Origin of the sequence: Candidatus Methylospira mobilis (assembly GCF_009498235.1) — a bacterium.
Lineage (GTDB): Bacteria > Pseudomonadota > Gammaproteobacteria > Methylococcales > Methylococcaceae > Methylospira > Methylospira mobilis.
In genome coordinates, this window is the sequence record NZ_CP044205.1 from 461,002 (window position 1) to 518,374 (window position 57,373).

53 protein-coding genes and 1 pseudogene are annotated in these 57,373 nt (G+C 54.8%); 20 read left to right on the forward strand and 34 right to left on the reverse strand.

Annotation, left to right across the window (positions count from 1 at the left end; all coding sequences use genetic code 11):
- Positions 1-139: 139 nt before the first annotated feature.
- From F6R98_RS22595 to F6R98_RS01870, 8 genes are all read right to left on the reverse strand, one after another.
- Positions 140-2,380 (reverse strand): methyl-accepting chemotaxis protein, encoded by a 2,241-nt coding sequence (locus tag F6R98_RS22595; protein WP_194270092.1) that lies wholly within the window; start codon positions 2,378-2,380, stop codon positions 140-142.
- 262 nt (positions 2,381-2,642) lie between these two features.
- Positions 2,643-3,503: a sugar phosphate isomerase/epimerase family protein gene (locus F6R98_RS01840; protein ID WP_153247498.1), complete on the reverse strand. Its 861-nt coding sequence runs from the start codon at positions 3,501-3,503 to the stop codon at positions 2,643-2,645.
- A gap of 11 nt (positions 3,504-3,514) precedes the next feature.
- Entirely contained in the window at positions 3,515-4,021 is a 507-nt protein-coding gene (locus tag F6R98_RS01845; RefSeq protein ID WP_153247499.1) for a NifB/NifX family molybdenum-iron cluster-binding protein, read from the reverse strand.
- A 12-nt stretch (positions 4,022-4,033) separates the two neighbouring features.
- Positions 4,034-5,416, reverse strand: a complete 1,383-nt coding sequence (gene nifN, locus F6R98_RS01850) for a nitrogenase iron-molybdenum cofactor biosynthesis protein NifN (protein WP_153247500.1) — start codon at positions 5,414-5,416, stop codon at positions 4,034-4,036.
- A gap of 12 nt (positions 5,417-5,428) precedes the next feature.
- Positions 5,429-6,832 carry a nitrogenase iron-molybdenum cofactor biosynthesis protein NifE gene (nifE, locus tag F6R98_RS01855; RefSeq protein WP_153247501.1) on the reverse strand — a complete coding sequence of 468 codons (1,404 nt, stop codon included), beginning with the start codon at positions 6,830-6,832 and terminating at the stop codon, positions 5,429-5,431.
- 68 nt (positions 6,833-6,900) lie between these two features.
- On the reverse strand, positions 6,901-7,293 hold the full coding sequence (locus tag F6R98_RS01860; RefSeq protein WP_153247502.1) for a hypothetical protein: 393 nt from the start codon (positions 7,291-7,293) through the stop codon (positions 6,901-6,903).
- A 447-nt stretch (positions 7,294-7,740) separates the two neighbouring features.
- Complete coding sequence (locus F6R98_RS01865) at positions 7,741-9,384, reverse strand: sigma-54 interaction domain-containing protein (protein WP_153247503.1); 1,644 nt, start codon at positions 9,382-9,384, stop codon at positions 7,741-7,743.
- A 119-nt stretch (positions 9,385-9,503) separates the two neighbouring features.
- The gene (locus F6R98_RS01870; RefSeq protein ID WP_228125037.1) at positions 9,504-9,743 is read right to left on the reverse strand and encodes a NifU family protein; all 240 of its coding nucleotides are present in this window, start codon (positions 9,741-9,743) and stop codon (positions 9,504-9,506) included.
- Between the two features lie 524 nt (positions 9,744-10,267).
- Between F6R98_RS01870 and F6R98_RS01875 the strand changes: the two genes are divergently transcribed.
- The 8 genes from F6R98_RS01875 (at position 10,268) to F6R98_RS01910 (ending at position 17,371) form a co-directional block, all read left to right on the forward strand.
- Positions 10,268-11,098: a phosphonate ABC transporter ATP-binding protein gene (locus F6R98_RS01875; RefSeq protein ID WP_228125038.1), complete on the forward strand. Its 831-nt coding sequence runs from the start codon at positions 10,268-10,270 to the stop codon at positions 11,096-11,098.
- Between the two features lie 4 nt (positions 11,099-11,102).
- Positions 11,103-11,990: a phosphate/phosphite/phosphonate ABC transporter substrate-binding protein gene (gene phnD, locus F6R98_RS01880; protein ID WP_153247506.1), complete on the forward strand. Its 888-nt coding sequence runs from the start codon at positions 11,103-11,105 to the stop codon at positions 11,988-11,990.
- Positions 11,987-12,823, forward strand: coding sequence for a phosphonate ABC transporter, permease protein PhnE (gene phnE / locus F6R98_RS01885; RefSeq protein ID WP_194270093.1), 837 nt, complete (start codon positions 11,987-11,989; stop codon positions 12,821-12,823). The genes phnD and phnE overlap by 4 nt, the downstream gene beginning before the upstream one ends.
- Before the next feature lie 209 nt (positions 12,824-13,032).
- Entirely contained in the window at positions 13,033-14,067 is a 1,035-nt protein-coding gene (locus F6R98_RS01890) for a D-alanine--D-alanine ligase family protein (RefSeq protein WP_153247507.1), read from the forward strand.
- The gene (locus tag F6R98_RS01895; RefSeq protein ID WP_228125039.1) at positions 14,064-15,128 is read left to right on the forward strand and encodes an ABC transporter substrate-binding protein; all 1,065 of its coding nucleotides are present in this window, start codon (positions 14,064-14,066) and stop codon (positions 15,126-15,128) included. The genes F6R98_RS01890 and F6R98_RS01895 overlap by 4 nt, the downstream gene beginning before the upstream one ends.
- Entirely contained in the window at positions 15,119-15,817 is a 699-nt protein-coding gene (locus F6R98_RS01900) for a GTP-binding protein (RefSeq protein WP_153247509.1), read from the forward strand. The genes F6R98_RS01895 and F6R98_RS01900 overlap by 10 nt, the downstream gene beginning before the upstream one ends.
- Positions 15,814-16,815 carry an ATP-binding cassette domain-containing protein gene (locus F6R98_RS01905; protein WP_153247510.1) on the forward strand — a complete coding sequence of 334 codons (1,002 nt, stop codon included), beginning with the start codon at positions 15,814-15,816 and terminating at the stop codon, positions 16,813-16,815. Before F6R98_RS01900 ends, F6R98_RS01905 begins: the two co-directional genes overlap by 4 nt.
- Positions 16,816-16,819: 4 nt before the next feature.
- On the forward strand, positions 16,820-17,371 hold the full coding sequence (locus F6R98_RS01910; protein WP_153247511.1) for an NAD(P)H nitroreductase: 552 nt from the start codon (positions 16,820-16,822) through the stop codon (positions 17,369-17,371).
- A gap of 12 nt (positions 17,372-17,383) precedes the next feature.
- On the opposite strand, the gene F6R98_RS01915 is transcribed toward F6R98_RS01910, so the two are convergent.
- The 3 genes from F6R98_RS01915 to F6R98_RS21465 all read right to left on the reverse strand — a co-directional run bounded on the left by F6R98_RS01915 (position 17,384) and on the right by F6R98_RS21465 (position 19,466).
- Entirely contained in the window at positions 17,384-17,542 is a 159-nt protein-coding gene (locus F6R98_RS01915) for a hypothetical protein (RefSeq protein ID WP_153247512.1), read from the reverse strand.
- 152 nt (positions 17,543-17,694) lie between these two features.
- Entirely contained in the window at positions 17,695-19,134 is a 1,440-nt protein-coding gene (locus F6R98_RS01920; protein ID WP_153247513.1) for a TAXI family TRAP transporter solute-binding subunit, read from the reverse strand.
- A gap of 116 nt (positions 19,135-19,250) precedes the next feature.
- Positions 19,251-19,466: a hypothetical protein gene (locus F6R98_RS21465; RefSeq protein ID WP_194270094.1), complete on the reverse strand. Its 216-nt coding sequence runs from the start codon at positions 19,464-19,466 to the stop codon at positions 19,251-19,253.
- A 1,140-nt stretch (positions 19,467-20,606) separates the two neighbouring features.
- Here F6R98_RS21465 and F6R98_RS01925 point away from each other — a divergent pair.
- The gene (locus tag F6R98_RS01925) at positions 20,607-22,250 is read left to right on the forward strand and encodes a methyl-accepting chemotaxis protein (RefSeq protein WP_153247514.1); all 1,644 of its coding nucleotides are present in this window, start codon (positions 20,607-20,609) and stop codon (positions 22,248-22,250) included.
- A 34-nt stretch (positions 22,251-22,284) separates the two neighbouring features.
- Positions 22,285-22,821, forward strand: coding sequence for a chemotaxis protein CheW (locus F6R98_RS01930; protein ID WP_153247515.1), 537 nt, complete (start codon positions 22,285-22,287; stop codon positions 22,819-22,821).
- A gap of 357 nt (positions 22,822-23,178) precedes the next feature.
- On the opposite strand, the pseudogene F6R98_RS01935 reads toward F6R98_RS01930, so the two are convergent.
- From F6R98_RS01935 to F6R98_RS01950, 4 genes and pseudogenes are all read right to left on the reverse strand, one after another.
- Positions 23,179-24,261 (reverse strand): annotated as a pseudogene (locus F6R98_RS01935) (IS3 family transposase).
- Between the two features lie 78 nt (positions 24,262-24,339).
- Positions 24,340-25,098, reverse strand: coding sequence for an ABC transporter ATP-binding protein (locus F6R98_RS01940; protein ID WP_153247516.1), 759 nt, complete (start codon positions 25,096-25,098; stop codon positions 24,340-24,342).
- On the reverse strand, positions 25,095-26,102 hold the full coding sequence (locus tag F6R98_RS01945; protein WP_153247517.1) for a FecCD family ABC transporter permease: 1,008 nt from the start codon (positions 26,100-26,102) through the stop codon (positions 25,095-25,097). Before F6R98_RS01945 ends, F6R98_RS01940 begins: the two co-directional genes overlap by 4 nt.
- Positions 26,099-27,142 carry an ABC transporter substrate-binding protein gene (locus F6R98_RS01950; protein WP_153247518.1) on the reverse strand — a complete coding sequence of 348 codons (1,044 nt, stop codon included), beginning with the start codon at positions 27,140-27,142 and terminating at the stop codon, positions 26,099-26,101. Before F6R98_RS01950 ends, F6R98_RS01945 begins: the two co-directional genes overlap by 4 nt.
- A gap of 234 nt (positions 27,143-27,376) precedes the next feature.
- Between F6R98_RS01950 and F6R98_RS01955 the strand changes: the two genes are divergently transcribed.
- Complete coding sequence (locus tag F6R98_RS01955; RefSeq protein WP_153247519.1) at positions 27,377-27,874, forward strand: hypothetical protein; 498 nt, start codon at positions 27,377-27,379, stop codon at positions 27,872-27,874.
- A 44-nt stretch (positions 27,875-27,918) separates the two neighbouring features.
- Here the strand turns inward: F6R98_RS01955 and lpdA are convergent, their stop codons facing one another.
- The 14 genes from lpdA to F6R98_RS02020 form a co-directional block, all read right to left on the reverse strand.
- Positions 27,919-29,334 (reverse strand): dihydrolipoyl dehydrogenase, encoded by a 1,416-nt coding sequence (lpdA, locus tag F6R98_RS01960; protein ID WP_153247520.1) that lies wholly within the window; start codon positions 29,332-29,334, stop codon positions 27,919-27,921.
- A 70-nt stretch (positions 29,335-29,404) separates the two neighbouring features.
- Positions 29,405-30,718 (reverse strand): dihydrolipoyllysine-residue acetyltransferase, encoded by a 1,314-nt coding sequence (locus F6R98_RS01965; RefSeq protein ID WP_153247521.1) that lies wholly within the window; start codon positions 30,716-30,718, stop codon positions 29,405-29,407.
- A 14-nt stretch (positions 30,719-30,732) separates the two neighbouring features.
- Positions 30,733-33,420 (reverse strand): pyruvate dehydrogenase (acetyl-transferring), homodimeric type, encoded by a 2,688-nt coding sequence (gene aceE / locus F6R98_RS01970; RefSeq protein WP_153247522.1) that lies wholly within the window; start codon positions 33,418-33,420, stop codon positions 30,733-30,735.
- Positions 33,421-33,513: 93 nt separating this feature from the next.
- Positions 33,514-34,143, reverse strand: a complete 630-nt coding sequence (gene thiE / locus F6R98_RS01975) for a thiamine phosphate synthase (RefSeq protein ID WP_228125040.1) — start codon at positions 34,141-34,143, stop codon at positions 33,514-33,516.
- 10 nt (positions 34,144-34,153) lie between these two features.
- The gene (locus F6R98_RS01980; RefSeq protein WP_153247524.1) at positions 34,154-34,582 is read right to left on the reverse strand and encodes a DUF6691 family protein; all 429 of its coding nucleotides are present in this window, start codon (positions 34,580-34,582) and stop codon (positions 34,154-34,156) included.
- Positions 34,583-34,611: 29 nt separating this feature from the next.
- Entirely contained in the window at positions 34,612-35,031 is a 420-nt protein-coding gene (locus F6R98_RS01985; RefSeq protein WP_194270095.1) for a YeeE/YedE family protein, read from the reverse strand.
- A 106-nt stretch (positions 35,032-35,137) separates the two neighbouring features.
- Entirely contained in the window at positions 35,138-36,019 is an 882-nt protein-coding gene (locus F6R98_RS01990) for a hypothetical protein (RefSeq protein WP_153247525.1), read from the reverse strand.
- Positions 36,020-36,751: an AAA family ATPase gene (locus F6R98_RS21800; protein WP_228125041.1), complete on the reverse strand. Its 732-nt coding sequence runs from the start codon at positions 36,749-36,751 to the stop codon at positions 36,020-36,022. It lies immediately after the preceding gene.
- A 108-nt stretch (positions 36,752-36,859) separates the two neighbouring features.
- Positions 36,860-37,219 (reverse strand): sbcc family protein, encoded by a 360-nt coding sequence (locus F6R98_RS21805; RefSeq protein WP_228125042.1) that lies wholly within the window; start codon positions 37,217-37,219, stop codon positions 36,860-36,862.
- A 24-nt stretch (positions 37,220-37,243) separates the two neighbouring features.
- Positions 37,244-38,755 carry an FtsK/SpoIIIE domain-containing protein gene (locus tag F6R98_RS02000; protein ID WP_153247526.1) on the reverse strand — a complete coding sequence of 504 codons (1,512 nt, stop codon included), beginning with the start codon at positions 38,753-38,755 and terminating at the stop codon, positions 37,244-37,246.
- Between the two features lie 180 nt (positions 38,756-38,935).
- Entirely contained in the window at positions 38,936-39,979 is a 1,044-nt protein-coding gene (locus F6R98_RS02005) for an IS30 family transposase (RefSeq protein ID WP_153247527.1), read from the reverse strand.
- Positions 39,963-41,339, reverse strand: a complete 1,377-nt coding sequence (locus tag F6R98_RS02010) for a hypothetical protein (RefSeq protein ID WP_153247528.1) — start codon at positions 41,337-41,339, stop codon at positions 39,963-39,965. Before F6R98_RS02010 ends, F6R98_RS02005 begins: the two co-directional genes overlap by 17 nt.
- A gap of 9 nt (positions 41,340-41,348) precedes the next feature.
- On the reverse strand, positions 41,349-41,726 hold the full coding sequence (locus F6R98_RS02015; RefSeq protein WP_153247529.1) for an ATP-binding protein: 378 nt from the start codon (positions 41,724-41,726) through the stop codon (positions 41,349-41,351).
- Positions 41,723-41,920, reverse strand: a complete 198-nt coding sequence (locus tag F6R98_RS02020) for a DNA modification system-associated small protein (protein ID WP_153247530.1) — start codon at positions 41,918-41,920, stop codon at positions 41,723-41,725. Before F6R98_RS02020 ends, F6R98_RS02015 begins: the two co-directional genes overlap by 4 nt.
- Positions 41,921-42,490: 570 nt before the next feature.
- Here F6R98_RS02020 and F6R98_RS02025 point away from each other — a divergent pair.
- Positions 42,491-45,538 carry a DUF748 domain-containing protein gene (locus F6R98_RS02025; protein WP_153247531.1) on the forward strand — a complete coding sequence of 1,016 codons (3,048 nt, stop codon included), beginning with the start codon at positions 42,491-42,493 and terminating at the stop codon, positions 45,536-45,538.
- 7 nt (positions 45,539-45,545) lie between these two features.
- On the opposite strand, the gene F6R98_RS02030 is transcribed toward F6R98_RS02025, so the two are convergent.
- The 4 genes from F6R98_RS02030 to F6R98_RS02045 all read right to left on the reverse strand — a co-directional run bounded on the left by F6R98_RS02030 (position 45,546) and on the right by F6R98_RS02045 (position 48,136).
- Positions 45,546-45,812 (reverse strand): RNA recognition motif domain-containing protein, encoded by a 267-nt coding sequence (locus F6R98_RS02030; protein ID WP_153247532.1) that lies wholly within the window; start codon positions 45,810-45,812, stop codon positions 45,546-45,548.
- A 523-nt stretch (positions 45,813-46,335) separates the two neighbouring features.
- Positions 46,336-46,971, reverse strand: coding sequence for a DUF1294 domain-containing protein (locus tag F6R98_RS02035; protein ID WP_153247533.1), 636 nt, complete (start codon positions 46,969-46,971; stop codon positions 46,336-46,338).
- A gap of 39 nt (positions 46,972-47,010) precedes the next feature.
- Positions 47,011-47,913 carry a (2E,6E)-farnesyl diphosphate synthase gene (ispA, locus tag F6R98_RS02040; protein ID WP_153250868.1) on the reverse strand — a complete coding sequence of 301 codons (903 nt, stop codon included), beginning with the start codon at positions 47,911-47,913 and terminating at the stop codon, positions 47,011-47,013.
- Entirely contained in the window at positions 47,903-48,136 is a 234-nt protein-coding gene (locus F6R98_RS02045) for an exodeoxyribonuclease VII small subunit (RefSeq protein ID WP_153247534.1), read from the reverse strand. Before F6R98_RS02045 ends, ispA begins: the two co-directional genes overlap by 11 nt.
- A 265-nt stretch (positions 48,137-48,401) precedes the next feature.
- Between F6R98_RS02045 and F6R98_RS02050 the strand changes: the two genes are divergently transcribed.
- From F6R98_RS02050 to F6R98_RS02060, 3 genes are all read left to right on the forward strand, one after another.
- Positions 48,402-51,044 (forward strand): chemotaxis protein CheW, encoded by a 2,643-nt coding sequence (locus F6R98_RS02050; RefSeq protein WP_153247535.1) that lies wholly within the window; start codon positions 48,402-48,404, stop codon positions 51,042-51,044.
- A gap of 88 nt (positions 51,045-51,132) precedes the next feature.
- A complete protein-coding gene (locus F6R98_RS02055) occupies positions 51,133-51,345 on the forward strand; it encodes a type II toxin-antitoxin system ParD family antitoxin (protein WP_228125043.1) in 213 nt (70 codons plus the stop codon).
- Between the two features lie 870 nt (positions 51,346-52,215).
- A complete protein-coding gene (locus tag F6R98_RS02060; RefSeq protein ID WP_153247537.1) occupies positions 52,216-52,683 on the forward strand; it encodes a hypothetical protein in 468 nt (155 codons plus the stop codon).
- A 53-nt stretch (positions 52,684-52,736) separates the two neighbouring features.
- Here F6R98_RS02060 and F6R98_RS02065 read toward each other — a convergent pair whose 3' ends face one another.
- A complete protein-coding gene (locus tag F6R98_RS02065) occupies positions 52,737-53,402 on the reverse strand; it encodes a class I SAM-dependent methyltransferase (protein WP_194270096.1) in 666 nt (221 codons plus the stop codon).
- A gap of 608 nt (positions 53,403-54,010) precedes the next feature.
- Here F6R98_RS02065 and F6R98_RS02070 point away from each other — a divergent pair.
- From F6R98_RS02070 to F6R98_RS02090, 5 genes are all read left to right on the forward strand, one after another.
- Positions 54,011-54,232 carry a hypothetical protein gene (locus F6R98_RS02070; protein ID WP_153247539.1) on the forward strand — a complete coding sequence of 74 codons (222 nt, stop codon included), beginning with the start codon at positions 54,011-54,013 and terminating at the stop codon, positions 54,230-54,232.
- A gap of 100 nt (positions 54,233-54,332) precedes the next feature.
- Positions 54,333-54,605, forward strand: coding sequence for a hypothetical protein (locus F6R98_RS02075; RefSeq protein WP_153247540.1), 273 nt, complete (start codon positions 54,333-54,335; stop codon positions 54,603-54,605).
- Between the two features lie 220 nt (positions 54,606-54,825).
- Positions 54,826-55,275 carry a putative hemolysin gene (locus F6R98_RS02080; protein WP_228125044.1) on the forward strand — a complete coding sequence of 150 codons (450 nt, stop codon included), beginning with the start codon at positions 54,826-54,828 and terminating at the stop codon, positions 55,273-55,275.
- A 110-nt stretch (positions 55,276-55,385) separates the two neighbouring features.
- Positions 55,386-55,592 carry a YjfB family protein gene (locus F6R98_RS02085; RefSeq protein ID WP_153247541.1) on the forward strand — a complete coding sequence of 69 codons (207 nt, stop codon included), beginning with the start codon at positions 55,386-55,388 and terminating at the stop codon, positions 55,590-55,592.
- 71 nt (positions 55,593-55,663) lie between these two features.
- Complete coding sequence (locus tag F6R98_RS02090; protein ID WP_153247542.1) at positions 55,664-57,337, forward strand: thaumatin family protein; 1,674 nt, start codon at positions 55,664-55,666, stop codon at positions 57,335-57,337.
- The last annotated feature ends 36 nt before the right edge of the window (positions 57,338-57,373 follow it).

Consider the following 57,373-nt stretch of genomic DNA (forward strand, 5'->3'; position numbering starts at 1 on the left):
TGCGCATGTTAATAATTTTGCCGGAGGTCCATAATCGTTTCATAACCCGTCGCAGCTGACAGCCATCGCATCAGTTTAACAGTTTTATAAACGATTGAAATGAGCCGCCATACCGGCATGAGGGCTTATGGCGAGGCTTTCAACTCGCCGTTCTGAATGTTCTGACCAAGCCGGACAATTCGCGGGTTTGCATCTCCATTGATTCCGCAGCCGCTGCGGCCTGCTCAACCAGCGCAACATTTTGTTGCGTCATATAATCCATCGTATTGATGGCCTGATTAATTTGCTCTATATCCAGCCGTTGCTCCGCCGATGCGGCGCTGATTTCGGACATGATGTCGGTAACGCGCTGCACCGAACGCACCACATCGCTGATGGTTTGTCCGGCCTGATTCACCTGGCCGGCTCCGGTATTGATTTGCTCGACCGATGCGATGATCAGGGTTTTGATCTCCTTGGCCGCCTCCGCGCTACGCTGCGCCAGATTGCGGACCTCGCCGGCGACCACGGCGAAGCCGCGACCCTGTTCTCCGGCGCGCGCCGCTTCGACCGCCGCATTCAGCGCGAGAATATTGGTCTGAAACGCAATGCCTTCGATCACCCCGATAATATCGGCGATCTTTTTCGAGCTTTCGCTGATCGACGACATGGTGCTGACTACCCGGCCCATGACATCGCCGCCCTGTAGCGCGATAGTCGATGCTCCTGCCGCCAACTGGTTGGCTTGACGGGCGTTTTCGGCATTACGCTGCACCGTCAAAGTCATCTGCGCCATGCTGGCGGTGGTTTGCTCCAGACTGGAAGCCTGAGCGCGCGTGCGTCCGGATAAGTCGTTATTACCCCGGGAGATTTCCAGTGCGGCATCATTGATGGCCGCGGTCGCCTCCTTGATGCGCACGGTGACGCCGGTAAGCTGCGCGACGGTAGCGTTGAAGTCGTCCTTGAGCTGCCCGAACGTCCCCTGGTATTCGTTATGGATGGTTCCGGTCAAGTCCCCTAGCGCCAAGGCTTCGAGCGCATGCACTATCTCGTTGAGGCTGTTCGCGCTGGTTTCGATCAGCCGGTTCATGCCTTCGCCCAATTGCCTGAAAAACCCGGTTTTCCCGGTCAACGCCATGCGCCGGCTGAAATCGCCTCTTGCCGCCGCTTCGACTATCGCGCCGATTTCCTGTTCGGTGGCGATTTCCTGGGTGCGATCTCTCCATTCGACTACGGCTCCGAGGCGTTCCTCTCGCGCATTGATAACCGGACTGGCGCAAAGCGCGAAGGTACGCCCGCCTATCGTCATTTCCGCGCGATGCGGGGCTGTGAATGTTTTAAGTAACTCGATCTGTTGTCCGGGGTGACGGTGAAAGTTGTTTATGCTTGCACCGATCAGCCGGGTTCGGTCGAAATGCGGCAGGTCTTTACGAATATCGCTTTCGGCGACCGCGAACATATTTTCGATGGCGCGATTCAGGTAGATGATGCCGCCTTTGTTGTCCGCAATCATGACGCAGGTTCCGACGGTGTCCAAAGCCGTTACCACGCGCGTCGCTTCTGTAGCGATACGGCGCGCGTCGGCGACTTCGAAGCCAAGACGGATCTGCGTGGATTTCACGGCATACAACAGCCGGCCGATTTCGTTGTAACCATCGACTTCTATCGTGCTCCAATAATGCCCCTGAGCCATCTCGCCCAGTATCCTGCTGGCGAAGGAAATATTATTGGCCGTGTCGAGGATCAATGAACGTCCGACGGCGACCAGCAATCCGATGCAAATCGAAAGCGTTGCAACGATAAGTTCCGGGCGGAAGTTTGCCGGATAGACATTGTAGAATCCGATCGCCCCGATCATAGCCGGTAATGCCGCGCCGATCGCCACAAGTAAAACAACGCGTGCCTTTATGGATATTCGTTTAATCCAGCGGAAATTTTCGAGCAGGCGAGGCTTGACCGCCTTGCCTTCATGAATGCGTAAATGACCCTGCCGTCCCTCTTTGAACGCCCGATACACGGCTGTATGAGTATCGATTTGTTCCTGCGAGGGTTTATGCCGCACCGATAAATACCCCACGGCCACCCCGTCATCGATAATCGGCGTGACATGGGTAAGCACCCAATAAAAATCGCCGTTCTTGCAACGGTTTTTGACGACGCCGGACCACGGTTTGCCGGATTGCAAGGTAGCCCACATGTCGGCAAACGCTTCTTCCGGCATATCCGGGTGGCGTACCAGATTGTGCGGCTGTCCGATCAGCTCCTGTTCGGTAAAGCCGCTGGTTTCGATAAATTCGGCATTAACATAAATAATTATGCCTTTCAGGTCCGTTTTGGAAACGATAAACGACGTTTCTTTCAACGGGTATTCCACATTTGTTACCGGGAGGTTGGTTCTCATTATTCCTGACCGAACGCGATGTAACGCGCTAAAACGATTGGTTACTTCATATAGAGCGCTAAGCCAGGAAAACAACGTCATTCCGGCAGAGCCTGCCACGGACTTGATTCGGGGATTGCCGGAATCCGGTGACAAGAACCTTACCTCTATGATGTAGCTAACACGCTCGGTACTCTATATCGGTAAACGATCGGAAGGGGGACGATAAGATATGCCGCAGACTTGCGGGGCTAACTCCCTTTCGTCATGTAAAACTGCTGACTTACCCCGTGGCTCGAACCGGTATTAACCGCTGACGACCCTGGTTACCCTCGCGTAGATAGCATTGCTTCAGGTGGCGGATGCCGGAAAGCAAACCTTGTAATGGATTGGCGGATACCTTTTGGGCAAGGCACACCCATTCGCGATAGGTGATCGCGCTCAAATGACGGCGGAAGTCGGCATGATCCACCCGGCCAGACGAGCCCAGCGCTGCAAATCCCGGCTCATTGGCGTGAAAGTGCTCCAGGCGTCCGCGCGCAGCGGAAAAAGGCGCATGTCCGGCGTCATTGTTTTCTACCTGGGCCTTGGCGTTCAACTGCAAGCCGAGCGCAGGGTGATCGATATAGCCGGTCAGCATGCGGCATTCCGCCGCCGTGCTGCAAAAATCGGCGTCGCCGGGTCCCAACGGTTCGATGCACAATACCGTGCCGTGATCTTCGATACGCGGCAGCAAGCGTTCGAAAAAAGCAAGGTAATCGTTCCAGGCCTGCTTTATGGAAAGATCGCCGCGCCACCGACTGCCGCCGATGACCAGCGTTCGTCCGCCCAGGTCTCTGCAAACCGATGACAGACCGGTCAGATATTCCACTGTCCGCTGCAAGGCTTCGGGGCCGGCGAACACGCCGAGTCCGGGCCGATCGGACAACAGCCCGTGCAATCCTATAATCGTCAGTCCTGCGGTTTCCACTTCGCGGCGGTAAGATGTCACCTCGTTCGCAGCCGGCTTGCGCTCATTGCCGCGCCACACCTGTTCCGGTGACACTTCCAGACCGCGCACGCCCATTTCTCCCACCTGCGGCAGCAGACGCAAGGTATCGTGAACCGGTAGGGCGAGGCTCGAAACGGCTAGTTTATAGCTCATATTTCTATCCTTTATGCCTGGCGCGCCATCGCTTCGAAACGGTCGCCGGCCCTGGCCTTCGCCAGCGCGCGATCGATCCAGGCCGTTCCGCCCTTGCCCAGCGCCAGACTGATATCGTTCAGCAAGTCTTCGATCGCGCGGCCGTTTTCTACAATGATCGGCTGAATGCCGGCGTTCATCAGGCGGCGGATGGACGATGAGCCGATTGATGCGGCATAGACTCCCGCGCAGCCGGCGAGGAACTCCAGTTTGACCGCCACTTTATCTTCTTTAGGCTTAACCAGCTCCTCTCCATGAGCGGCTATCCAGTTGTCTTGAGGCGGCTCTTGGGATGCTTCGGGCTCTTCCTCCAAGCCCATGTTTTTGAGGTCGCCTTTCATTTCAACGGGAATGAACTCCCCAACGGCGACCAGTTCCGCGCGTCCGGGAGCAACTTCGTAAATGATGAAGCTCTCGGCGGCTCCGAAGTGCAGATTGACATGGGCCTGATCTTTCGATGCAAAAGCGATTTTGATCATATTTTCCTCCGGTTAGTGGGTTCTGTTATCCGCCGCCGTTTGCCGGTTCGCGTTGTTTTCCTGCCGGTACATGGACCGATAGGGCGCGATTTCCTGGCGGTTCGACAGCAGGTTGGCAATATCGAACAGGATCTGGCGGGTTCCGCGATAACCGATCCAGGTGCGCGTGTAGCCACCGATGCAGTCGTATTGCGGAAAACCCGCGCGCATTAACGGCACGCCCAGTCTGGCGGCGGTTTCCGCGCCGTGAGAGTTGGCTATGACAAGATCGGTCCGGCCATTCCTGGCTGCATTTTCCAAATCCTCCAGATCGCCGACGATCACGCTTTCCAGCGGCAGTGCTGCCAGAGAATCGGCTCTGGCCGAAGCCACCGCGGCGACCACCTCCGCACCTTCGCCAACCAGGAAGCGGGTCAGCATGCCGAGTAAATCCGCATCCGCCGCCACGGCTATGCGCGCGGTACTGAACTGAAAATGGCAATCGATCATTGCATCCAGCAGCTGGGCGCGCTTGCGCTCGATGCGCCGCGGCACCGCGCGGCACGAAATATTGCTCAGTGCCTGAGTGAAGGCATCGCATTCATCCAGCCCCATCAGTCCGGCGAAGCGGTAGTCGGCAATGCCGGTGCGGGCCTTCAACAGATCGGCGGCGCGCCGGAGCGATGGGCCGATGACCAGGGTGGCTACCGATTCGCCCATGTGGGCGATTTCCGATCGTGGCGTACCGCCATAAGTCAGCGTGGAAAACCCGGCAGCGCTCAGGCCGTTATCCATGGAATCTCCTATATCCGGCAGTATCACCGGATGTAGCCCGAAAGCCTCGATCCATTCACTGACTGCTTCGATGTCGCCCGAAGTCAGCATTGACGATACCAGTACGTTAACCTGCTCGACGCGGCGGCGGCGCGCCGGAACGGCGGGAACCAGCTCGTTGATGATGGCTTCCACCGCCGACGCGAAACCGGTTTCCAGGCTGCCCAGCGTATCGGGCGTACTCACAGGCACCACATTCATGCCGTCATATTCCGGGTGCCGGCTACGAAACAGTTTGACGGTTCTCGCGATATCCGCGCCCTGAGTTTCGGCCAGACCCGTGGTCAAGAGTCCGATGATGTCCGGACGGTGCTTTTCCGCTACCGTGCGCAGTGCTTCGACGACGTTGTCGTCGGCGCCCATGACGGTTACCATCGGGTCCATCGCTGTGGTCTGCAACGGAATCGGCTCGCGGAAGTGACGGGAAAAAAAAACCTTGCTGAACGCGGTGCAGCCCAGCGCTCCATGCTCCAGAGGCATCGCCCGCGCCAGCCCGAGAAAAGCCAGGGAAGCGCCCATGGGTTGGCTGACCTTGAGCGGATTCACCGCCAGGGGTTTATTCGGAAGAATAATTTTTGCCATTGCGCGCTCCCGTTATGCGGCTATGCTTGCAGCAATGTGCTGCCGCGACCACGATGGCGTTTTGCGCACTTGCGGCCAGACCGGACTGTCGATGGATGCCGCCAGTTGCCTGGCCAGCTCCTGCATACCCGCATAACCGGCGTAGCCGAAATCGCGTTCGTGATTGATGTCCAGGAATGGAATGCAGGTTTTCAGGGCCGGATAAAGATAGCGTCCGCCGGCAATCAATATGTCCGCTTCGTATTCCTTGCAGGTCGCCATCAGCGTGGCTTGATCGTTGTCGTCGATCATGCGCGCATCCGTGCCCATCAGTTCGCGGATGCGCGCACGGTCTTCCTCGGTCGATTTCTCGGTGCCGGTGGCAACCACCGTCATGCCCAGATCCTGCAGCGCCGAAACCACCGACCAGGACTTGACGCCGCCGGAAAAGATCAATGCCCGCTTGCCGCGCAGGCGTGCGCGCCAGGGCTTCAGCGCCGCGTCGGCTTTGGCCTCCTCGCGCGAGATCAGGCGTTCGGTGCGCTCGCTCAAGCCGGGGTCGTTCAGCCGTCCGGCGAAATCGCGCAAAGCCCTGGATGTGTCGGCGATACCGTAAAAACTGCCTTCGAAGAACGGCGTGCCGAAATCGTCCTGCAGCTTCCTGGCGACATTGAGCATTGCCTTCGAGCACACCACCATGTTGACTTCGGCGCGGTGCATGGTCTGCACATCCTGAAAGCGCGAGTCTCCGGACAGCGTGCACAGGATGCGCAGTCCCAGTTCGTCGAACAGCGGCGCGACGTGCCAGAATTCTCCGGCGATGTTGTATTCGCCGATCAGGTTCACGTCGTGAGTTTCAATGCCGGGACGCCGCGCGGAGACAGGCACCGGGTCGGGTTCCCGCGTCCCGATCACATGCTTGTACAGGGTTTCGCCGGCTATGCGGTTGCCGAGGCTTTTGCTGCCGTAAAATCCGGCGCAATCGACCGGCACCACCGGCACTCCCCAGCGCTGGGCGGCGGCTTTTCCCAGTGCTGCGATGTCGTCGCCCTGCAGTGCGGTAACGCAGGTGTTATAGATGAACACCGCTGCGGGCCGGTAGGTTTCGATCGCCTGTTTGACCGCATGAAACAAGCGCTTCTCGCCGCCGCCCATGATGACGTCGACATCGGAGAGGTCGGTGGTCATGCCGATGCGGTACAGCGCCGGGCCGGAAGAGCGAGTGCCCCTGGCGTCCCAGGAGCTGCCGGCGCAGCCGATCGGGCCGTGCACGATATGCACGGCGTCCGCTATCGGCAGCAGCGCGATTTGCGCGCCGTCAAAGGCGCAGCCGCCTTGCGCAGCCCCCGGCCTGGCCTTTGCGCAACCGGTTTTGGCTCCCTTGTTGTGACTGCACGCCGGTTCGTCGAGCAGCGCCTGGATTTCGTTCTGATTCATACGGAATCTCCTGCTTGTTCCGTCGCCAAACTCCGGCGCGGAACGGTGGTTGTTTATTAGGTTATAGCTTATTCGTCGAAATCAGGCGAAGCCGCGCGCAAGGCAAACGACCTGGCCTGTTCCAACTCCTCTGGTGTAAGAAGCGAGTCACGCACGCGGTTGAAAAAAGGATTTAAATAACTGTCGAGCGTGCGGAATAACGGCGAATGGCATTGCAATGCGTTTTTACGGAAACGCAGGCAACGGAAGCATTGATGCGAACGCGGCCGCAGGCTTTCCCAGTACACGCGGTAAGCCAGCGCGAACAGACGGATTCCGCCGGCCAGCGCTTCCCTGAATGCGCAGAACCACCAGGCGCGCCGGTAGCACAGCCGTTCGAGGCGGATCGTGCAGATTTTGCACTCGGTTTGACCGCTTGCCGTAGCGGAGCGAACGGAGGTAGATGTATGAGACGGCTGCATGGTATTTGCGGCTTGCTATACGAGTTATGGAACATTATTCCGACACCGACTAATCCGGTGCGTCTTACCGTTCTCTAATACAAATTGCGGGCCAGATGTGCGTAGCGGGATGAATTTGCTGATGGGTTTTGATAAAGCGGGCTTTCGGAGCTGCAGATATGCGTTCACGATTGAAGGATTGCGTAAAACAGCGTGCTTTGGCGTACTATTTCCATGCGTTCGTACATTGATGTGCAATATGACTTATAAAATATATAGCAAGCTGGCGTTGCCCCCGGCAGCTACGCGCTCGACACGGGAACAGGCGCACATGGCGTGTTGTGGGGCAAGCCAGTCGAGGCACGCGGAAGCGTGTCGGTAATATTATCCACGCTGCAAGTCCATCCGTGGGCGCAGAAGGTCTCGCCTGGACCACCTAACTTCCTCTTCAGCAGCCATACTGAGTAGTTACCGGTATTCCTTGTAATTAAGCTGGTATTTGTTCATGCGCAGTCCAAGAATACGCCGAGTCAATCCCAGGTGCGCAGCCGCTTCGGTGGTGTTGCCGTGATGCAGTTTCAGCGCTTCGACGATCATTTCGTATTCGACCGTATTCAGTTTGGCGTCCAAGCCGCCTTCGCAGGAAACTTCCGATATCACCGGCGTCTGCAGGGAGGGCGGCAAGTGATAACCATGGATTACTCCGTCCTCGGCGAGGATGACCGCCCTTTCGATGACGTGTTCGAGCTCCCGCACGTTGCCGGGCCAGTGGTAACACAGCAGCATGTTCAAGGCCGGCGTCGATATCCTTTTAATTTCAATGTCCATTTCCTTCGAGTAATATTCTACGAAATGATCCGCAAGGACTACGATGTCGTTGCCTCTGTCCCGTAGCGGTGGAATGGTGATCGGGAACACGTTCAGCCGGTAGTAAAGGTCTTCGCGGAAGCTCCCGTTTGCAACCATGCCGGCCAGATCCTTGTTGGTTGCCGCAAGGATGCGTATGTCGACCTTGCGGGGTGTATTACTGCCCACGCGTTCGAAGGTTTTTTCCTGCAGGACGCGCAACAGTTTTGCCTGCATGGGCAGAGAGAGCTCACCTGCTTCGTCCAGGAAAATGGTTCCGCCGTCGGCTTCTTCGAAGCGTCCCTTGCGCAGGCCCGCCGCTCCGGTGAACGAGCCTTTTTCGTGTCCGAACAACTCGCTTTCGATCACGCTTTCCGGGAGAGCGGCGCAATTGAATTTTACGAACGGCCCTGAAGCGCTGGGACTGTTGTAGTGAATTGCGCTGGCGACCACCTCTTTGCCGACCCCGCTTTCCCCGAGTATCAATACGGTTGCTTTCGACTTGCTTATTTTCTCGATCAGGTTGTAGACCTCCTGCATCGGTTTCGAGTTGCCGATGATGTTGGATGGCTTGAATTTCTCCTTGAGGGCGTTGCGCAGTCGCAGATTTTCGTTTTCCAGAGCAACCTGATGAACGTTTTCCAGCAGATAAAGCTCGACCGCCTGCGCCGTTGTGGACGCGAGTATCGACAATACCTCCACGTCGAGCCGCAGCAGCCGGGCGTTGTCGTATATGCGTTCCGCGCTGATGGTTCCGAGCACTCTCCCTCCGCGCAGGATCGGGACGCACAGGAACGACAGTTTGCGGTCGATGTCGGCGTTGCGGCTGCCGGTGCGATTCAGAAAGTCCGGTTCGTCGCTGATGCGCGGAACAATGATCGGTTTGCCGGTTTCAACGACTTTGCCGGTAATGCCTTCTCCGAGGAAATAGATGCCTCTCGCTTCCTCTTCGTCGGTCAATCCGAAGCTTTTATGTATGAAGATTTTTCCGTAGTCGTGTTGATGCAAAGTCACCATTCCGCGTATGACTTTCATGTGCCGTTTCATCACCTGCAGCAGGATGGCCAGTGTGCCGGCAAGATCTTCGCTTTCGGTGACGATACGGCTCATTTCGTACATAAGCGGCAACACATTGGTCCGGCACTCGCCAAGATCGCATTCGCACAGATGCGGAATCCCTGATACCGGGACTTGCTGGGGTTTAATTTTCAGTTGCAGCGGATCGTCGGAATTTATTTTCGCTACGACGTTTGTTTCGAGAACCATTTTCGCTACCTCGTTAAATAAGCGCGATATTTATAATGATATAACGATGGCGGTGATTACTCAAAAAAATGGCTCATATGGCAAGTCTGAGTAGTACGGAACGCTGCCTGCCTGGCCGATTAGTCTATAGGCGCCGGTACGACGCGCACCGGTTCGCGCAATGCCGCCATCAGTTTTCTTCGTACACCGCCCAGGGTCTGGCCGGCCAGCGTGCAGGTGGTGCAGGCGCCGCTTAGCCTGACCTTGACGATATCGCCGACGACGTCCACCAGTTCGATGTCGCCGCCGTCACGCTGCAAGCCGGGACGAAGTTCTTGGAGAGTGGAGTTAATAAGCGCGATTTTTTGCGGTGCGTTCATTGGCGATAGCTTCCTGATGAATGAATTCGAATGGGGCCGGATATTGTGGCGACAAGAATTGGACATCGCTCACGGGGAATATATAAAAATCAAGCAAACCCCATACCATGGATGAGATGCAGTTTTCCGCCTGCGGCAACGCGGTCGCCATCCGCTTCCGGCGCCTTCGCTGCTCGTTCCGGATCGTAATAACAAATGGAGAAGCGTACCTAACAGTACGAAAGGAATGGATATGCATGAGCTTCTGTCGAGAAAGTACGGATTGAACTTTAACTGCAGTGCTGACTGACCGCGTGTGGGTACAGCCGGTGCATCGCAGAGTTTTCATGTCCGAACGAGGCTTTTTAGTTAATGGCACGTAACCTGCTTTTGCATTAATGTAGCCATTCAGTAGCGGAATAAAGCCCACTCCTAACGGGGGTCGACAAAGCCAGCCGAATAGCGGGCATCAATCATGCCTCCGGCAGCTCGACAAACAAGTAAAAAATCTGTGGATTTCGGCAATTATTGGAAGGGGAGGGCTCATGACGTTTCTTTTTTCCGGCCCTGAGCCGAAAATCGGCCTTCGCTTCTCAGGTGCGGAAATGATTCGGTTCAAAGGCGTGACATTGAATCGCGGCGATAGCGAAGTGCTGCGCGACATCACCCTCAGCATTCCCTCAGGATCGGTAACCGCCATTGTAGGACGGTCCGGCGCCGGAAAGACCACGCTGCTCGGCGCAATTAACGGGTTGATTCCGCTGTCGTCCGGCGCGCTTGCGGTGACCGGCATCGGACCTCTCGATCATGGCGGAGCCTGGCGCGAACATCGCCGCCGCATAGCCACCGTATTTCAGGATCATGCGCTGATAGACCGGCTGTCGGCCATGGACAACGTGCTGCTGGGGCTTGCGGATGCACGCCATCCGCTCTCTCCGTTGCCATGGCCGTTACCCATGCGGCGGCGTGCGGCCGAGGCGTTGATCGAGGTGGGACTGCTGCATCACGCCGCGACCAGAACTTCATATCTCAGCGGCGGCGAGCGTCAGCGCGTCGGGATTGCGCGCGCTCTGGTGCGTCAGCCGCGGCTGCTGCTCGGCGACGAGCCCTTTTCCTCCCTGGACCCCGCACTCGTCCATCATCTGGGGGTGAGCTTGCGCCATGCTGCGGTCCACTACGGCGTTACCGTCGTTCTGGTGCTTCACCAGATTGAGACCGCGCTGGCGCTGGCGGATAGGGTCATCGGTTTGGCTGCGGGGCATGTGGTTTTCGACGGTCCTGCGGCGAAATTCGATTCGTCCGCGCGCTCCCTCGTTTTTGAAGTTCCTGCCCGGCAGGAAACATCCTGTTCTTCCAACTTTTGTACCCGATGGTGAAACCATGTATACAACCGTTAATCGTATCTTTCCGTGCTTGGTCTTGCTGCTAGGCGTTTTGTTGGCGTCATTTTCCGCTATCGGAGCCCAGGAGCATCCCGAACGTTTGAAGATCGGGCTGCTGCCGGGCGAATCGGCGCCCACGGTGATGCGCTTGAACGAGCCTCTCAGGGCGTATCTGGAAAAACGGCTCGGCATTCCGGTTGAATTGATGGTTGGTGCCAACTACGCGGCCACCGGCGAGGCATTGCGCTTCGGCCGTATCGATATCGCTTACCTCGGGCCGGTGACCTATATCCTGCAAAGCCGCCGCGCCCGGCTCGAGCCTTTCGCCCGTCCGACCCATGCAGATGTCGGCCCGACCTTTCAGGCGGTCATCATCGTACCCAAGGACAGTCCGGCGAAAACCCTGACCGATCTGAAAGGGAAGGAAGTGGCAATGGGCGACCCGGCCTCAACTTCCGGCACCTGGGTGCCGCGCTACCAGTTGCTCGAAGCCGGACTCGCGGCGGAACGTGACTATACGCTCCGTGTACTCGGTGCGCACGACGCTGTCGCACTGGCTGTGGCCCATCATAAGGTGGCTGCGGGCGGCCTCAGCCTGCCGATTTACCGGCGCTTGCTCAACGAAGGAAAAATAGACCCTGATGCCGTGAGGATACTTGCCGAGTCGCCGCCGATCCCGGAGTATATGTGGACTTTCCGCGCAGGACTCGATCCCGCCTTCCGCGAAGAAGTGAGAAAAGCTTTTGTCGGCGTGAACGATCCGGAAGCGCTCAAGGTGTTTCGCGCGGTAGCCTTTATTCCCGCCGTCGACTCCGATGTCGACCGGGTACGCAGCTGGATCGAGGCGATACGCAAGCAAAACCCCAACGCGGTTCCTGCGCCATGAGCGATCAAATCGTTTCGTTTCCGCATCGTTCCGGTTTGGATGCCGTTCTTGCAGCGCATGGCCGCGAGGAACTGAAACGCGGCCTGCGCTTTGTCTGCGCCATGGCCGTCTTCGTTTGCGCTTTCGGCTTCGCGGGCGTCTTCGATCCGGAACGTTACCGCGACGCGCTGGCGACTATCGTGACGCTGCTTGGAGACTCGTTGCCACCGGAATTCGCCCGCTGGAAACACTGGGGACGGCCATTGCTCGACACTCTGGCGATGAGCGTGTCCGGCACTGCGCTCGCCTGCTTCGCCGCGCTGCCGCTGGCGCTGGCGGCGGCGCGCAACACCGGACCAGCATGGCTGGGCGGAGTCGTGCGCCTGTTTCTCAATATGCTGCGCTCGGTGCCGGGAGTCATCTGGGGCGTCATGTTCGTCGCGGCAGTCGGTTTCGGTCCACTGCCCGGCGTACTTGCGCTCGCCTGTCACTCGACCGGCATGCTGGGAAAGCTTTATGCCGAAATACTGGAGCATGTCGACCCCGCGCCGGGCAATGCATTGCGCAGCCAGGGCGTATCGTGGCTGGGTATCGCACGCTTCGCCGTGCTGCCGCAAATCCTGCCGAGATTGCTGGATATAACTTTCTATCGGTGGGAGCACAATGTACGCGCAGCCACCGTACTGGGTCTTGTCGGCGCAGGCGGCATAGGCCTGGAAATCATGACGGCCTTTCACCTTTTCGAATACCGCGAAGCGCTCGCACTTATTATCGTTTTATGGGGATTGGTGACTCTCATCAACGCCGGTGGAGCGCAAATCCGCACCCGGCTTCTTGATCTCGATCACGGTTGATCCTAGTGGTCCTCGCGCCTGTACAATGTTCTGCTGTCATAACCGACTTTGTTTATTCGTATCGGGCTGTGCATCATATCCCCCATTCGCACATCCGGGGATGTCTTACAAGGGCATCCCCTGAATTTCAGCGTGAGGCTGAGTTGGCGCGGCATTTGCCGAAAATATGACGGTTTATTGCCGGTTTTCACATAGGAGCGCGTTCCGCGATGAGTTCACTACCTGTTCCCGATTTATTGCTGCGTCCGTCCGCGGCCCCCTCGACGCGCATCCTGTTCATTGCCCGCCATGCGCCGAGCGAACCGATATATGAGTGTCGGTCCTATCCCGGTGACGGGGGATATCCCGCCTATTATCACCGGGTTTGGGAAGGGCTGAACGAATTGGGATACCGCGTTGTTACCGCCAGCGATTGCCTGGCCGTCTATAAGGCGCCGGGCAATGTGGATTTGGTGTTTTCCCTGTACAACCGCATCCCCATCAATAATCCCGAAATCTTTTTGGCGTCCACCTGCGAGTTCCTGCGCATGCCGTGCGTCGGCTCCCGGCCGAATACCCGCGCGCTTGCCGAGGATAAATGGTTTTCCAAGCTGGCGGCCAGGGCCATGGGACTGCCGGTGGCCGAGGGTGCCGGCTATGATTCGGCAAGCGCATTGGCAAGCCCGGCCGCATTTGCAGGCCCTTATTTCATCAAAAACCGTTTTGGCGCCGCGTCCGAAGGAATCAGCGCCGACTCGATTCAGGATGACTGGGCTGGAGCCGCCCGCGTCGCCCATGGCCTGCTGGAACGCGGCATGTCGGTGCTGATCGAGTCCTACGCTCCCGGTATCGATATCACCGTTCCCGTCCTGGGAGGAGAGCAACCGATCATTCTGGGGGTGGTCAATCCTGGATCGAATCAGGAGGGCGGGATTATCACCGAGGATTTGAAACGCAATGACCCGATGGGTTACGAGATGTTCGACGCCGGACCCGCAGAAGCCGGCCTTCGTTCCGATGTGGCGGCGTTATGGACCATGGCAGGCCCCATGGATTATTTCCGCCTGGATTATCGCTTTGATCCGCATACAGGCCGCCGCGTCTTTCTGGAGTTCAACATTTGTTGCCATATTGGCCGTAGCGGCGCTATTTGTTTGGCTGCATCCCGGTGGGGGCTTAACCAATTGGATGTGCTTGGCCATGTGATTGAATACAGTCTTCGCCGTCAATCCACTATTCGGGAGATTTGTCGATGGGCGCCATGATCAGCAACCCCCTGGTGATGAGGGGGTTTTCCGCAGCAAATGGAGTGTTTACCGGCTGTCCGTGGGATTTGCTGGCCAATGTTCCCGTACCCTTGCGCCATCAAGTGTGCGACGGCATTGCCGGCGTGGTGGCGCAAACCGAAAGCGCGAACGGCAAGGCGTTTAAATGGCACATTCCCCTGGGGCAGGGGGGCGTTAGTCCGTTTGATAAATTACGCTTCATTCATTCCCTTGCCGACTACCCCAATATGCTGGTGTCCGCCGATCACGGCAGTGCATTCAATCGACGCTTCCAGGAGCGTTATCTGATGAAGGGGGCATTTAGCGGAGCGCAGCCTGAAGGCGCCGCCACCGTTTTTAGCGATAGCGGATTGATTGATCCTGCAGGGTGGATTGGGGTGTTTGCCGTTGCGCCGTTCGTGATGCTGATCGATCATCGGCGTTTGGGCGGATTGCCTACTCCGTGCCGCTGGGCCGACTTGATGGAGCCTGTCTATCGCAATCAGGTCGTCTTCAGCGGCTGGAAACGCGAGGGGGATAGCCGCTACTCGCAATTCAATAAATTCTTTCTGCTGGCGATGTCCAAAGAGTTCGGTTTGAATGGAATGTCCAGAATCGTGGCCAATGTGCCTTCCCTGCTTCATTCCGCTCAGATGCCGCGGCTGGCGGGTACTGCGTCCTCGCCGGGCGGGATCTATGTCCTGCCCTGGGCGCAGGCTGACATGTGTCCAAGGCGTGGACAGACCGAGGTGGTCTGGCCGGAAGAGGGAGCCTTGGCCTATCCCCTCTGGCTGACGGTCAAGTCATCGCACCGACTATCGTTGGATGTTCTGGTCAGACACTTCTACGGCGCAGAATTGGGGGGTATCCTCAATCAGAACCGTTACCCGTCGCTATGTACTGGTTTGCCGCCCAGTGTTCCCGCCGGCTCCAAACTGAACTGGCTGGGGTGGGACTTCGTACGCCACCCTGCGACAGCCAAATTGATCCAGGCTGTCAGCCGCACGTTCCTGGACGCCATGGACAAAAGACAAACTAAAGGAATGCGATTATGCGCCTGATTACCGTTGCCGGACCGCCATCGGTGGGCAAGACATCCGTGGTGGTCAAAACGGCCAGGATTTTGGCAGGCTCAGAACGCCGCGTCGGCATCGTCAAATTTGACTCATTGAATACCTCGGATGACGAGGTTTATCAGCGGGCGGGTTTGCCGGTCAAAGTGGGGCTGGCGGGCAGCGTCTGTCCCGACCATTTCTTTGTCAGCAACATCGACGACTGCGTTAGCTGGGGGCGCCGGGCAGCGCTTGATTTCTTGATCGCCGAAAGCGCCGGGTTGTGCAACCGCTGCTCACCGCATATTCAGGGTGTTCTGGCCGTTTGCGTGATCGATAATCTGTCGGGCGTTCACACGCCGCGCAAGATCGGGCCGATGCTGAAATTGGCCGACGTGGTGGTGATCACCAAGGGCGATATCGTCAGCCAGGCCGAACGCGAGGTTTTTTCTTTCAATGTCCGCCAAGCCAATCCGCGCGCCGTGATACTGTTTTTCAACGGCATCACCGGCCAGGGCGCCGCTGAATTGGGATATCACCTGGATCAAGCTCCCGTTATCCATGAGTTGGAAGGCAGCCGCCTGCGTTTTCCCATGCCTTCGGCGGTATGCCCTTATTGTATCGGCGAAACCATCATCGGACAGGATCATCAACGAGGCAATGTACGCAAGATGGCCTTGGGCGACAAACCGGCATGAGGAACCGTTTACTGTCCATGACGCTGGCGGAATTATCCGAGGGGCATCCCGGTATTGCCCAATTTATCGCATCCACCGATGCCAGGCCAAGCCGTAGACTGGATTCCTGGCTCGATAGTCTGGATGAAAACAGGCTGTCGGATCTGGGTATGGATCGGGAGCGGGTGTTGGAACACCTGGAAATTCTGGCTGCGCAGGTTCAAACCGGAGAGACGGAGCAACGGGTTCGGTCGCTGACCATCCTGGGTGGACACGACAAAAGCGGTCAGCCGGAAAATCTGAATCTAATGCTGAAGACCGGGGATGTGCTGTGCATAGTCGGCCCCACCGGGTCGGGCAAAAGCCGGCTGCTGGCCGACATAGAATGTCTGGCGCAGGGAGATACCCCATCGGGACGCCGTGTTTTGGTTAATGATGCGCCTCCTGAACCGGGCTCGCGGTTTACCTCCCATCGCAGGCTGATTGCGCAATTATCCCAGAACATGAATTTTGTCGTCGATCTATCGGTGGGCGAGTTTCTGTTCATGCACGCCGATTGCCGCAGGGTGAAAAACCCGGAAACGGTGGTGGCGGATGTCATTGCCTGCGCCAATGAATTGGCGGGAGAACGTTTCACAGCCGATGTTTCTCTGACGCAGTTAAGCGGTGGCCAGACCCGTGCGCTGATGATTGCCGATACCGCCTTGCTGTCGGCTTCTCCGGTGGTGCTGATAGACGAGATCGAGAATGCGGGCATCGACCGCAAGAAGTCTCTGGATTTGCTGATTGCCAAGGAAAAAATCGTATTGATTTCAACCCACGACCCGATTCTTGCGCTGATGGGCAGCAGGCGCATTGTCATACGCAATGGCGCCGTAGCCGACTTCATTACTACCAGCGAGGCGGAAAAAGCCAATCTGAGTATCCTTGAGCATATTGATCAAGGACTCATGGATCTACGCCATCAACTGCGTATGGGGCGCCGGATTGAAACCGCTTTGAACTGGACGTTGGAGTAACTCCGTGGATGCGATCACCTTACTGCTGGAACGTCGTTCCTGTTCGGCCTTAACCGCTCCCGCCCCTGAAGGCGAAGCTTTGGAAGCCGTACTGAAGGCCGCATTTCGGGTTCCTGACTTTCGGCAATTACGCCCCTATGAGTTTATTTTGGCTGCGGGAGACGGCCTTGACCGTTTGGGCGCACTACTGGAAGAGGCTGCCAAACAATCCGGCAAATCCACGGAAATCGTCAATCGCGCGTACCGTATGCCTCACCGCGCCCCTCTGGTCATAGTGGTGGCGGCGCGTCATCGTCCCAATGCTCTGGTTAGTCGCTTTGAGCAGCAATTGACAGCCGGGTGCGCGGTGATGTCCATGCAATTGGCGGCAGTGGCGCAAGGGTTTGGCGGCATTTGGCGCTCGGGCTGGCCAATGTTCGATCGCGGTTTACACACGGCCCTGGGACTGGAAGAAGAAGACCAGATCGTCGGTTTTCTCTATCTGGGGACGCCATTGCAACCGCCGGAAAAACCGCTCTCCATCGTCGAGAGCAAAGACTTTACCCGTTGGCTCTAAGAATACGGAGCGTTAATACAGGCGCACGGCGTTATGCGCTTCCTTGCTGCCGGGGAGCCGACCCAGCGCCACGCTTAACAGATCGGATACGATTTTATCCAAACTGATGGTGGTGCGTGTGGTGGCGCCGGAGCGCGTCAGCTTGATGTGATAGCGGATATGTGCGGCCATGGGTTCAGCTGTTACGGGTTGAGGAGTATGGATAATGTTTTATCGTGATTTTTGGTGAGCGGCTGTGTGCGGATGGGGAGCGATTTCATATGTCTAACAATACCGCACCTCCATCCATCAATTTTGAACTGCTCAATGGAATTCGGTGCTAATCAAGAGTGCTTTTTTGCCAGCCTGCTACGTACGAAGTCAACATGCATAAGCATCAATAAATAAAATTCTGATAAAGATGAGGGTGTTTGTGTTTCTAAAATATTCTGTTCAATATCGTTCAGGCATTGTTGATATTCTTCATGTGCTTCGCGGTTGTAGTTGTTTACAATTTCAATCTCAAGTAGCTTCAGTTTCTTGTAGTTTTTTCCCAGTCTGGTTCGCATCCGCTTGATCCTGTAACCAGGTAGTTTGCTGATAATCGGATAAGCAAAAGCGACGAAAGGTACTATCATGATTACCAGGCGGTCAATGAATTCAGCGATCCAGAACGACAGATAATTGTTCAAGAAAGGCAATCCTGATTTATGATAGCGTATCGACACTGGACTTTCCGGAATACTTGCATCTCTGTAAACTGGAAATTCATTTACCTTGGAGAAGTAATCGCCGCGTCCATTGATTGCTCTGACAGCTTGCAGGAACAGACGCTGGATTGCCGGATGCAGATCGGCCTCCACTACCAAGCTAGGTGTAGTCGCGAGCAGTTTGGTATCGCGCTGTGGAAAATTGCGGGACAGGTCGAAACCACCCATTGGTACTTCCAGCACACTAATGTAATTCATTTGCCGCGCATAGGCATTGGCACGCGTAAAGCTAATTAACCGCAGTGTGGGGTCATGCAGCAACGCCTGGATCAACGGTGAATCAATGCTGTTGATTACAAACATCCCATCGATGTCTCCGCGTTTGAGCGCGGCGGCGGCTTCATTTGGTGAGAGTGACAGTATATTGGATGCTGTTGGCTGATAACCGTTTAGTTCTAAAATGCGTTGCGCTTGTATGCGAGTACCGCTTCCTTCTTGCCCAATGGAAATCTTACCGCCAACTAATACGCCTATTCTCTGTTCCGCATCGGGCGTATCCGGACCCCTATAAAAAAACCATAAGGGTTCGTAATTTACACTGCCTAGCGATAGTAATCCTGCGCTTTCACTTGAGGTAGCGATACCGCTATGCATAAAGGCTGACTGCACTTTGTCATGCTTGTTTTTCAAAAATTCAAGGTTCTGCTTTCCGTCATTAGAAGCTATTAATTCAAGGGTTATGCCGTTCTTTCGAAAGAACTCCACGTATTCCTTTCCTATTGATGAAAATCCGCCGTTAGGTAGACCCGTCGCCAAGTATACATGGTTGGGTGGCGCTGGTTTTGCCAGCCAAATTACCAGGGCAATACCTGAAATCAATAACAATAGCATGGGCCATATATCACGAATTGTTTGCATCCAGGAGACAATTGCCTCTCTCACTGTTTCGTAGATCGCTATGCTGTATTCCAAAACGTATTTCGTGGTATTATTCATAATGAATCTTTTCATAAAATTTGCTGTTTCACGTATGCAGAAAGCGGTGGCTGCTTGCTGTGCAGGAGCGGGAAGCATGCCGAAACACTTGTTTTATTTACAAATGGATTTTGTATCGGCTTGTGCTATTTCTGCCGGTTGCTATAGGGCTGTCTTCGGCGATAATCCAAACAGTGACCCATCATCGTTACGCGTCAAATGGCCATTGAGCTTATCCAGCAGCATGCGCCGGTTGAGGTTCTCAACGTTGCGCATGGCTTCCAGCAATATAAGCCCCGAATAAAATCTTGCGCCATGTACCCGTTCTTGCGCAGCTTTTTGCGTTTGCGTGGCTCCAGCTTCTGTTTCTGCGCCTTAAGCTGTTCCAAGCGCTCTTCCGCCTGCCTGATCCTGTCCTCGAGAGCCGCCATCGTTTCCCTCCCCAGCTGCTGTTAAAACCCGCCTGTCATTCTGCCGCCGAGCCGCACTGCTTACAAGCCCGCACCTCTTGCGCCTACTCACCACATATAAAGCAAGGACGCACTCAGGAGTTATCCGCTATGCTGCCAACCCAGTGCGCCTGTTGCGCGGGAAACAACAAAAAGCAAAAACCATGGTCATCTACCACCTCGGCGGCAAAGCGGTCGCGCCCAATTCCGGGACGCAGCGGCCTATCGCGCCGCCGAGCGCGTTGAAGACGCTCGCAGCGAGAAATCCACGGCTACACGCGCAAGACCGAAGTGCTGTCTAAGGGTATTATCCTGCCGCGCGGCGGCCGGAAGTCTGCGCGGCCTGGGCCTCCATCAGGGTAGGGGTTGTGGTCAGATCATCGCCAACCAAGAAAACTGGGGCGGGCCTTTGGGCGAAAGCAGCGCATCTATTGGGGCGATTACCAACGGGGCGGGAGAAGGCGCGCATTGGCCCTGTACCGCTGGATAGCCGTATGAATTCCATGTTAAGTGGACGGGAGGTTTTCGAGGACTTGTGCAGCGAATCAAATCCAGCCGCAGTAAAAGCGTCAAACGGCATCGAAAATTTAATGCCGTTTGACCCTGGATGAGTCCCAATCAATGCTGATCTACCGGCCAATGGGGGGCTTGGCAGGTCTCCGCCAGACATATCTTGACTAAGGACGTCGGAAGTTATTCTCCCTTGCAAACGATATTATTTCAATCATTATTTGCTCATATCCTTGTAAGGATTTGCTTATTTTATTTAGGCAGTATCCTGATTTTTTTAGGCGGAAGTCCAATTGTTATTTTGTGTTTCTCTTATTATTATAAGAAATAGCCGAATTTCATTGGTTGGTGCAACATCCAATAAAAATATTGAAACCTTTTAAGGCGCAGTGGTTGTTTATTGTGGATGCGCGATCTTCATCGTTATTTCCGGAAAACCCGGTATGCAGGTCTTTTGTATTTAACGGTCTAGCTAGAGCATGCTCGAATAAATCAGTACCTCATTAGGTTGATTGATATTTAATTTTCTTATTAAGCTGCGCACTGTTATTTATTTTATGAGTGTATCTGTTCTGGTTTTTAGCCAGCGCTATCACACTACCCGGGGGGGATATGATGAAAAATACAAACCTGATAACAAAGTTATTGCTGTCGTTCGGAACGGTTTTACTGTTTACAGCACTGGTTTTGGGCGTAGGGTTCTATAATCTGTCGGCCATGAACAACACCACTCGCGTTATTACGCAGGAAGCTTTTCCGCAGGTGGCGGCTCTGGATATCGTTTCGATACGCACATTCGACAACGGACGACAGTTACGCAATCTGTTCCTGACCACAGATCCTGTCGGGTTTGAAAAAGCGATAAAGAAAGTGGAGGAAAATAGAGATCTTAATGCCAAGGATATGGAAAAACTGGGAAGTTTGCTGAACTCGGATGAGGCTCGCCGCCTGTTCAAGGCCGTCAGTGACCGCCGCGCTGAAATGACGCCGCTTTACGAGCGTGTTTTTTCGTCGGCGCGCGACAAGACCCAGCGCGACCGGGGTATCGAGTTTTTGTTGAAAACCTTTGCACCGGTCAATAACGCCTTCGTCGCTGCCTTGACGGAAATGAGCCAGTATGAAGCGGAGCAGATGCGCGCGTTGACGGACGGCGCAGAGCAAAATTATCTGTCGGCGCGTAACTGGATGGGTCTATTCGGCATCGTCGCATTGCTGGTCAGTATAGGGATCACATGGGTGCTGACGCGCTCTATTTTCGGTCAATTGGGCGGTGAGCCTGCACAGATGCAAGCAGCCGTCAATCAAATCGCGTCCGGTGATTTGACCGTGGCCATTCAATTGCGCGACGGCGATACCACCAGCGCCATGGCCGCGCTGAAAGGCATGATAGATAATTTAAGCGTTACGGTCACGCAAATAGGCGATGCAAGCAACTCACTGGTGCAGGCATCCGAGGAAGTCAGCGGCACCGCGCAGAGCCTGGCGCAAGGCGCGAGCGAACAGGCGGCCAGCGTCGAGCAAACCAGCAGCGCGATGGAACAAATGAGCGCATCGGTGGCGCAAAACGCCGAAAACGCCAAAGCGACCGACGGCATGGCCGCCAAGGCCGCCCAGGAGGCCGGAGAAGGCGGGGAGGCGGTCACGCTCACCGTTGCGGCGATGAAGAGCATTGCCGGCAAGATCAACATCATTGACGAGATCGCCTATCAGACCAACCTGCTGGCGCTCAATGCGGCGATAGAGGCGGCGCGAGCCGGCGAGCACGGCAAGGGCTTTGCCGTGGTGGCTTCCGAAGTGCGCAAGCTGGCGGAGCGCAGCCAGGTGGCTTCACAGGAGATAGGCGAGCTGGCTGTCAGCAGCGTGGATATGGCGGAAAAGGCCGGACATCTGCTGAATGAAATGCTGCCGAGCATTACCAAAACCTCTGATCTGGTGCAGGAAATCACTGCGGCCTCCAATGAGCAGACCGTAGGCATCGATCAAATCAACTCGGCGGTGAACCAGCTTAATCAGCTCACCCAGCACAGCGCCAGCGCTTCCGAAGAACTGGCGGCTACCGCCGAAGAAATGAGCGCGCAGGCCGAACAGCTGCAGGCGCTGATCAGTTTCTTTACCGTGAATAATGGCAATGGCGCGCCTGCAAAAAACCTTGCAAAGGGAAGTGTTACGCCCAGGATAAAAAGTAGGGCTAATAAGGTCAAGGCGCGGGTCGCCGCGCATGAGGCTATCGAAGAAGGCGAGTTTGTGCGGTTTTAGCCGCCGGCCGCTCTTTAAAGTGGAGAATGGAAATATGAACACAATCGTCAAAACCAGTGCGGATAGCACACAGGGTCGCCAGCAATACCTGACATTTACACTGAAAGGAGATGTTTTTGCCATCGGTATCCTTAACATCGAGGAAATCATCGAGTACGGACAATTAACCGAACTGCCGCGTATGCCTTTATTCATCCGCGGCGTCATCGACCTGCGCGGTGCTGCGGTGCCGGTGGTCGATCTTAATGCCTGCTTCGGTAAGGAAAAGAGCACGATAACGCGCCGCAGCTGCATCGTGATAGTCGAAGTCGCGCACGCGGATGAAACCCGTGTTGTCGGAGTGCTGGTCGATGCGGTCAGCGCGGTGCTGGATATTCCGGCTGACGAAATAGAACCCGCTCCCCGCTTTGGTTCAAGTATCAATGCCGATTACATTGCCGGTATGGCGAAGGTCGATGGCAAGTTTGTCGTTGTGTTGAACATCGGTGGGGCGGTTTTGTCTTTGGATGAAGTGGCGCAGGTGGTTACTAGGGACACAGGGGCGCCACCCTTGCTGGAAGCGGCCGCTTAAAGTTGCGGTTCTCTTTGATTCGTCCGCCGCATTGGCCGGATTTTTTCCAGTGCGGTGGGCACGCTTCTTGTGGAGTCAGTTTAAGTGGCGCGGAGGATTTGCGCCGCGCTGGGTTTTCCACAAAACAGGCGTACAAGCCTGTGGAAAACCTGTTTCCTATCCCATTAAGCCGTTCTGAGAGTTAGGGTTGTGCTAATACGCTAGATTTTGAACAGTGTGCGCGTTCCTGTTATCCTGTGAACATGGGTGAAAAGGGCGCTGCAAGCCGCGCAGCACATGGTCAAATTTTTCAAAAGAGCTCATCTTTTCCAATTTCTGTGAGCTTCCCTCGGTTTTTCGTCTACCAGGAGGTCGATATCATGCTAACAGTTTCTCCTGCTGCTGATCAATGAGCCAAGCATCCGGAAACTGGACCGGTGACCTGTAACCCAACGTAGAATGCTGGCGTTTCCGGTTGTAGAGCACTTCAATGTATTCGAATGTCATCAATGTCATCTCATCCCGTGTTTCGTAACGCAGCCCATGCACCCGTTCGTTCCTGAAGCTGTTGAACCAGCTTTCGGCCTGCGCATTGTCCCGGCAATTTCCCTTGCGACTCATCGAACATACCATGCCATTCCTTCAGCTTGCTTTGGAAGGCCTGGCTGGCGTACTGACTTCCACGATCTGCATGGTGCATCAACCCGGATGCCGGCTTCCGGCGGAACCACGCCATGGTCAGTGCATCCGTTACGATATCTGCCGTCATGCGCGGCTTCAGCGACCAGCCGACCATTTCACGGTTGAACAGGTTGAGTACGATTGCCAGATACAGCCAGCCCTCATCCGTCCATGGGTAAGTAATGTCGGATGTCCAAGCCAAGTTCGGCCCCGAAGGCGTGAAGTTCCGATTCAGTAAGTTCGCCGCACCTGGATGCGGGAAATCCACGGCCACGCAACTCTCGCACCATCCTCGGGCTGCCATAAACTCCCTTGAACTCCGCATGGATAGCCTGGATCAGCGCCTGAATCAGCGCATCGGTCAATCGCTTGCGATTCGGTTTGCCGCCATGCTTCCATGAGCGATAGCCACTCACGCCAACATCGAATACCGGCACATCGTATCCAGCCCATAATCCTTGCGTTGCGCATCAATCCAGGCGTACTTCACCGTGTTTCTCTCGCAAAGTACGCCGTCGCTTTTTTTGGAATTTCATTCTCCTGCTTCAGCCGTACGTTCTCGGCACGTAGCCTGGAGAGTTCCATCTGCTCAGTGGTAACTGCCTTGTTGATACCAGCTCCGACCAGCTTCCCGGCTTCGGCGGCCTTGACCCGGTTGCGCAGCGTCTGCTCGATCAGTCCCAGGTCCCTGGCTACCGCTCCAGCCGATTGGCCCGCCTTAACACGCTTGACCGCCAGTTCCTTGAGCTCGGTTGTGTATTCCCGTTTCGATAGCTTCATCTTCTTTCTCCAAAAGTAACGTGAATTTTACGTCACCCTTGGAAGACTATTTTCCGGGGGAAGTTCAAGCGGGTGTAGTTACCAAATCCTGTACTTCAGCAAGTGCGCCGCCTCCGGCCCGATATCGTACAAGCCGCGAATCTGTTTTTCATCGATCAAATCCCGCGGCCTGCCGTCGGCAATCAGGCATCCGTTTTTGAGCATCAGCACTCGCGTGGAAACCAGTTGAGCATGATCGGGATAATGGGTGCTGTGCAGAACGGCATAGCCTTCTTCGCTCAAAGCCTTGAGCCGCGATAGTAACAATAGCTGATTTCCGAAATCCAGGCCACTGACCGGCTCGTCCATGATCAGCGTTTTTGCGCCCTGCGCCAGCGCGCGCGCAATCAGAGCGAGTTGGCGTTCCCCTCCCGAAATTTCGTTATAAGGCCTTGCCGACAAATGCGCGATTCCCATTTTCTGCAGCGCTTGCTCCGCGTGCGCGCGATCTTCTTTCCGGTATGCGCCGAATAGCCCTAGATGAGGCAGCCGTCCCATCAGCACCACATCCGACACGCTAAACGGAAACGCCATGGCATGGTCTTGAGGAACATAGGCCAGTTTTGTCGCTACCTGGCGCGGCTTTAGTTGCGGCAAAGGTTTGCCGTCCAGCAGGACTTGTCCTGAATCGGGCTGCTTTATGCCCAGCAGAATTTTCAACAGCGTGGTTTTTCCGCTACCGTTGGGTCCGAGCAGGGATATCGTTTCACCGTTGCGGAGTTCGAGAGAAATATCCTGCAGCACCGTCCTTGATCGATAGGCGAAGCCAACATGGCGCGCTTCCAGAACGCCGTTCATACCCATCCCTTGCGTATATTGCGCAATACGAGCAGAAACACAGCGATGCCGAGCAATTCGGTGAGCACGCCGATCGGCATCTCCACCGCCAGCCAATCGCGGGCGAGGTCATCGGCAAGCAACAGAAAAATTGCGCCTATCCACGCCGAGGCGGGAAGCAGTACGCGGCAGTTCGTTCCGACGACGAGCCGTGCTATATGAGGCACGATGAGTCCGATCCAGCCGATGGAACCGGCCAGTGCGACCGTCATCGCGCCGATCAGCGTAGCCAGAATTATGGCCGCCATTCTGATTTTTTGTACCGATACTCCGAGACTTTGCGCTTCTTCGTCGCCCATGCTCATCGCATCGAGATATCTGCCCAGTGCTATCAGTCCCAGCATGGCCGCCAATAGAACCGGTGCCAGCGGCCAGACATTATCGGGGTCGGTGTTCGCCAGACTTCCCATCAGCCAGAATACGATAGCCGGCAGCTGGTTATAGGGGTCGGCTGCGTATTTCACCAGCGATAACAGCGCGGAGAACAGCGCCGTACTGATCATGCCGCCCAGCACCAGAAACAGAATTGAGCCGAAACGGTTGACGGCCGCTATCGCCAGCGCGACCAGCACCGCGGCGATTCCGCCGGCGAACGCGGAGATCTGCACCAACAGCCAGTGATCGAACAGCATCATCGCCAAAGCCGCGCCGAACGACGCGCCGGCCAGCACGCCGAGCAGACCCGGCGAAACCAGCGGATTCCGAAATACGGATTGAAATGCCGCGCCGGAAACCGAAAGGGCTGCGCCTATCATCGCCGCAGCGATAATTCTCGGCAGCCGGATATGCAACAAAATATTGTTTACGGTTTGCAAGCGCTCAATGTCTAATTGGCCTGTAAACCCGCCGCAATGGAATTGAACCAGTTGCAGTATATCGTGACAGCTTATCGGATAGCGGCCCAGGGTAAGAGAAAAAAGGACCGTCGCGCACAGCAGTATCGGTAAAGCGGTTTGCAATATCATTTGTGTGCGGGCGGCATGACCTGTTTCAACATGTTTTCATCCAGCTCCACCCGCAGGAACAGGCGGTAAAATTCGCGGATTGCGGCGGGAAGGTCGAGCGGATAGCGTTCAGGGTATAGCAGGTTCGCCAGCCATTGCGCGCCCAATGCGCGCATGAAAGACGGCGGTCTGTCTATCCAATTGAACGGGCGGCGCGGAATCATAATAACTCTACCTTGTTGAACGGCCGCGAGCGCTTTCCAGTTCGGCTCGCCGTATACGCGCTCAAAGAACACCGGTTCCTGTACCAGCAGCACATCGGGCGCCCATGCGATTACCTGCTCCAGGCTGACTTGCTCCATGCCGAAATGACTCTGCGGCCGACAATGGTAAACATTGCGGCCGACCGCGAGTTCCAGGGCTTCGACGTGAAACGATTCATCGCATTCGGTATTCAATCCGGCGGCTCCTTCCGCGTAGTAAATAGACACCCGTTGCGGTGCAGGTAGTTGTTCGCGCAATTGTTTCAGGCTGTCCAGGGCTTTTTCTATATAACGCGCCAGCGTTTCGGCGCGTTCGCGGCGATTCAGCGCATTGCCCAGAAAACGCAGCGCAGCCGGATATTCATCAAGGCGATTCAGCCGTATCGTCGCCGTCGCGATGCCGGCCAAGGCCAGTTTTTTCTTTTGATGGCTCATATCGAGCATGCCGTCGTCCCACAATATCGCGAGCTGAGGCGCCAGCTTGAATATCTCTTCCAGATTAGGCGTTTGGCCATGTCCCACCCAGCCGCCAAGTACCGGAAGATTACGGGCAACCGGTAAGATAAACGCCTCGTCCCCTTGCGTATAGGGAAGGTTGACGCCGATCAGCAGAGAAGGATCGATGGCGTAAATCAATGCGGTCACCGGTGGAGAGGTTCCCCAGACGCGTTCTATTTTTTCAGGAATTTTTACAGCGCTTCCTGATGAGTCGGTCAGTTCACGGGCCTGCGACGGGGCGCATTGAAAAGTAGCGAGCAGGCATATGCAAAAAAAAAGGAATTTTATATTGTTGAACATGGCAGATTACTTCCACACGAAAAACAAAGGGATAAAAGATGACTGGACTGCATGTAATTTATTATGCGAAATATCACGATTGATATTACGCTATCGCGAATAACGCCGCAATTATAAAAAAACAATAAAATACATACAGTTTGCCTGTTCGTAAGGTATACTCACGCGCGGATACGCGTTTATCCTAATTCAACGAATATCTGCGTCCAGCAGAAAGACTATCTGGAGATTACCGTGGTTAAGAACGCTTGCAAACGTCTGATTGACACTGTGTTCGATCTATTGCGAACCAATATCGCGCGACTGAACGAAAAAATTTCGCCTGTCGCTTCCAAAACCAGGGGACGGGTGCAGGAATCGTGGGCGGAGGCCGAAACCATTGCGCAGGGACTCAAGGTCAGCGCGGAACAACAGGTTGCCGATGCTTATGATAAGGCCGTACATCTGACCGACAGCGTCAGTCAGCAGGCGGCGGAAATTCTGGAAGAATCAAAGGAAAAGCTGGAGGAAGCCGTTGAGGAAATCAAGCAATCCTCCGAACAGATCGTGGCTGAAGTCAAGACGCGAACCTCCAAGGTTTCCCCGGCCAAAAAACCTGTAGCCGCCAAGGCGGCGGCGAGTTCGGCAAGCAATGTATCGGCAACGAAAACCGCCAAAGCACCCGCGGAAACAATTACCACTACGGCAAAACCCAGGAAAACTGCGGCGCGCAAGAAGCCCAAAGCGGAATAAACATCAACGCAGGCTACCCAGCCCCAACCAGCGGGGCTGGGCAATTATTCCTTTCTGCCGACATAAAGATCGGTGATTGATCCGTCTATCATTTCCGCAGCAAATGCGAATGTTTCGGAGAGCGTGGGATGAGGATGAACCGTCAGCGCGATATCCTCGGCATCCGCTCCCATTTCGAGAGCCAGCACCGCTTCCGCAATCAGTTCGCCCGCATTCGGACCGACCATGCCTGCACCCAATATCCTTCCGCTTTCCTTGTCGCATAACAGCTTGGTAATTCCCTCGCGGCGGCCGATGCCGATCGCGCGCCCGCTGGCCGCCCAAGGGAACGCACCTTTTTCGAATGCGATGCCCTGTTGAACCAGCTGAACCTCGGTCTGTCCCATCCACGCTATTTCCGGGTCGGTATAAGCGACCGATGGTATGGTCAAGGCCTGAAATGCCGACGGCTTTCCTGCTATCACTTCGGCCGCCACCTTGCCTTCATGCGTTGCTTTATGAGCGAGCATCGGGTTGCCCACCACGTCGCCGATAGCAAAAATATGCGGGACGCTGGTGCGCTGGCGGTCATCGACAGGAATAAATCCGCGCTCATCTACATGCACGCCCGCTTTTTCCGCAGCTATGGTTTTGCCGGACGGATTGCGCCCCACGGCGACCAGAACGCGATCGAACAGTTCCGACTCAGGCGCGCCGGCGCCTTCGAAGAAGGCCAGCAAGCCTTCCGGCCTGGCTTCGATGCGGCTGACTTTGGTTTCCAGACGTATGTTTTCATACTGCTTTTGAATACGCTGATGCAAAGGCTTGACCAGATCCTTGTCGCAACCGGGAATCAGTTGGTCGGACAGCTCCACCACGGTGACTTTGGAGCCCAACGCGTGATAAACGTTAGCCATTTCCAGACCGATGATGCCTCCGCCGACCACCAGCAATTTGGCGGGTATGTCAGCCAATTCCAGCGCGCCGGCGGAGTCCATCAATCGAGGATCTTCATAAGGGAAGCCGGGGATTTTAACCGCCCTGGAGCCTACCGCAATAATCGCGTTATCGAAACCGATGCGTTGTTCGCCGTCAGCGGTCTGCACCGCCAGCAAACGCTCGGAGACAAACTGGCCGGTTCCGGTCACCACGGTGACCTGACGCTGCTTCGCCAAACCGGCCAAACCGGTATTCAGCGTTTTGACAACACGTTGCCGCCAGGCGCGGATTTTTTCCAGATCGAGTTCCGGTTTGCCGAAGGTAACGCCCAGCGGCGCGGATTCTTCCGCTTCATTAATTATTTTCGCCAGGTGCAGCAGCGCCTTGGAAGGAATGCATCCGACATTCAGACAGACGCCGCCGAGCACCGGGTAGCGCTCGACCAGAACCACTTTTTTCCCCAGATCGGCGGCGCGAAAAGCGGCGGTATATCCACCGGGTCCGCCGCCCAGCACCAGCACTTCAGCATGTGTGTCAGTCATAATGATTTTCTTGATTGCGTTATGGAAACACGGATTTAATCCTTCGACAGGCTCAGGATGAACGGCAAGTTCAAAGCAATACGCGCCGGATATCGCCGAGCGTGCGCGCCAGCAACGCGCAGAAACGCGCGGCTTCGGCTCCGTCGATGACGCGATGATCGTAGGACAGCGACAGCGGCAGCATCAGGCGCGGCGCCCAGGCGCCGTCCTGCCAGACCGGGCGCGTCTGCGCGCGGCAAACGCCCAGTATCGCCACTTCCGGCGCGTTGATAATCGGCGTGAAACCGACGCCGCCGATACCGCCAAGGCTGGATATGGTAAATGTGCCGCCCTGCATTTCAGTGGTTTTGAGCTTCCTAGCGCGCGCGCGCTGTCCAAAGTCGGTCAACGTGGACGCCAGTTCGAAAACGCCCTTCCGGTCGGCATCGCGCAGCACCGGCACCACCAGCCCGTCGGGCGTATCGACCGCCACGCCGATATGGAAGTAGTCCTTAAGAATCAGCTCGGTTCCGTTGTTGCCCAATGAGGAATTAAAGGAAGGGTAGGCCTTGAGCGTGACGATCAGCGCCTTGATCAACAACGGCAGCAAGGTGACGTTGACGCCCTGTTTTTCGGCTTCGCCCTTGATGGAGCGGCGGAAAGCTTCCAGTTCGGTGATATCGGCTTCTTCATGATGCGTAACGTGCGGAATACCGACCCAGTTGCGATGCAGATTCGCGCCCGACAACTTTTTGATGTTCGACAGCGCTTGCGCTCTGACCGGTCCGAAACGCGAATAATCGATATCCGGCAATGCGGGGAAATTAAGGCCCACGCCGGAGCCGCCGCTCCGCTCCGCGCTTTGCAGGCGCGCCTTGATATAGGATTGCACGTCCTGTTTGAGGATACGCCTTTTCGGACCGCTGCCATTAATGAGACCGACGTCAGCCCCCAGCTCTCTGGCGAAAGCCCGGACCGCCGGGCTGGCATGCGGGATTCTGCCTTTTGTAACCGCTGCGCCGGCTTCCTGCACCGGCGCTTGCGCGACAGGTTCGGGACGCGCTGCAATCGTTTCCGGCGTTTTTGGCGTCTCTGCTGCTGCGATTTCGGAGACGGGCGCTGTCGCAGGTTTTATTGTTTCAGCCGCTGCCGGCGCGCCCGTTTCTTCGAGCGTCAATGTCAGGATCGCGCTGCCTTGACTGACCTTGTCGCCCAGTTTGACAGCCAGCGCGACGACCTTGCCGGCGTAAGGCGAGGGTATTTCCATTGCCGCCTTGTCGCTCTCCAAGGTTATCAGAGAGTCTTCCGCCTTGATGCTGTCGCCTATCGCGACCAGTATTTCTATGATTTCAACGTCCTTGTAACCACCGATATCCGGTACTTCTATGATCTTTTCGCTGGCCATGCCGTATCGACTCCTCAGGCAGTTAGCGGGTTGGGTTTGTCGGAACTGATGCCGTAGCGCGCCATCGATTCCTTGACTTTGCTGACCGGAATATCGCCCTGATCGGCAAGCGCCTTGAGCGCGGTAATCGCAATAAAATAACGGTCCACTTCGAAAAACTTCCTCAGTTCCAGCCTGCGGTCGCTGCGTCCGTAGCCGTCCGTACCCAACACGGTGTACGGTTTGTTCAAATAGGGACGAATCTGGTCCGCCACAGCGCGTATGTAATCGGTAGCGGCCACCACCGGGCCTTTTTCCGACGCGAAACAGGTTTCGACGTAGCTGGATCGGCGTTGTTCGTCCGGATGCAGCAGATTCCAGCGTTCCTGCTCGACGCCGTCGCGGTGCAATTCGCTGAAGCTGGTGGCGCTCCATACGTTAACCTTGATGCCATGATCGGTGCTCAACAGCTCGGCCGCTGCTATGCATTCGCGCAGGATCGCACCGCTGCCGATCAGTTGCAGCGCTGCGTTGGCGCCATGATCGTGATCGGCCAGTTTGTATAGTCCGCGCAAAACACCTTCCGCGCTGCCGGCCGGCATTTCCGGGTGAGCGTGATTTTCGTTCATCACCGTGATGTAGTAGAAGATGTTTTCACCTTCCTGATACATTCTGCGCAAGCCGTCCTGCACGATTACCGCAAGTTCATACGCGAAAGCCGGATCGTAGGCCACGCAGTTCGGTATGAACGACATCGCCATATGGCTTTGACCGTCCTGATGCTGCAAACCTTCGCCCGCCAGCGTGGTTCTGCCGGCGGTGCCGCCCATCAGAAAACCGCGCGCCTGCATGTCGCCTGCGGCCCACATCAGATCGCCGACGCGCTGGTAACCGAACATCGAGTAGAAAATGTAGAACGGAATCATTTGCACATTGTGGTTGCTGTAGGCAGTGCCTGCGGCTATCCACGACGACATCGCACCCGCTTCGCAGATGCCCTCCTGCAGCAATTGCCCGGTTTTTTCCTCGCGATAATACATGATCTGGTCGGCGTCTTCCGGGGTATAAAGTTGTCCGACCGAAGAATAGATCGCGTATTGCCTGAACAAACCGTCCATGCCGAAGGTGCGCGCCTCGTCGGCAACGATGGGAACCAGATACTTACCGATTTTCTTGTCGCGCAGCAGGCCGGTCAATATGCGCACAAAAGCCATGGTCGTGGACATTTCGCGGTCGCTGGCTTTCAGCAACGCATCGAACACGCTCAAATCGGGTACCTGCAGCAGCGGCGCGTCACGGCGGCGCGACGGCAGATAGCCGCCCAGCGCGCGGCGGTGTTCGTGCAGGTACTGGATTTCGGGGCTGTCCTCCGGCGGTCTGAAGAACGGCGTTTCGGCAATTTTATCGTCCGGGATAGGCACGTCGAAGCGATCGCGGAAAGCCTTCAGCGCCGCCTCATCCATTTTTTTCTGCTGGTGCGTGGTCATCAGTCCTTCGCCGGCGCTGCCCATGCCGTACCCTTTAACGGTCTTGGCCAGAATCACGGTCGGCTGTCCTGTGTGATGAACCGCTGCATGGTAGGCCGCGTAGATTTTGTGCGGGTCGTGGCCGCCGCGATCCAGGCGGTAGATGTCGTCGTTCGACATATGCGCGACCATTTCCAGCAGTTCAGGGTATTTGCCGAAGAAATGCTCGCGCGTATACGCGCCGCCCTTGGCCTTGCAGGCCTGATATTCGCCGTCGACGGCTTCTTCCATGCGCTTCTGCAAAAATCCGTCCTTGTCGCGCGCCAGCAGCGGGTCCCAGTGCGAACCCCAGATCACCTTGATTACATTCCAGCCGGCCCCGCGGAATTCCGCTTCCAGCTCCTGGATGATTTTACCGTCGCCGCGTACCGGGCCGTCCAGTCGCTGCAGATTGCAGTTGATTACAAAGATCAGATTATCGAGTTTTTCACGGCCGGCCAGACTGATTGCGCCCAGCGATTCCGGCTCGTCCATTTCTCCGTCGCCCATGAAGGCCCAGACTTTACGCCCTGCCGTTTCCAGGATGCCGCGATCCTGCAAATATTTCATGAAGCGCGCCTGATAGATGGCCATGATCGGCCCCAGTCCCATGGACACGGTCGGGAACTGCCAGAAGTCAGGCATCAGCCACGGATGCGGGTAGGACGATAAACCGCCGCCGCCGACTTCGCGCCGGAAGCGGCTCAGATGCTCTTCATTCAGGCGCCCTTCGAGGAAGGCTCTGGCATAAATGCCGGGAGAAGAGTGACCCTGAAAGAAAACCAGATCGCCGCCATGATCGGGGCAGGGTGCGTGGAAGAAATGATTGAACCCTACTTCGTAAAGGGTCGCGGAAGATGCGAAACTGGCTATGTGTCCGCCATATTCGCTGGATATCTTGTTTGCCTGCACCACCATGGCCATTGCATTCCAGCGTATCCATGAGCGCAGGCGTTGCTCGACTTCACCGTCGCCGGGGTGTCTGGCCTGCTTGTGAACCGGTATGGTGTTGATATAAGCCGTGTTGGCTTTGTAGGGTAGATTGGCGCCGGAACGGCGCGCCTTATCGACCAGGCGCTCGATAATATAATGAGCCCGTTCTATGCCTTCGGCTTCAATCACCGCCTCAAGGGCGTCAAGCCACTCGCGGGTTTCCATGGAGTCGATATCATCGTTGCCGTTAACGGGGGCGGTCACCTGCGAATGTGCTGCCGTCATAAAATCACCTAAGCCTCTTCCTCGTTGGAATTATTGTTTCTGCTGCGTTGCGGCGGGCGGGGCCTGCGCCGTTAGACCCGGTATTGTCGCACATCAGCGGAAAAGTGATAGTATCGATCGCGCCGCCTGTTCCGGATTTTTTTGTCCGAACACGCCGTCGACGACAGCCAGCAGTCCCGCGCCCGCCGCTATCAGATCCGCGCCGTTTGCCGCCGTAATGCCGCCGATGGCGACTATAGGCGCATTGAACAGGCTGCGCGCAACGCTCAGCGTAGCCGGATTGGCGCACGGTGCGAGCGGTTTGGTCTGAGAGGGGAAAAAGCGTCCGAATGCGAGATAATCCGCGCCCTGAGCGCTTGCTTCGGCGGCGCGTTCCAGCGAGTCGTAGCAGGATGCCCCGACAATAGCCGAAGCGCCCAACAACTTGCGGGCCTGCGATACCGGCATATCGTCCTTGCCGAGATGTACGCCGTCCGCGCCGATTTTTTGGGCCAGTACGATATTGTCGTTGATGATGAGGGGGATACCTGCCTCGCGGCATACCGCCAGCAGTTGTGCGGCCACGACTTCGTCCTGCCTCGATTTGGCCCGGTACTGAACGACGCCCGCGCCTCCGGCGATCACGGCGCGCACAGAATCAATCAATAACTGTGCTTCGACTGCAATATCGGGCGTGACCGCATATAGACCCGACGCAGGAAAAGCATTTAAGACAGTAGACACGAGGATAAACTCAGTCGGCAGCGGCAGGGAAAACGCTGTCCAGCAAGCGGGATATCCACAAGCCGGCCAGCATCGCCGCTATAAAAACGCCTGTTTCCAGCGCGCCTGGCAAGGCCACCAGCGCCGCGCCGGGACAATAGCCCGATAAGCCCCATCCTATGCCGAATAGCGCGGAACCGGTTATCAGTCGCCCGCTGATCCGGGTTGCAGCCGGCAAATCGAACCGTTCCGCCAGTAACGGTTTTCCTGAACGAAACAGCAGGCGATAGGCGGGTAAGGTAACGCCGATAGCGCCCGCCATTACCAAAAGCAATGCGGGATTCCAGTTTCCGGTAATATCCAGAAACGCGAGTACCACCGACGGCTGAGCCATGCCGCTCAATGCCAGCCCGAAAGCGAAAAGCGCGCCGGTCAAAAAAGTTATCAAAAGTTTTTTCATGGAATCCATTTGCTGAATCAAAAGCTTTCTTATAGTCGTTTTACGATCCAAACCGTCAGCATGCTGGTCGTCATGAAGGTAATTGTCGCAACGATGGATCGCGACGACAAACGGCTGATTCCGCAGACGCCGTGGCCGCTGGTGCAGCCGTTGGCGCGGGCGGCTCCATAACCGACCAGCAGGCCGGAAACAATATAAAGGCCCGGTGAAGCCGGATGCGCAATCTCGAGCAAGGCCGGCGCAAACAGTTTGACCAGTATACCTACGGCCAGCACACCGGCCAGAAAGGCCCAACGCCATGGCCTCTCGGCCGCATCGTGGTGGAAAGCGTTTCTGATAATGCCGGTTACGCCCAGTATTTTTCCGTGCAGGCCCATCAGCAATGCGGCTGATATGCCGATCAGCACGCCGCCGGCCAAGGCGTTGATAAAAGGATGCAATGATAACATGGGAGGATTTTTTCTCCGGAAGCAGATTGCTTCTGTTTCTTTATAAGGTGACTACAATTTATAACCAAAAATGATTTTGAACAAGGGTGAACAGAAAACACATCGGTTAGCCCAACCGCACGAAGCGTTCCATCGCTTCTTTCAGCTCGTTATCCAATCCGAGAGCGGCAATCTGGTTGGCCAAACAGCCGCGCATTTCTTCCCAAGGCTTGACACTGTCGAGCCCATGTTGCTTGCTGAGCCAAATACAGATACGGTTGAGCGTTTTTTTCCCGTCCAGGATACGGGTCAAACGTTCCCAGTTTTTATCGGATTCCTGATGATTTTCATGAAACGAAGATATTTTGCCGATATCCGTTTCAAGGTAGGAATAGCTTTTGCCCGGTAGTTTGCTGTTGAGATGGGTTCCGATTTTTTCTTTAAGCCGTTGACCGGAACTGTCCAGACCAAACCCTGGTTTGGGTGACTTTTCGTTTTGACTCATCATGAACGTTGTCAACGCGGTGAGACCGACCAAATCTTCTTCATGTTGATTCAATAAGGTTTGGCTATCGATCATTGGCTGTGCGCGTAAATCTCGTCGCCTGACTTCTGCGGCGAAAGCTTCCGGTCGCAACAAATAGTTTTCCAGCTCCCAGCGGCGCAACACATGGATAAAATCATACGGCTGTGCTGCTTCGAAGTCTGCGTCGTCGGTTTCCCAAAAAATCCCGGTTTTTCCATCGGACAGCAAGGTGTCGCGATCGACGATACCGAACGCATTCAATCTTTGACTTCGTGCATCTTCAACCTTTTGCCGTACGGCATTGCAACCGCCGCCACCTATACTGCCATCTTCCGCGCTCTCGAAACGCAGTTTATTCTGATAACGCGGAAACCAATGATCGCGGAAAATGCTGACGTCTTCCTCCGACTCCATGATGACCTTGATACCGGATTCATATTTATCGTCGAGCATTGCGACGGGCGCACTTTTAAAACTGGACATTTATACTCCCGCTTGTCCTGTAAACTCATTCATTTCGATCAACTCGCCGCCCAGATACAAGCCTTCACGCACGATATCCATTCCTGCAGCAAAACGTCTGAGCAGTTCGCTCAAGTGCGTAGTCATGATAATCGTGAAACTGGGATGCTCGAGCGCGAGATCTTCCAGCGCGTTATACAAACGGTGAGCCCAGAGAATATGCAGGTGCGTATCCATTTCGTTGATCAGAATAATCGTGTTGGCGGTCGCATGCGCGCCGATGCGAAGAAACAGATGCGCGAGGCTCTTTTCTCCGCTGCTCAGCCGATCCATTCGATGCGTTTCGCCGTCGCCAGCATCGATCAGCGCTTCAGGCGGCACTTTACGCACGCTTTTCAGCATCTTGGGCGTGCCGTCGAATATTTGTTCGTTAATCAGCTTCTGGGCGGTTTCGAACGAACCGTTATCCAGCCATTTCATCCAGACCACCAGATTGTCCAGCGAGTTTTCCCACAGGGTGTTATGCGCTTCGAAGGCGTGCAGCGGCGCGTAGTTCCAATGCTGCGGCTGACTGATACTGCGCACATCGGATAAAGCAGCTTGCCCCAAACCGGGGTGGTCGTTACTGATCGGAGGAATATCGCGATAAGCGGAAAAGTACAGTACCGTTGGCAGGTGGAAGCTGGGCTGAAGGAAATGTTCATTGATAGCCTCTCCGCTGCCGGCCCGTATTGCGGCGGAAACATCCTGCAACAACTCGTCCTGCCGCGATGCGACAGATTGATAACGACCGGTTACCGAACTGCGGAAACCGGTGCGATGCCAGCTTTCGGCTTCGAATTGGCCTAATTCGCTATCCGTTCAGGACTTAAGAAAAACTTCTTCGCCCAGCATACCGGCAACAACGGACAGCACTACGGCGCGAATTCGTCCCTGCCAGCGTAACCGTACCCGGAAATCCAGTTGCGCGCGTCCGCCTTTGCGGTCCAGATCTTCATGTCCGTAGCTGGATATCTCGGTTTTACCGAGCAAATCGGCCAGACAGCAAAAAATCTCCAACGCGGTCGTCTTGCCGAGACCGTTGGCCGAAACCATCATGAAGAAATTGCACGGGTGTTTATCCTTATCGGTAAAGTCGATGGTATGAAAGTTTCTGAACGGGCCGATACGGTCCAGCGTTAAAAACAGCGGCTTGAATTCGTAGATTTCCGGTTCGTTCATTGCGAGTACCCCGCTATCCTGAGTTTACTGCATTGTGAAGTGCTTGATCGCGCGCGCGATTTCGCTGTCGCCGATTTTTGCGCCGTGTACCCGCACAGGTTCCGGCCTATCGGTCAATTTAACCAGCATATCGCCTTTCCCGAGCAAAGCTTCGGCGCCTTTTTCATCGAGAATGATTGATGACTCGGTATGTTTCTGTACACGTAGCGCGATTCGAACAGGAATATTACTGCGAAGCAAGCCACTAAACGTATTGGAATCCGGCCGTTGCGTGGCAAGCACCAGATGGATGCCGGCGGAGCGTGCTTTCTGGGCCAGTCGCAGTCGCACCAGCGGCGCTTCCAGTTCGCGAGGTTGCATGAATAAATCCGCAAGCTCTTCCACTACCAATACAATACGCGGCAGCGCGGTTTGCAGGGTCGCTTCGTCAATATTCCTGGCGCCCATTTCGGCAAACAGCCGGTTTCTGGACTCCATTTTTTCAACCAGAGTATTCAGTATCTCGGCGGCATCGACCACCGAAGTTGCTACGGTGCGGCCGAACAGGTTCGGAATTTTACCGTAGGCATTCAATTCCGTGCCTTTCGGATCGATCAGCGCTAAACGCAACTGTTTGGGCGTCAGCGTCGCAAGCAGCGATACCAGCAGGCTGTGCAGACAAACGGTTTTTCCACTGCCGGTCGCACCGGCAATCCGCATATGCGGAGCGGCTGCCAAATCCATGGCTACGTCGTCGCCCAACAGAGACGCGCCCAGCCACAACGGCAGTTTTTCGGCGCGCGGCTGCTCCGCCCAGTCGAACAAACGCCCCGGTAAAACCGTTTTCCAGCGTTCCGGCGGGCGCGGTATGTCAATATCGGCCACCCCGGCTTCATTATCGACAGTCAGCATTACGCTGTCGTCGGGTACGCTCAGTCGAAAAGCAATTTTGGACAACCCTTTCCTGAGCGTATCCAAGTGATTGATATTCGACAGATAAAGCGAAAAGCGATCCACACGGATGCCTTGGCGCGATTGCCGGATTTCTGCCGTGACGCCGATTTCGGTTAATGCTTCTCGCAGTATGTCCGCGTCGACATCAGTACCGCTATCTCCAGGGCTTAGCTGCGCATCTGCAAGCAACTCTTCGCGCAACCAATTGGCGAAGCTATGGTTGCGGCTCCAGCTGGTGCGTATTTCACGTAGCCCTCGTCGGACATGGCGTTGCAGTAAACGGACATAACGAGATTCAGATGCGAACAGGTCTTCATCGTGATAGGCGCTCAATAATGCGCGAACCGCATCGTCGAAGTCCCGAAGAGCCTGCGTTGCCTCGTTTTTTCCTCGGCCGGTCACTTGTTCAAGTGAATAGTTGGAACCTTTGGTTGATGAGTGAATCGTATCGAACTCTGATTCCGGTTGGGTTTCCATGCGCAAAGACTTGGCTAAAGCCAAGCGTAATACACGGTATTTTGGCGCTTTATATGTGCGAAAGCCATAGACCAATACCTGGTCAATGATAACTTCATCTTCATGGCTGGTATATATATCAGCCATGGACTGTCTCTGTCTTACGTTTAATCGGCACCGCGCACGCTGCCTCACCAGATGGATTGAGCAAATGAAACTCACGGTAAATGTATGGCGCCAATAAACTATATTTTCTGTCACCCAACTCGGAATCGGTAGGCAACAGAATTAACTGCCGCGCTGCGTGTGGATAATATAGGGGCGGTTTCAAATTCCAAGTGCAACGGTTGTTGATTCGCACATAGCCTCATCCTTTTGGCAATTATGCAGGAATTCGGCATAAACTTCCAAGGGGGTTCTAAACCCGAGAATTTTTCTCGGTCTCGTGTTCAGTCTGTATGCGATTTCATCCAGTTGCTCCTGCGAGTAGGTCGACAAATCGGTTCCTTTGGGTAAATACTGGCGCAGTAGTCCATTGGTGTTCTCGTTACTTCCGCGTTGCCAAGGGCTATGAGGGTCGGCAAAGTAGATGGTGATGCCCGCTCGCTCACTGAGCGTTTTATGGCAGCTCATTTCCTTACCTTGATCATAGGTCATGGTTTTGCGCATCGGCTCATGGACACGGTTCAATGCGTTACTGAAGCCTTCCAGTGCGGCTTCAGCCGTGCCGGACGTCATAGCCGCCAGCATCACAAGGCGGCTGCTACGCTCGACCAGCGTGCCTACCGAAGAACGATTGCCTGACCCCTTGATCAGATCACCTTCCCAATGCCCTGGAACCAGCCGGTCTTCAATCTCCGGTGGACGTACATGCAAGCTGTTCATATCAGGTATCTGACCACGCCGATCGGTTCCTCTGGCGCGAGGACGTCTGCCCGTGTGAGATTGCCGCAAACAGCTCAACAGTTCGCTGCGTAATTCACCGCGTGGGAAGGCATACAGTGCGGTGTATATCGTTTCATGTGACACCGTAAGGGCTCCCTGCTCTGCATACACGCGCTTGAGTGTGCCAGAAATCTGTTCAGGCGACCAACCTTCATGCAGAAAGTAATCGACTACGCCAAAAAGCAGGCTATCCGGTAATAATTTGCGCGGCTTTCGAGCCATATGGCGTAACTGCCTCGCTCGTATCCCCGCCGTACCTGCGCAATAGCTACCAGACTTGACTGGATTGCGTAACAATTCGCGACTGATCGTTGACGGAGATCGCTGTAATCTCAAAGCCATCGCCCTCAGGCTATGTCCATCTGACTTCATCAACATGATCGCGGCACGATCCTCTGCACTTAAGTGATTATATTTCTTTTCCATTGCAACACCTTATCATAGTGTTGCACTTGTATTTTGAGCCCGCCAGGGTTAATAAGTTGTCTTGATGTTGACGATCTATACGTCCCAATGGAGTATCGAAAATTACTGGTAATTTCCTACCGGAAACGTCCTGAAGCGCCCATAGCAAGGCTGTGGCGGCCAGTTGCTCCCGCATCTTTATCTTGATCTGCTGCTTGTACGCATCCAATAGCTGGCGCATGTTGTCCAGTAGATTCAAGCGGTTTTTTGCGGCATGAGATTCCTTTGTCTTTTGCTGTAAAGACTCGATCTGTTTTATCAGTGGTCCGAATTCGCGACGGGCATTCGCCATGTCGGTTTCAATTTTCCTTGTGCGGTCACGCTTGTTCAATAAATCGTCTTGCGTTTGCGCTAATACACGCTCCAACTGTTCCAGGCGCATTTTGTCGTCTTCGGAAATCTGACGGACGTTTTGTAGCTGGTTTTCCAGCGTCATTATGGTCTTTTCGGCTTTTAACGCGCAGGCTATATTCTCTCTAATCGTTTCGGAAGCAATTTGTTCCGGTTGGTAAGCCGCGAGCAGATTGGCAAGCCGCTTCGCGCGCCCGGTTCCGATTTGGAATAAACTGTCCCTGTCTACGTTAACATCGTGCGATTCCAACAACTTTAAAATACGAGCCTGATAGAATTGCTTTTGGCTGTCGTTGAGCCGGTTATCCGGGTAAGGCGGAATAGTAAATATCTCCGTAAGCGGGCCTTTCAGCGAAGCCAATAATTCCGAGGTCACATTGCCTTGACTGGATGCGCAGCTTTCCGCCGCCAGCATCGCTTTTTGAGTTAGTTGCGGAGTGATGCGAAAAATGCCGTCATTCTCGAAGACGGAGGACAAAGCCGATAACGCCACGGCCAAATTTTCTTCTTCCTTGCGTTTCTCCGCGTCCAGTCGCGCAGCGCCTTCGATGCTGCCGGCTCCTCGCAATAATCGAATTTTATGTTGTAGTCGGCGTATTTCGGCTTCCGACTCATCTATATCACCAAAAACTTGCTCTCGTTCCTGTTCCCGCTCGGAAATCAACAGGTTCAGTGTTTCTCGGCGGTGTTCGGCATTGAGTAACTCCTGTTGGGCTTCTGCTCTGAGCGCCTGTCGGTTCCAGTCTCGACGTATTTGCTTTAGACACTCCTGCACATTATCAACCGAGCGGATATTGAGCAGTTGCTCCATTTTTTCGATGGTTTGGTTGCGATTGGCTTCCGCCAGATACCCGACTTCTTCGGCATCGAAAAAGAAAAAAGGAATATAGTCTAGCGGCAATAATCTGGACAGGTACTGCTGTGCCTCATCCTTGCTAAATTCGGGGTTGTGCGGCGCCTGTACGGTCAAGCTATCCTTTTAATCGTCGCTCCGCAAATCCCAGCTACGCGTAATACGCGTCTCTTGGTCTGTTTCGTCTAGTAAAACGGCACTGACACCGCAACGGGCTTCACCGCTGGCGCGCGCCTTGTGATTTAAAATGCCCCACCGCTCTTGAGTGCCCAGCACGAAACTTTTTTGCGTGCCTGGACTGCCGCGTTGCATACCGGCCATTAACTCTTTGGTGACTCCGCCAAACAGCAGCTTGACGCTGTTCAGAAAACTGGTTTTACCATAACCATTACGCTCCATTATTACAACGATATTTCCCGCTTCGCCTTGCGGACGAGCGAGATCGAAGCAGACTTCGCCATAATAAGAAAACAGGTTGTGAATAGTGACGGATTTAAAAATCATTCCATTAAAACAAGTTTATTTGTAAGTGCAGACTCAACGGTTTTTTCCAAATCGCGTCTTAAATTGGCCTGACTACCCCATTGACTCAAATCCGGGTATTTCTCTATCAGCGCCGCCATATCATCAGCCAATTCGCCGGGAATGCCGTAAGAGCTTGCCAGTTCTCTCAGTATTCCCTTATGTTTCTCATTCATCTGTGGTTAACTGCTCTGCTTTCCGAGACTTTCGACACTATATCGCTCAGTAATTAGCTAATCACTATCCGCCCACTGTCAACTGTTCCTGGCCAAGCATCAACAACATTTCATAAACGAGTTGCAGCACCAGCGTCGAGTCCCTTCCTCTCGAATACGCAACCATCCAGAGCTTTGCGTCGGACAATAAGTTGTTTTTTAAAAGCGACCGGGAATATTGGATATGTGATTCCAGTAATTCGGCGGCTGTTGGCATCAAGGAAGTTGCGTTCACAGTACGTTTATTTTTTCGATAGTAACTATACAGCCTACCTGCTGGAGAGGAGGTGAGTCAGGCGAGACCTTTTGCGCCCATGGATGGGCGCATAGAGCTTCCATGGATGGACTTGCAGCGTGTCTCGACTGGCTTGCCTCAATTCCGACTGCTTCGGTCATGACTCAAAAGCACTCACTGAATAGTTACTTTCGATATTCATTTCTGATTTTACAAATCAGGAGAAAGCCGGAATAGTGCAGCATTGGGCTACAATAGTATAGGCTAGGAGTCGTTGTGATATTGGAGCCCAACACATGCCGCGTCCTCGTTTTCGAGTATTCGCCAACCCCCGCGTTTTGATCGTCATTGCCGGTTTGTTGGCCGGTATTATCGGCATTTACAGCCTGGCCGGCTTCGTCCTTGTTCCCCGGCTGCTGCAATCCCGGCTTCCGGCGATAGCCGCCGAGCAGCTTGGCCTGCATATGGAAATCGGCGCAGTGCGCATCAATCCGTTTGCATTTACCGCGCATGCGGAAAAATTGCGCATCCTGGACAAGCATCAACAGCCTTTGTTCGACATCGGCGCGCTGCAGGTGAATGTCGCCGGCTTGAGGTCGCTGCGGCATCCGGAACTGCATATCCAGGAAGTTCTGTTGTCCGATCTAAACCTGCGTCTGCACCGTTCGAAAAACGGGAAGTTCGATGCGTTGCCCGAACTGCGTTCATCAAGTGGTCAGACTGCGGGGGTGCCGTTCGTTATCGACAGGATAGTCGTGGAAAACGCCGCAATCGAGTTGGACGACGCGTCGCTGCAGCCGGCGTTTCAAACCCAATGGCGCGTGCATAATGCCGAGGTGCGGGACTTAAGCAGCCGAACCGGAACGCATGCCGTTGTGATGCTTGCCGCCGATGGAAAAACCGGACATGAACGGCTCGAAATCAAAGGGCATATCGGTTTGATGCCTATGAAAATTGACGCCGAGATCATTCTGAAAAACCTGGAAATAGAGCAAATCGCGCGCTATTTCACCACGGAAAGCCCTTTTGAAATCAAAAAAGCGGTTTTAAACGCCTCTATCAATTTCTCTCAGGAAAAGGACAGGCACAGCTTCAAGATAATCAACGCATCGCTGCACGAGCTTTCCGTTTCATGGAAGAAGACGGATGCTTACCTGAAAAGCAGGGAGGTATCGCTTGGCAATCTGGAAATGCACAGTCACGATGCTGAAATTCTATTGACCGATTTTACCGTCCGCGAATTGTCCATGGGCATTCTGAACGACGGCCAGGAGAGTAAAGCCACCGCTATCGATTGTCCGCTTATCGAGGCGCGTGGAATCAAGGTGAACACGGATAAGTCTGTCTTGAAAATGGAGCGTTTGACTTCCGGCGGCGCCAATATTCCGCTGTGGCGGGACCGGAACGGTCAGTTCAGCCTACCCGGCGCGCCATGGAAACAGCAGCAGGCCGCCCAGCCGGCTGTAGCATCGATAGCCGGGCAGGTGGAGGACCATTGGCAAATCGCCATCGGCATGATCGAGCTGAAACAGTACCGTGCGATATTGCAGGATTTTTCGCTGCCGTCAAATCCCTCTTACCAGTTTCCGCCGTTGCATCTGCAGCTTGATGGTTTCGATACTCATCCCGGTGCGCAGATACAGATCAATCTAAGTACGGATGCAGCGTCCGGCGGCGAGACGCATATCGAAGGCAAGCTGTCGTACAATCCGCAACTGGTCGCCGACCTTCATTTCAGCGTTGAGAATATGCCGCTGTCGCCGTTACAGCCCTATCTGGATAAATATGCGCAAATCGATCTGGTCAGCGGCCTGTTGGATGTCAGTGGCGACGTCGACTATTATCAGGGCGGTGCGGGCGATTCGATACGGTTTTCCGGAGATGCCGGCGCTACCGGTCTACTGACGCGCGACAAGCGTTTCGGCAAGGATTTTCTGGGCTGGAAAGCTCTGAATTTGAAAAAAATCGTATTCGAAAGCCTGCCCGCACAGCGTTTGAGCATCGGCGATATTTCAACGGTCGAGCCTTATGTCCGCATTGTGATCGCCCGCGACGGACATATCAATCTGAAAGAAAACCTGAAGCAGCGGCAGGCGTCCGCTTTGGAGGCGTCATCATTACCTTCATCTTCGGCAAAAGCGCTATTGGTTACCATAGGCGCTTTAAGAATCCGCGACGGGCAGGCCGATTTTTCCGATTACACGCTGAATCCGACCAGCTTTTCGGCTGATATCAAGGCGCTTAACGGGACTATCCTCAGTCTGTCGTCCGAGGAGAATACCCGCTCCGATGTGATGCTGGAGGGTCGCATCAATACCTATGATCCGGTAAAAATTTTCGGGCAGATCAATTTACTCGCAGCGAAAACCTACAGCGATCTGACGCTTCAATTCAGCGATATGGATCTGGCCCCTTTTTCGCCGTACGCGGCAAAATTTGCCGGATACCGCATTGACGAGGGCAAGCTGTCGATGGATTTGAAATATCAGCTCAAAGACGAGCAGCTCGAAGCCAGTAATCGTTTTCAGATAGACCAGCTTACGCTGGGGGAAAAAGTGGACAGCGATAGCGCGACGGATCTGCCGATAAAGCTGGCGATTGCGTTGCTGAAAGACGGCAGCGGACGCATCGAGTTCGAGCTTCCGGTAAGCGGCGATTTGAAACAGCCTGACGTCAGTATCGGCGGCATATTGGCCGACGCCGCGATGAAACTGTTCACCAAGCTGGTCAGCGCGCCGTTTTCCGCCATGGGCGGTTTATTCTCGATAGGCGCGGATACGGAAGGCTATGCCGCCTGCATTCCATTTGCGCTGGGGCAAAGCCGGTTAACTATTGGCGATACGCAAAAACTGTCATCGCTGACCGAAGTGCTGAAAGAGCGGCCGGAATTGTATCTTAGTATACGCGGCAACGCCAATTCCACACTCGACAGGTTGGGGTTGGCGGAAAGCGCGCTGATGACGCAGCTGAAAAATACCTGGAAAATATCATCCGGCCGTGAAAATCCGGGCGCAGGCGGTGGGGAACCCGGCCCGGAGGATTATAAGCGCTTGTTTATTGCATTTTACCTGAGCAAGTACCCGAACGACCCTCTCGCTACGGCGCTCCATAACGCGCCGGACAGTGTGGAGGAATATACTCAGGCCAGAAAAAAGGTTCTGGAAAGCTGGAAAATCATGAATGCCGATTTTCAGCGTCTGGCGCAAAATCGGGCGCAGTATCTGCGTATTACCATGATTCGCCAGAACGGACTTGCTGAAAACCGTATTTATCTGCAGGACAACGTCATTACCCAGGGTGGCAACACGCCGCCGGGGGCGTGTCTTTCCCTGGGTAGTCAATGAGAGCGTATCAGCGGCGGCCGCGGCCGCCGTTGCGCGGACCTTTGTCCAGGGTAACGTAAATGGAGTTTCCGCCAAAGTCGGAACCGTCCAGACCGGCAATTGCGGCGCGAGCTTCATGTCCCTCCATATTGACGGTTGCAGTGCCTCTCGCCTTTCCGGTGAAGAGATCACGGCTTACCTTGATATCAAAAACCTTGCCATGAGTGGCAAAAAGCTCGGTCAGGTTGGCTTCTGTGGTGGTGGGAGGTAAATTTCGAACAAAAAGCGTCAGCATGCGTACGCACTCCTTTGGTATAGTGATCAGAGACAACACGCCACACAGGCGCGTCCATGAGGAAGAAGCGAGCGAATTCGGGCTTGCTTCCTGGATTATTCGGGTACCGCTTACAACGCGGCAACATTCTCAGCTTGCGGGCCTTTCCGGCTATCGGCTGCATTCGATAACGTTCGTACGCCGACCTGCACGCAAGGGTTAGACCCCGCATTCCGGTTGGCGAAGAGAACGAACAGATAAAAACGTTTGTTTTGTGGATTCTAACTGTCCTGCCTGTAGGCACATGAACCGCTTGCGCTCAGTTCGGACCGAAAACCAAACAAGCTGAAAATGCCCGGTGGATGCTTATGGAAACAGACAGTGGAAACAAGAACAGCTTCAGGTGAAAACAAGAGCGGCTTGTGTAACGCAGATTCCAATACAACGAATTAACGATAGCAGAAAACCCGTTAAAATACAAGAAAAACCGGATGCTCTTGAAGAGGCATCCCGGCCGGGTGCCTGACAGAATCAGGCGTTGCGCTTACTTGAAGTAGATTGGCGGGTTTTCCGGGTAGAGCGCGACGAACCACAGTACGGCGTGCAGTACGACTATGCTCCAGAATATCCATTGGTAAGACGGTTTTTTGGCTTTATGGCGGAACTGATTTTGGGCTAGCAAACCGCCCGGCCAGCCGCCCATCAGCTCCAGAAGATGAAGGTAAGGTTCGGGTATGCGCCAAGTCCCTATCATCGCCTGCTTTTTATCCGCAGCATAGCACAGCACAGTCAACGCGCTCATGAATATGTAGGAAACCAAGGGAATCGGGTTGGCTCGCGTCCAGATTAAATAGAGGGACAATGCCAGCGGCAGGGTTATCAATATCCGGTTAAAAAACTGCTCCACGGGCGTATGTCCCATCGCTGCGCCCGGCTTGCGAGGTTTGTAGTCCACGCCTTCTATATGCGCGCGTTCAATACGGCGCTTGGCCGCACTTTCCCGGTCATTGTCGGCGGCGGAAAAATGAATGATGTCGCCCACCGCCGGACGGCGTTTCAAGCCTTTCCCAAAGGCGCTGATATGCACAAAAAAATCCCTGCCGCCCGCATCCGGCCTGACAAAGCCGAAACCCTTGCCGTCGCGCCATTCTATCAGCCGCCCTGTAGAAAACTTTGCCATTTCCGTTGCAGAGGAGTGCGAGAGGTAGCTAAGCGTATCTTAATGACGGCGGTTGATGATGAAGTGCGAAATGGCGCGAAGATAATCCGCCGTTTCACCGAAGCCGCGCAGACTGTCCAGCGCTTCCTCATGTAAGTCCAGCGCCTTGGTTTTTGCGCCGGCCATGCCGAGCAAAGCCGGATAAGTCGGTTTATTGGCATCCCGATCCTTGCCTTGCGTCTTCCCCAATGTCGCGGTATCGCTTTCTTCGTCCAGAATATCGTCCTGGATTTGGAAAGACAGACCGATGCATTTCGCATAACGGTCGAGCCGCTCCTGATCTCTTTTTGCCAGACCCGGCTGGGTCAGCGCGGCGAGACACACGCTGGCCCGTATCAGCGCTCCGGTCTTGCGTATATGCATGCCTTCGAGTTCGGGCAAGGTGAGCGCCTTGCCGACAGAGTCCAGGTCGATGGCCTGACCGCCAACCATGCCCAGCGAGCCGCTGGCGGTCGCCAATGTTTCCAGCATCGCGAGACGGTTCTCCGCGCTTACGGCAATATCGGGGTCATGCGCCAATACATGAAAAGCCAGCGCCTGCAATGCGTCTCCCGCCAGAATGGCTGTGGCGTCGTCATAGGCCTTGTGACAGGTCGGTTTGCCGCGTCGTAAATCATCATTGTCCATTGCCGGCAAATCGTCATGGATCAGTGAGTAGACATGAATAAACTCAATCGCGCATGCGGGACCATCCAGCGTCGTTTGCGCGATTCCCAATGCATGACCGGTTGCGTAAACCAGCAAGGGTCTCATGCGCTTGCCTGCTCCCAGCGTGGAATAGCGCATGGCTTCGTGCAGACGGGCAGGCGCTTTGTCCGCGGAGGGCAGGCGCGCATCAAGGGCTGCTTCCACGCGGCTCTGGCAAGCCAGCATGAATGTTTCGAGTGAGTTTTCAGGATTCATCATTGGTAAAAGGCTGTAGTGTGATTTCCCCCCGATCTTCCAGCAGAACCTGAACTTTCTGTTCCGCTTCCTTCAGGGCTTTTTGACAAAACCGGGATAGCTGAACGCCGCGTTCGAACAGTTTCAGCGACTCTTCAAGAGATAACTGTCCCTGCTCCATGCGTTCGACAAGCTGCTCCAGCTCATGCAGGGAGTCTTCGAAATGCAGCGTTTTTTTAGCCATCTGTACTTTGGTTTCAACGGAGCTTCACATTATCACATAGTTTCTCTCGCGCTTCATGCTGTACCCAAAATGCAACAGGCTGGGTTATCGAGATAATTGATTAGTAAATAGATTATATTTTCCTGGAGCTTTAGCCCTTAATAAAACTTTAATCATCATAACGATAGAATCTGCCCATAGTGATGGGGTGTGGGTATATTTTTTGCATGAAAATTGTAGTAAATGTGACATTTTTGTGTAGTGAAGCAAACAAGGGAGTTTGATCATGAGCAGTACCCTACCCAATACCGGCAGTCGCGAAATCAACCTGCCATATCTTATGCGTTTTATGGGAGGACTGCAGGAGGATCAACGCAGTCTGCAAGAGATTCAAGCGGTATACGATAACCTGACCCTATTGGGACAGCTGTTGTGCGCGGGCACCGATATCACCGGCATGCGTCGGGATTTCAATCAATTGGCCAAAGAATTGATGGATCAACTGGCATTGCAGTTTCACAAGAAAGCCGTGCTGGGCCTGCAGTTCAGCGCCAGAATCGCTATCGATATACTGATCCGCAATCTCTTTGAACGTACCGCTGATATCGGTTTTCTGGCAACAGACCGGGATATTCGCAGGTGCGCTGAAATGGTGCATGATGCATCTCGACGATGCGATAAGAGTGCACTGGTAGGGCGTTTTCGAGAGTATGTCAATAAATATTCGGTCTATCACAACATTATTTTGCTGGCTCCGGATGGGCGCGTGCTGGCGCAGCTGGATGCCGAAAACGAAGTATATAACTCCCAGGACCCGCTTATCGAGCAATCGCTGACCACGGCAAATGCCTACGTCGAGACGTTCCGTCCCACCGATCTCCTGCCCGGAGAAAATTCGCCGCTGATCTATTCCTATCGCGTCATGTCCGAAGACGGCGAAACGCCGCTGGGCGTTTTATGCCTGTGCTTCCGTTTCGCCGACGAGTGCCAGCGCATTTTCGAGAATCTGCTGACTCCGGGCGACTGGCGCGTACTGATCATTCTGGGCGAGGACGATAAAATTATCGCCAGTAGCGACATCTATCAATTTCCGATCGGCGCCAAACTGGAACGCATCGCGGACGACGATTGCCGTATCGTGCGCTTTGCCGGCCGCGAATATCTGGCAACCACCTGCCAGACCAAAGGATATCAGGGGTATAGCGGCCCGGGCTGGAGCGGCTATGCGCTGGCGCCGCTGGTTCATGCGTTTGAAATGGCGGAGGCGCGGGAAATAGAACATGTGCCCGCCGCGCTGCGCGATTGCGTGTTCGAAACGGCCACGCTGTTTTCACCGGAGCTGCGCGATATTCCGCTCAGAGCCGCCAGCATACAGTCCGAGCTGGATCGAGCCGTTTGGAACGGCAATGTCTGGCTGGCGGCGCAAGGCGACGATCAGGCGCTGAATCGCTCATTCGCCAAGGTGCTGCTGCGCGAAATAGGCCTGACCGGCATACGCACGCGCAACGTATTCAGCGAGTCGATCAGCAATCTCTATAAGGCCGTCATTTCTTCGGCGCTGTACGACTGCGCCAGTCAGGCGGCGCTGGCCATCGATATCATGGATCGCAATCTCTACGAACGCGCCAACGATTGCCGGTGGTGGGCGCTGACCGGGGCGTTTCGCGAAGCGCTTTCGACTACGGCCAATATCGCCGATGATAGTGCAAAGCAAAGCCAGCTGACGGCGATTCTGCGAACCATCAACGGCTTATACACGGTATACAGTAATCTACTGCTGTTTGACCGGGTAGCCCAGGTTGTTGCAGTTTCCAGCACCGCGCATACCGATCTGGTCGGCCACCGCCTGCAGGGCGAATGGGTGAGAAAAACCCTGGCGTTGCCGGATACGGAAAGTTATTGCGTCTCGGCTTTTGATGCGACGGCTCTATATGAAGACGCGCCGACGTATGTCTATGCCGCCGCCGTGCGCAGCATGGAAAACGGTAACGGCGAATCGACTCCTGTGGGCGGTATTGCCATCGTTTTCGATTCGACCCCTCAGTTCGAGGCGATGCTGCAGGATGCATTGCCGCGCACCGAAGAAGGGACGCTGATTGAAGATGCTTTCGCCATATTCGCCGACCGGCAGGGGCGGGTGATAGCCAGCACCAACCCTGCCATCGCGCCCGGCAGCGAGTTCCCGATAGCGCGCCAGTTTTCGCGCCTGTCGGCCGGGGAAGGCTACGCTGACATCATCGAATACACCGATCGTTACTATGCGATCGGGGCCTGCATGTCCAAGGGGTATCGCGAATACAAAGGGCCGGACGACGCTTACCGTAACGACGTGCTGGCGCTGGTGCTGGCGCCGTTGTCGCAATCCACGGTCAAGCAGCCCAATCTGCAATTGCTGCAGCGGCTTACGGAAGACAGCCATGTGCACCAGCACAATTTTGGCGACGACACCATCGATCTCGCCACGTTTTATATCGGCAATCAGTGGTATGCCGTTTATCTGGACAGCGTGGTCGAGGCAGTCTTTGCGCCGACGGTAATTCCGATTCCCTGCTCACCGTCCTGGCAGCGTTTTGGCTGCATGCGTCACGCAAAGCAGATTATTGCCGTATACGACCTGTTGCAACTGTTGCCTGAAGCGGACGGCAGTTCCTTGAATCAGGCGGTGATTGTGCGCAACAAGGAAAACGGGCAGAATTTCGCGATCATGGTGACTCGTCTGGGCGAAATCGTGGAAATCAATCGTTCGCGCATTACTCCGATTCCCGGCGCATCGAGCAACGATAGAACCATTGCCGAAAGCGTAGTCAATCCGCTCTCGAACGACGAACCGGCCAGCAATGTGCTGGTAATTCTGTCGATAGACAATATTTACCGGCTGGTCAGCGGGCTGCAGCTTGATGCGCTGCAACAGCCGGGAGAAGGTATTTAAGGTTCTCATAGTTGATCTGGGTGGACTGGCGCCACCCATCAATCTTGCCAGGTTTTGCCAAACCGATTAATCTTGAGCCATGAGCACAATGAACATATCCTTACCCGACACGCTCAAGTCCTTCGTGGATGAGCAGGTCAATCAAGGCTGCTACGGCACGAGCAGCGAGTACGTGCGCGAGCTGATCCGCAAGGATCAGGATCGCCTGCGTCTCCGCGGCCTCCTGCTCGCGGGCGCGGCGTCTGCACCGGCAACCCCGGCCGCCGATCCGGCCTGCTTTTTCGTGAGCTTCTGCCGTTAAACCAGCCGCTTCAGCGCGACTTCCATGTACCGGCAGAGAGACTCAAGCGCAACCTGATCTTATCCATTTCTGAAATCGAAGAAGCCTGCCTCGGCGGCAGTCGCGGCAGGGTGCGCCTGATACCGCGCGCCATGAAAGGCGAGGGGGTTTGGTTGCCCCCACGGGAAAAGGGCATGGGGGCAAGTGGATCAGGTTGGCTGATACCCAACGAATAACGGAGAAAACGGAATGAATGAACTCTTTCAAGCTAAAGCCGCCATCGCCGCACACAAGGAAACCGACGCCTACTGGAAGTGGAGGGGTATAGCCCCCACTGTGCATGAATAATGGGTCGTTGTCCGGGGCGCACAGCGACTGAGGCGTATCGCCGGCCGTCATTCGAAGGGGGAACGGTTGTTATGTCAGCATCGTGGTGCGGCGGTTTGCGCGTATACGCGATCTGCCGGCGGGGCTGAATGGCTCTAGGCGGTAGCGCTTCGGTTATCGTTTTCAGGGAACGCGCAAGATCCTAAGTTTGGGCGTTTATCCCGCTGTTGTCTGAGGCAGAAGCGAGAGTTACGAGACCAGCATCGATAGGTGGTTGCTACTGGCGTTGACCCCGGCATTCAACATCGCTCTACAAGTCACCAACTCAATTTTTGCATGACTGGCTCATTGCTCAACAGAAGGAAAAGCTGGTAGCATGAAATCGACCTTTTGGAGTACGAAAAACTGAGGGAAGCTTATCCGGAAACGGAGTTGAAAGCGGCGCGTCAGAAACGCGACGAAGCGCGCGAATTGTTAATATGGACCACGGCGAACAGCGCAAGGCGCAAAAAAGCTTCATGAAGGCTGAGGCGATGACATTCGAGACGGTGCCCATGGAGTTTCATGCCGCCAGCCTGCCGGGGGGTTACGGGGGCTTGGCTACAACAAGCAAGCGTTGGCGCGCTGACATATTCCCGGCCCTTGGCGGCAGCCATGAGCGATGAAATTAACATCCTTTCATCTTCGCAGAAGAACCTGTTTCTTCGATGCCAGTATCGCAAATTCATTATTTCCGAGGACTTTATGACTTTTGAGGATTTTATGACAATACAGCCGCCTCCTGAGCAATTTGCAAGAGAGGTTATGACGCTCTTTATCCATCAAAAAAAAATGCAGGCCGGAGACTCGATTCCTGCCGGCGATGCACTCGCCTTCTGGCAGAAAAATCAGCATCGCTCTGATGACTTCAGGGCCGGAATCGGTTTTGCGCTGGATAACGGCTGGATTGAAATCCGGCACGATAGTTTGAACTGGTTCCATTTAACCGAGAAGGGGTATGCTGAAGCCGGCATGGATTACGGTCAATACTAATCACTGTTTTTGGAGAGGTGAATCGCTGCCGGCGTTTCGTGGGTAATAGGCAGTCAAGCGGTTACCGCATCAACCTTGAGAGGCGGTTTGCACGTATAAACGCATTGGAACCAGACATCGCGGCAAATCAACTGCCGCAGTTCGGGAAAGCCGGCGCTGTCGGCCATGACCTGCAAGGCGGCGAATGATTCAGGGAAATCTTGCGTAGTGATATGCTCCAGCGCGGCTTCGGTCTCGGCGTCTTCGAGACAATGCCAGTTGTTTTGCGCATAAATGCGTATGGCGTCCATGTACTGTTCTCTCGACTCCGTTTCAGTCCTCAGCGTATCGACGACGACCAGCAGCCCGCCGGGATTTAGTACGGAAAAGCAGCGTTTGAAAAACTCCTGTTTATCTTCATGCGTCAAATGATGCAGGGCAAAGCTGGAAAACACGGTATCGAAGGTTTCAGTGATCGCCTCCAATCCCGAAAGCATATCCATTTGCAGTAAGCGGATGCTCAAACCGCGCGCTTCCAGCGCAGTCAGGTTCTGCGCGGCCAATTCCAGGGAAACGGCCGACAGATCGAGACCGGTATAGTGCCGGAAGCCGCCTGCTTCCAGCAGCGCCGGAATGAAGCGCGCATCCCCGCATCCCGCATCCAGAAAACTGTTGCGGCCGGTGGACCGCCGTTCCTTGAAAAAAACGGAAAGCGCAGCGTAAATTTCTCTATGGAACATGTGATTACCGAGAACGACCTTTCGATAAATTTCCTGTCCATCAAAAAATCGACTTATTTCATCAAGTCTGGGCTGTGTGTCGGATGTCACAAACTTCACCGCAGGTGTTGGGTTGAGTGGAGTATGCTCGTGAATAATGATCAGGAACATATGGGGCGCGGTCGGGAGCGCACGGCTTGTACCATGTTATGCCCGAATCCAGCCTATAGTGGGATTTTACCACGCAGCCGGAGTTTGCTCCGTTTTTCGTAATGCCATGTTCATGGCTAATTATGTAGATAATTGGATACGGTGTTTTACTGTGCGCTTTAAACTGTAAAAGTTGCTAGACTTAATGGCCCGGGCTTTGGGGCGAACTGTATACACAATGCGGATGTTGCGGTGCGGGCGGGCGAACAGGGGCACCTGATGCGCGCCGGCGGCCGCTTTGTTCCCGCCGCATTAACCGACTGACAATTAACCAGAAGAATAGTGTGCCTCTATGATAAAAACGTCAAACAACAACCACGATGTGGTTGCTCTGCAAACAGCAAGCGGTTTTGCGCTGGCGGGCGAGGAAGAGGCTGAAAGGCATTATCTGGGGCAATTCATAGGAGGTGGGCGGCACCGTGAATGCGCTGCGTTTCATTACCAAGAATATTCTGGCGGTGGTTCCCGAGCAATCCACTACTATCGATTGGTTTATCGACTCTCTGGTACTGCCGTTGAGCGAGCCGGTGGAGGTCAAGGCGGGCGACGTGATTCGAGTGGCTTTCAGCTATCTTGCGGGCGCATCGATCCAGTCGCTGGAGAAAAACATGAGTACTATGCTGATCTGGGCAATAGGTTGATTTTGCTTCTCTTATTGCGATAAGGTTTTGGTGTTGGCGTAAAACGGGATATGGCGCTCCGCGTTTCGGTTTTTAAAATCCGACAGGATGGTGTACAGCGATGAAAAATAATCTTTATTTCCTGATGGCGGCGCTGGTTTTCGTTGTCATGATGACATGTCCGGGGTGTGAAGAGTATCACAGGCCCAACCCTTACAAGCAATCCGCCAGCGACCCTAATCAGATAGATAATCCGGAGCGTATCGATGTTATCGTAAAGGATGCATCGAACATGAACGACAAGTTCCAATGTTTTCGCGAATGCGACCGGCGATGTTTCGGCGAAATTTGTTACAACAAGTGCTCCGATGCGTGTGATAAAGATAAAGACTAGGTTCCGTTGACGTTACAAGGAAAAACAGATCCACTATATCAATGAGTTAAGATGGGTCGCAAAAGTAAACATCGTCATGCCGACAGGGAATGACCGAATCAAGACCCCCGATGGGGTCAGGGTAACATCCTTGGCGGCATGAGGCTAACTGTTTGATTCAATGTTATCGTTAGGTCAGCATAACCTGAGGCAGGCATACATGTATCGGAATCGGAAAAAATTGAAACAACGTTTGCTGTCTTTGATGGGAGCGGCATTTTCGCTGTTTTTTTTTCTTGAAGCACATTCCACACCCGTGCCTGGAAATAATACCTCTCATTCGCAATCCACGACTGCCATAGCCAACCCGGCGTCGCAAAACTGTATCAAGCGGGGCGGTACGCTTACTATTCAAAAGCGCGGCGATGGCGGCGAATACGGTATCTGCATTTTTGAGGATAACAGGCAGTGCGAAGAGTGGGCGCTGCTGCGCGGAACCTGCCCGGTCGGCGGCAGAAAGGTCACCGGGTATGCAACGGAAGCCGCCCGGTATTGCGCCATTACCGGAGGGCGGTACCGGATAAGCGGCGGTGATGGACAGCCGGAGCAAGAGCCGGGAAGCTGTAGCCGGGCGGATAAAACCTGCGAGGTCTGGGCCTATTTTAATGGCCGTTGCCGTTTGGACGATTAAAGCATTTCCAGTAACGCGCCGATATATATGGAGAGCTCCGGTTGTCAGCCCGTCGCCGGAGCCTAATCATGGTCAGTGGTTACGAAACTATCTATTATTGAGGAGGCATTATGAGCGTTAACGGAGTTCCGAGCCTGTCTGCGAATCTGTCTACCGCCGCCGCCAATCCGCATCAGAATATAGGTGTGGCGATGTTCAAAAAGGCATTGGATAACGATGCTTCTACCACGCAGTCACTTATCAGCGCTGCTACTTCAGCGCCTTCCGCAACGAACCTTCCGCCTAATCTGGGGCAGAATGTGAATATCACGGCTTAACCGCCGAAAGTGCAAGCCCGCAGATTGGCTTTTTTAAATAAACAATCAAGATCATAAGCGAGAGGGTTGATATGGCTTGCAGGAGCAAACCAAAATGGTGTTTCGCAATTGCCGGTTTGACGTTGACCCTGATGGGGGCAATCAGCGATTGCGCATATGGTCAGGACTATACGGGCGCATTGATAACTTTTCCTACCAATGCCGCGTTTAACCCTGCCTATATTTATCTCTGCACGAATACCGGCGGTGAAGGCGATGCCGCAATATGTCAAACGCAACTGCAGCTGACTAATAACGGTTATGTCACCGGCGTGACCCAATGGAACGGCAATCAACCCGCGCCGTGGGCTTTTCTCTATACCTTGGGAACCTATGTGCTATGGCAGCAGGATGCGAGTCAGGATGCCTCGAGCTGGCGGAGTTGTACGGTAACGGTAGCCACTGATGGTCTTCATACGGGCGCCGAAAATCATCCTTACAGCTGTCCAGGCTTGTCATGGTCGAATAGCCACGGTGACGATGTTGTAGATATTGCTTTAATGGCAGCCGACGGCAATGGTTTTTTCATTCCCGCGGGAACGCTGGTGCCGTTGCCGGCGCCCCAGCAGCCGCTGAATCCGAATGAGACGGTCCCTGCTCCGCAACGGACAATCACCTTTATTAACAAAAGCGCCAACTACACCGCCCTGTGTATTAACCAACTCGGCACATTTACGCAGACGCCATGCAGTGGAGAAGCAGGCAGCTTCTCACTGGACGCAAAAGGGAAACCAAAGGGAACTTATGTTATGGATGTTCCGGCAGGCGGCTGGAATTCCGGGGTGACTGTGGTATCGGGGATCAAATTGAAGGGGCAGCAACAAACCGCTTTTATAGCGACCGGTCAGAATCTGAATACCCCAGATGATCCGGCTTACGGCGCGCGGATCGAGTGGGTGATGTATCCGCAAACCGGCAGTACGACGACGGGGGTAACAACAATCGATGTGTCGCTGGTTAATGGCTACAACGTCGGTTTCAAACTATACCCGGACTCTCACACCGTCTGTAGTCGCGCGCATCACGAGGGCGGCGCAGCGCATTTCAGCCTGTATTCCAAATCCGACAAAATGTCGGAGTTCCCATATGATGGTTCCAGCCCCAGGTCGGATTGCCCTTCCGGCATGCTGGCGCACGGTCAGGGTCCAAACGGCGCGACTCACACTTTGGGCTGCTACAGCGATTGCGCCTGGGCGACCAAAAACTCATCCGCTCAACAGCAACAACTTTGTTGTCAGGGGAGTTACGACAACCCTCCGGGGTCTGCTTCGAATGCATGCCCGACAGCTTCTCAAATCGCAAGGCCTTATTCAGCGGCGCTTGATACCCAGGTTTTGAGAAACGGCTATACCTGGGCTTATGACGACTACCGGGGGACTTTTACCTGCGACGGCAATGAGAGTTATACGGTTGAGATAACGGATTTCGACAGTAGCGGTTCAGCTCCGTCGCCCCCCGGCGGTTCGTACAGCGTTACGCCGCTTATTGGTTCAGGCAGCGCAGTCATCAATACCGCCACGGGCATGCAATTGACAAATGACGCGGTGTTTGCGACCGCATCGCCATTGGCGGTGACGGTAAACGGACAAGCGGCAACCATTTATCTTGGAACCGGGCAAGTGACAGGTCCGGGTGCAACAGGCGTGGTAGTTTCCGGGGCGTCTCCGTCAGGCGGCAAGGTAACGGTCGCTTTCCCTGGGAACTAAGCTGTTGTTTCTCGCCCAGGCGAACAAGAGCTTGGC

Excerpts from the sequence above, each read along its gene's own strand:
- F6R98_RS22595 (WP_194270092.1), bottom strand. The coding sequence starts at position 2,380 with ATGAGAACCAACCTCCCGGTAACAAATGTGGAATACCCGTTGAAAGAA.
- F6R98_RS01840 (WP_153247498.1), bottom strand. The coding sequence starts at position 3,503 with ATGAGCTATAAACTAGCCGTTTCGAGCCTCGCCCTACCGGTTCACGAT.
- F6R98_RS01845 (WP_153247499.1), bottom strand. The coding sequence starts at position 4,021 with ATGATCAAAATCGCTTTTGCATCGAAAGATCAGGCCCATGTCAATCTG.
- nifN (WP_153247500.1), bottom strand. The coding sequence starts at position 5,416 with ATGGCAAAAATTATTCTTCCGAATAAACCCCTGGCGGTGAATCCGCTC.
- nifE (WP_153247501.1), bottom strand. The coding sequence starts at position 6,832 with ATGAATCAGAACGAAATCCAGGCGCTGCTCGACGAACCGGCGTGCAGT.
- F6R98_RS01860 (WP_153247502.1), bottom strand. The coding sequence starts at position 7,293 with ATGCAGCCGTCTCATACATCTACCTCCGTTCGCTCCGCTACGGCAAGC.
- F6R98_RS01865 (WP_153247503.1), bottom strand. The coding sequence starts at position 9,384 with ATGGTTCTCGAAACAAACGTCGTAGCGAAAATAAATTCCGACGATCCG.
- F6R98_RS01870 (WP_228125037.1), bottom strand. The coding sequence starts at position 9,743 with ATGAACGCACCGCAAAAAATCGCGCTTATTAACTCCACTCTCCAAGAA.
- F6R98_RS01875 (WP_228125038.1), top strand. The coding sequence starts at position 10,268 with ATGACGTTTCTTTTTTCCGGCCCTGAGCCGAAAATCGGCCTTCGCTTC.
- phnD (WP_153247506.1), top strand. The coding sequence starts at position 11,103 with ATGTATACAACCGTTAATCGTATCTTTCCGTGCTTGGTCTTGCTGCTA.
- phnE (WP_194270093.1), top strand. The coding sequence starts at position 11,987 with ATGAGCGATCAAATCGTTTCGTTTCCGCATCGTTCCGGTTTGGATGCC.
- F6R98_RS01890 (WP_153247507.1), top strand. The coding sequence starts at position 13,033 with ATGAGTTCACTACCTGTTCCCGATTTATTGCTGCGTCCGTCCGCGGCC.
- F6R98_RS01895 (WP_228125039.1), top strand. The coding sequence starts at position 14,064 with ATGATCAGCAACCCCCTGGTGATGAGGGGGTTTTCCGCAGCAAATGGA.
- F6R98_RS01900 (WP_153247509.1), top strand. The coding sequence starts at position 15,119 with ATGCGCCTGATTACCGTTGCCGGACCGCCATCGGTGGGCAAGACATCC.
- F6R98_RS01905 (WP_153247510.1), top strand. The coding sequence starts at position 15,814 with ATGAGGAACCGTTTACTGTCCATGACGCTGGCGGAATTATCCGAGGGG.
- F6R98_RS01915 (WP_153247512.1), bottom strand. The coding sequence starts at position 17,542 with ATGGCCGCACATATCCGCTATCACATCAAGCTGACGCGCTCCGGCGCC.
- F6R98_RS01920 (WP_153247513.1), bottom strand. The coding sequence starts at position 19,134 with ATGCTTCCCGCTCCTGCACAGCAAGCAGCCACCGCTTTCTGCATACGT.
- F6R98_RS21465 (WP_194270094.1), bottom strand. The coding sequence starts at position 19,466 with ATGGCGGCTCTCGAGGACAGGATCAGGCAGGCGGAAGAGCGCTTGGAA.
- F6R98_RS01925 (WP_153247514.1), top strand. The coding sequence starts at position 20,607 with ATGATGAAAAATACAAACCTGATAACAAAGTTATTGCTGTCGTTCGGA.
- F6R98_RS01930 (WP_153247515.1), top strand. The coding sequence starts at position 22,285 with ATGAACACAATCGTCAAAACCAGTGCGGATAGCACACAGGGTCGCCAG.
- F6R98_RS01940 (WP_153247516.1), bottom strand. The coding sequence starts at position 25,098 with ATGAACGGCGTTCTGGAAGCGCGCCATGTTGGCTTCGCCTATCGATCA.
- F6R98_RS01945 (WP_153247517.1), bottom strand. The coding sequence starts at position 26,102 with ATGATATTGCAAACCGCTTTACCGATACTGCTGTGCGCGACGGTCCTT.
- F6R98_RS01950 (WP_153247518.1), bottom strand. The coding sequence starts at position 27,142 with ATGTTCAACAATATAAAATTCCTTTTTTTTTGCATATGCCTGCTCGCT.
- lpdA (WP_153247520.1), bottom strand. The coding sequence starts at position 29,334 with ATGACTGACACACATGCTGAAGTGCTGGTGCTGGGCGGCGGACCCGGT.
- F6R98_RS01965 (WP_153247521.1), bottom strand. The coding sequence starts at position 30,718 with ATGGCCAGCGAAAAGATCATAGAAGTACCGGATATCGGTGGTTACAAG.
- aceE (WP_153247522.1), bottom strand. The coding sequence starts at position 33,420 with ATGACGGCAGCACATTCGCAGGTGACCGCCCCCGTTAACGGCAACGAT.
- F6R98_RS01980 (WP_153247524.1), bottom strand. The coding sequence starts at position 34,582 with ATGAAAAAACTTTTGATAACTTTTTTGACCGGCGCGCTTTTCGCTTTC.
- F6R98_RS01985 (WP_194270095.1), bottom strand. The coding sequence starts at position 35,031 with ATGTTATCATTGCATCCTTTTATCAACGCCTTGGCCGGCGGCGTGCTG.
- F6R98_RS01990 (WP_153247525.1), bottom strand. The coding sequence starts at position 36,019 with ATGTCCAGTTTTAAAAGTGCGCCCGTCGCAATGCTCGACGATAAATAT.
- F6R98_RS21805 (WP_228125042.1), bottom strand. The coding sequence starts at position 37,219 with ATGAACGAACCGGAAATCTACGAATTCAAGCCGCTGTTTTTAACGCTG.
- F6R98_RS02000 (WP_153247526.1), bottom strand. The coding sequence starts at position 38,755 with ATGGCTGATATATATACCAGCCATGAAGATGAAGTTATCATTGACCAG.
- F6R98_RS02005 (WP_153247527.1), bottom strand. The coding sequence starts at position 39,979 with ATGGAAAAGAAATATAATCACTTAAGTGCAGAGGATCGTGCCGCGATC.
- F6R98_RS02015 (WP_153247529.1), bottom strand. The coding sequence starts at position 41,726 with ATGATTTTTAAATCCGTCACTATTCACAACCTGTTTTCTTATTATGGC.
- F6R98_RS02020 (WP_153247530.1), bottom strand. The coding sequence starts at position 41,920 with ATGAATGAGAAACATAAGGGAATACTGAGAGAACTGGCAAGCTCTTAC.
- F6R98_RS02025 (WP_153247531.1), top strand. The coding sequence starts at position 42,491 with ATGCCGCGTCCTCGTTTTCGAGTATTCGCCAACCCCCGCGTTTTGATC.
- F6R98_RS02030 (WP_153247532.1), bottom strand. The coding sequence starts at position 45,812 with ATGCTGACGCTTTTTGTTCGAAATTTACCTCCCACCACCACAGAAGCC.
- F6R98_RS02035 (WP_153247533.1), bottom strand. The coding sequence starts at position 46,971 with ATGGCAAAGTTTTCTACAGGGCGGCTGATAGAATGGCGCGACGGCAAG.
- ispA (WP_153250868.1), bottom strand. The coding sequence starts at position 47,913 with ATGAATCCTGAAAACTCACTCGAAACATTCATGCTGGCTTGCCAGAGC.
- F6R98_RS02045 (WP_153247534.1), bottom strand. The coding sequence starts at position 48,136 with ATGGCTAAAAAAACGCTGCATTTCGAAGACTCCCTGCATGAGCTGGAG.
- F6R98_RS02050 (WP_153247535.1), top strand. The coding sequence starts at position 48,402 with ATGAGCAGTACCCTACCCAATACCGGCAGTCGCGAAATCAACCTGCCA.
- F6R98_RS02055 (WP_228125043.1), top strand. The coding sequence starts at position 51,133 with ATGAACATATCCTTACCCGACACGCTCAAGTCCTTCGTGGATGAGCAG.
- F6R98_RS02060 (WP_153247537.1), top strand. The coding sequence starts at position 52,216 with ATGCCGCCAGCCTGCCGGGGGGTTACGGGGGCTTGGCTACAACAAGCA.
- F6R98_RS02065 (WP_194270096.1), bottom strand. The coding sequence starts at position 53,402 with ATGTTCCATAGAGAAATTTACGCTGCGCTTTCCGTTTTTTTCAAGGAA.
- F6R98_RS02075 (WP_153247540.1), top strand. The coding sequence starts at position 54,333 with ATGAAAAATAATCTTTATTTCCTGATGGCGGCGCTGGTTTTCGTTGTC.
- F6R98_RS02085 (WP_153247541.1), top strand. The coding sequence starts at position 55,386 with ATGAGCGTTAACGGAGTTCCGAGCCTGTCTGCGAATCTGTCTACCGCC.
- F6R98_RS02090 (WP_153247542.1), top strand. The coding sequence starts at position 55,664 with ATGGCTTGCAGGAGCAAACCAAAATGGTGTTTCGCAATTGCCGGTTTG.